This window comes from Corynebacterium sp. c25Ua_89 (assembly GCF_047459735.1).
GTDB lineage: Bacteria > Actinomycetota > Actinomycetes > Mycobacteriales > Mycobacteriaceae > Corynebacterium > Corynebacterium simulans.
This window is the reverse complement of record NZ_JASBOD010000001.1, coordinates 57,672-114,285: the sequence shown is the minus strand read 5'-3', so window position 1 is coordinate 114,285 and position 56,614 is coordinate 57,672. Positions and strand designations below refer to the sequence as shown.

Annotated in this window: 57 protein-coding genes (2 of these 57 only partly in view); 29 read left to right on the top strand and 28 right to left on the bottom strand. The window is 58.3% G+C overall.

The window, feature by feature from the left end:
* The 5 genes from kdpA to QKB66_RS00525 form a co-directional block, all read left to right on the top strand.
* Nucleotides 1–259, top strand: partial view of a potassium-transporting ATPase subunit KdpA gene (kdpA, locus tag QKB66_RS00545; protein ID WP_414252456.1) — the final stretch only. It extends 1,394 nt beyond the left edge of the window; only the last 259 of its 1,653 coding nucleotides appear in the window; its start codon lies off the left edge, out of view; the stop codon is at nt 257–259.
* Entirely contained in the window at nt 256–2,388 is a 2,133-nt protein-coding gene (kdpB, locus tag QKB66_RS00540) for a potassium-transporting ATPase subunit KdpB (protein ID WP_248091004.1), read from the top strand. Before kdpA ends, kdpB begins: the two co-directional genes overlap by 4 nt.
* A gap of 3 nt (nt 2,389–2,391) precedes the next feature.
* Nucleotides 2,392–3,129, top strand: a complete 738-nt coding sequence (locus QKB66_RS00535; protein WP_082787613.1) for a potassium-transporting ATPase subunit C — start codon at nt 2,392–2,394, stop codon at nt 3,127–3,129.
* 104 nt (nt 3,130–3,233) lie between these two features.
* On the top strand, nt 3,234–5,951 hold the full coding sequence (locus tag QKB66_RS00530; protein WP_248091006.1) for a DUF4118 domain-containing protein: 2,718 nt from the start codon (nt 3,234–3,236) through the stop codon (nt 5,949–5,951).
* Nucleotides 5,951–6,700 (top strand): response regulator, encoded by a 750-nt coding sequence (locus tag QKB66_RS00525; RefSeq protein WP_248091008.1) that lies wholly within the window; start codon nt 5,951–5,953, stop codon nt 6,698–6,700. Before QKB66_RS00530 ends, QKB66_RS00525 begins: the two co-directional genes overlap by 1 nt.
* Here the strand turns inward: QKB66_RS00525 and QKB66_RS00520 are convergent.
* Both QKB66_RS00520 and QKB66_RS00515 read right to left on the bottom strand, forming a co-directional pair.
* The gene (locus QKB66_RS00520) at nt 6,678–6,848 is read right to left on the bottom strand and encodes a hypothetical protein (RefSeq protein ID WP_201057402.1); all 171 of its coding nucleotides are present in this window, start codon (nt 6,846–6,848) and stop codon (nt 6,678–6,680) included. The genes QKB66_RS00525 and QKB66_RS00520 overlap by 23 nt on opposite strands.
* Complete coding sequence (locus tag QKB66_RS00515; protein ID WP_062035552.1) at nt 6,845–7,111, bottom strand: hypothetical protein; 267 nt, start codon at nt 7,109–7,111, stop codon at nt 6,845–6,847. Before QKB66_RS00515 ends, QKB66_RS00520 begins: the two co-directional genes overlap by 4 nt.
* Between QKB66_RS00515 and QKB66_RS00510 the strand changes: the two genes are divergently transcribed.
* Complete coding sequence (locus QKB66_RS00510) at nt 7,098–7,577, top strand: hypothetical protein (protein WP_414252455.1); 480 nt, start codon at nt 7,098–7,100, stop codon at nt 7,575–7,577. The two genes, QKB66_RS00515 and QKB66_RS00510, sit on opposite strands and share 14 nt — an antisense overlap.
* Before the next feature lie 2 nt (nt 7,578–7,579).
* Nucleotides 7,580–8,122 carry a gamma carbonic anhydrase family protein gene (locus QKB66_RS00505; RefSeq protein WP_311518411.1) on the top strand — a complete coding sequence of 181 codons (543 nt, stop codon included), beginning with the start codon at nt 7,580–7,582 and terminating at the stop codon, nt 8,120–8,122.
* Here the strand turns inward: QKB66_RS00505 and QKB66_RS00500 are convergent.
* A complete protein-coding gene (locus QKB66_RS00500) occupies nt 8,119–8,772 on the bottom strand; it encodes a hypothetical protein (RefSeq protein ID WP_070586729.1) in 654 nt (217 codons plus the stop codon). The genes QKB66_RS00505 and QKB66_RS00500 overlap by 4 nt on opposite strands.
* Before the next feature lie 136 nt (nt 8,773–8,908).
* On the opposite strand from QKB66_RS00500, the gene QKB66_RS00495 reads away from it, so the two are divergent.
* From QKB66_RS00495 to QKB66_RS00475, 5 genes are all read left to right on the top strand, one after another.
* Nucleotides 8,909–11,296: an MMPL family transporter gene (locus QKB66_RS00495; RefSeq protein WP_414252454.1), complete on the top strand. Its 2,388-nt coding sequence runs from the start codon at nt 8,909–8,911 to the stop codon at nt 11,294–11,296.
* A gap of 2 nt (nt 11,297–11,298) precedes the next feature.
* Nucleotides 11,299–11,898, top strand: a complete 600-nt coding sequence (locus QKB66_RS00490; RefSeq protein ID WP_414252453.1) for a TetR/AcrR family transcriptional regulator — start codon at nt 11,299–11,301, stop codon at nt 11,896–11,898.
* 196 nt (nt 11,899–12,094) lie between these two features.
* Nucleotides 12,095–13,306 carry an NAD-dependent epimerase/dehydratase family protein gene (locus QKB66_RS00485; RefSeq protein WP_096336586.1) on the top strand — a complete coding sequence of 404 codons (1,212 nt, stop codon included), beginning with the start codon at nt 12,095–12,097 and terminating at the stop codon, nt 13,304–13,306.
* A 15-nt stretch (nt 13,307–13,321) separates the two neighbouring features.
* Complete coding sequence (locus QKB66_RS00480; protein ID WP_414252452.1) at nt 13,322–14,461, top strand: glycosyltransferase family 4 protein; 1,140 nt, start codon at nt 13,322–13,324, stop codon at nt 14,459–14,461.
* Between the two features lie 16 nt (nt 14,462–14,477).
* Nucleotides 14,478–15,704, top strand: a complete 1,227-nt coding sequence (locus QKB66_RS00475) for a DUF6882 domain-containing protein (RefSeq protein ID WP_096336584.1) — start codon at nt 14,478–14,480, stop codon at nt 15,702–15,704.
* Between the two features lie 17 nt (nt 15,705–15,721).
* Here QKB66_RS00475 and QKB66_RS00470 read toward each other — a convergent pair whose 3' ends face one another.
* The gene (locus QKB66_RS00470) at nt 15,722–16,774 is read right to left on the bottom strand and encodes a 3-hydroxyisobutyryl-CoA hydrolase (RefSeq protein WP_414252451.1); all 1,053 of its coding nucleotides are present in this window, start codon (nt 16,772–16,774) and stop codon (nt 15,722–15,724) included.
* 56 nt (nt 16,775–16,830) lie between these two features.
* Here QKB66_RS00470 and QKB66_RS00465 point away from each other — a divergent pair, with 56 nt between their 5' ends.
* The 3 genes from QKB66_RS00465 to QKB66_RS00455 all read left to right on the top strand — a co-directional run bounded on the left by QKB66_RS00465 (nt 16,831) and on the right by QKB66_RS00455 (nt 22,049).
* Complete coding sequence (locus QKB66_RS00465) at nt 16,831–17,655, top strand: HAD family hydrolase (RefSeq protein ID WP_414252450.1); 825 nt, start codon at nt 16,831–16,833, stop codon at nt 17,653–17,655.
* Between the two features lie 185 nt (nt 17,656–17,840).
* Nucleotides 17,841–21,542, top strand: coding sequence for an acyltransferase family protein (locus QKB66_RS00460; protein ID WP_414252449.1), 3,702 nt, complete (start codon nt 17,841–17,843; stop codon nt 21,540–21,542).
* Between the two features lie 150 nt (nt 21,543–21,692).
* Nucleotides 21,693–22,049, top strand: a complete 357-nt coding sequence (locus QKB66_RS00455) for a DUF1648 domain-containing protein (RefSeq protein WP_179294290.1) — start codon at nt 21,693–21,695, stop codon at nt 22,047–22,049.
* Nucleotides 22,050–22,479: 430 nt separating this feature from the next.
* Here the strand turns inward: QKB66_RS00455 and QKB66_RS00450 are convergent, their stop codons facing one another.
* Nucleotides 22,480–22,806, bottom strand: a complete 327-nt coding sequence (locus QKB66_RS00450) for a putative quinol monooxygenase (RefSeq protein WP_062035561.1) — start codon at nt 22,804–22,806, stop codon at nt 22,480–22,482.
* A 226-nt stretch (nt 22,807–23,032) separates the two neighbouring features.
* On the opposite strand from QKB66_RS00450, the gene QKB66_RS00445 reads away from it, so the two are divergent.
* Together QKB66_RS00445 and QKB66_RS00440 are read left to right on the top strand one after the other, a co-directional pair.
* Entirely contained in the window at nt 23,033–23,407 is a 375-nt protein-coding gene (locus tag QKB66_RS00445) for a hypothetical protein (protein ID WP_414252448.1), read from the top strand.
* Nucleotides 23,404–23,820: a hypothetical protein gene (locus QKB66_RS00440; RefSeq protein WP_248091042.1), complete on the top strand. Its 417-nt coding sequence runs from the start codon at nt 23,404–23,406 to the stop codon at nt 23,818–23,820. The genes QKB66_RS00445 and QKB66_RS00440 overlap by 4 nt, the downstream gene beginning before the upstream one ends.
* Here QKB66_RS00440 and QKB66_RS00435 read toward each other — a convergent pair.
* Together QKB66_RS00435 and QKB66_RS00430 are read right to left on the bottom strand one after the other, a co-directional pair.
* Nucleotides 23,813–24,394, bottom strand: coding sequence for a hypothetical protein (locus tag QKB66_RS00435; protein WP_414252447.1), 582 nt, complete (start codon nt 24,392–24,394; stop codon nt 23,813–23,815). The genes QKB66_RS00440 and QKB66_RS00435 overlap by 8 nt on opposite strands.
* 90 nt (nt 24,395–24,484) lie before the next feature.
* Entirely contained in the window at nt 24,485–26,335 is a 1,851-nt protein-coding gene (locus tag QKB66_RS00430; protein ID WP_414252446.1) for an ABC-F family ATP-binding cassette domain-containing protein, read from the bottom strand.
* 86 nt (nt 26,336–26,421) lie between these two features.
* Here QKB66_RS00430 and QKB66_RS00425 point away from each other — a divergent pair, with 86 nt between their 5' ends.
* Nucleotides 26,422–27,753, top strand: coding sequence for a hypothetical protein (locus QKB66_RS00425; RefSeq protein ID WP_414252445.1), 1,332 nt, complete (start codon nt 26,422–26,424; stop codon nt 27,751–27,753).
* Between the two features lie 62 nt (nt 27,754–27,815).
* On the opposite strand, the gene QKB66_RS00420 is transcribed toward QKB66_RS00425, so the two are convergent.
* From QKB66_RS00420 to QKB66_RS00405, 4 genes are all read right to left on the bottom strand, one after another.
* A complete protein-coding gene (locus tag QKB66_RS00420; RefSeq protein ID WP_248091049.1) occupies nt 27,816–28,769 on the bottom strand; it encodes a 4-(cytidine 5'-diphospho)-2-C-methyl-D-erythritol kinase in 954 nt (317 codons plus the stop codon).
* The gene (gene rsmA, locus QKB66_RS00415; protein WP_248091052.1) at nt 28,763–29,620 is read right to left on the bottom strand and encodes a 16S rRNA (adenine(1518)-N(6)/adenine(1519)-N(6))-dimethyltransferase RsmA; all 858 of its coding nucleotides are present in this window, start codon (nt 29,618–29,620) and stop codon (nt 28,763–28,765) included. Before rsmA ends, QKB66_RS00420 begins: the two co-directional genes overlap by 7 nt.
* Before the next feature lie 96 nt (nt 29,621–29,716).
* Nucleotides 29,717–30,880: a resuscitation-promoting factor gene (locus QKB66_RS00410; RefSeq protein WP_248091057.1), complete on the bottom strand. Its 1,164-nt coding sequence runs from the start codon at nt 30,878–30,880 to the stop codon at nt 29,717–29,719.
* Nucleotides 30,881–31,084: 204 nt separating this feature from the next.
* The gene (locus QKB66_RS00405) at nt 31,085–31,903 is read right to left on the bottom strand and encodes a TatD family hydrolase (RefSeq protein ID WP_248091059.1); all 819 of its coding nucleotides are present in this window, start codon (nt 31,901–31,903) and stop codon (nt 31,085–31,087) included.
* Nucleotides 31,904–32,139: 236 nt separating this feature from the next.
* On the opposite strand from QKB66_RS00405, the gene QKB66_RS00400 reads away from it, so the two are divergent.
* Entirely contained in the window at nt 32,140–32,655 is a 516-nt protein-coding gene (locus QKB66_RS00400) for an N-acetyltransferase family protein (RefSeq protein ID WP_414252444.1), read from the top strand.
* Here QKB66_RS00400 and QKB66_RS00395 read toward each other — a convergent pair.
* The 4 genes from QKB66_RS00395 to rsmI all read right to left on the bottom strand — a co-directional run bounded on the left by QKB66_RS00395 (nt 32,625) and on the right by rsmI (nt 38,677).
* Entirely contained in the window at nt 32,625–33,803 is a 1,179-nt protein-coding gene (locus tag QKB66_RS00395; protein ID WP_414252443.1) for an MFS transporter, read from the bottom strand. The genes QKB66_RS00400 and QKB66_RS00395 overlap by 31 nt on opposite strands.
* A 1-nt stretch (nt 33,804) precedes the next feature.
* On the bottom strand, nt 33,805–35,637 hold the full coding sequence (gene metG / locus QKB66_RS00390; protein WP_414252442.1) for a methionine--tRNA ligase: 1,833 nt from the start codon (nt 35,635–35,637) through the stop codon (nt 33,805–33,807).
* Between the two features lie 166 nt (nt 35,638–35,803).
* Nucleotides 35,804–37,618, bottom strand: a complete 1,815-nt coding sequence (locus QKB66_RS00385; RefSeq protein WP_414252441.1) for a BCCT family transporter — start codon at nt 37,616–37,618, stop codon at nt 35,804–35,806.
* Nucleotides 37,619–37,813: 195 nt separating this feature from the next.
* Complete coding sequence (rsmI, locus tag QKB66_RS00380) at nt 37,814–38,677, bottom strand: 16S rRNA (cytidine(1402)-2'-O)-methyltransferase (RefSeq protein WP_414252440.1); 864 nt, start codon at nt 38,675–38,677, stop codon at nt 37,814–37,816.
* A gap of 159 nt (nt 38,678–38,836) precedes the next feature.
* Here rsmI and QKB66_RS00375 point away from each other — a divergent pair, with 159 nt between their 5' ends.
* Nucleotides 38,837–40,366: a dolichyl-phosphate-mannose--protein mannosyltransferase gene (locus tag QKB66_RS00375; protein ID WP_414252635.1), complete on the top strand. Its 1,530-nt coding sequence runs from the start codon at nt 38,837–38,839 to the stop codon at nt 40,364–40,366.
* A gap of 79 nt (nt 40,367–40,445) precedes the next feature.
* Here QKB66_RS00375 and QKB66_RS00370 read toward each other — a convergent pair whose 3' ends face one another.
* Nucleotides 40,446–41,141, bottom strand: a complete 696-nt coding sequence (locus QKB66_RS00370; RefSeq protein ID WP_248091100.1) for a zf-HC2 domain-containing protein — start codon at nt 41,139–41,141, stop codon at nt 40,446–40,448.
* Entirely contained in the window at nt 41,128–41,541 is a 414-nt protein-coding gene (locus QKB66_RS00365) for a DoxX family protein (protein ID WP_061921314.1), read from the bottom strand. Before QKB66_RS00365 ends, QKB66_RS00370 begins: the two co-directional genes overlap by 14 nt.
* Nucleotides 41,542–41,737: 196 nt before the next feature.
* Between QKB66_RS00365 and QKB66_RS00360 the strand changes: the two genes are divergently transcribed.
* On the top strand, nt 41,738–42,385 hold the full coding sequence (locus QKB66_RS00360) for a DNA-3-methyladenine glycosylase I (protein ID WP_414252634.1): 648 nt from the start codon (nt 41,738–41,740) through the stop codon (nt 42,383–42,385).
* Between the two features lie 23 nt (nt 42,386–42,408).
* On the opposite strand, the gene glpR is transcribed toward QKB66_RS00360, so the two are convergent.
* The 4 genes from glpR to QKB66_RS00340 form a co-directional block, all read right to left on the bottom strand.
* Entirely contained in the window at nt 42,409–43,719 is a 1,311-nt protein-coding gene (gene glpR / locus QKB66_RS00355; protein ID WP_311518401.1) for a gephyrin-like molybdotransferase receptor GlpR, read from the bottom strand.
* A 147-nt stretch (nt 43,720–43,866) separates the two neighbouring features.
* Complete coding sequence (locus tag QKB66_RS00350) at nt 43,867–44,577, bottom strand: GNAT family N-acetyltransferase (protein WP_096336574.1); 711 nt, start codon at nt 44,575–44,577, stop codon at nt 43,867–43,869.
* 2 nt (nt 44,578–44,579) lie between these two features.
* Nucleotides 44,580–45,869, bottom strand: a complete 1,290-nt coding sequence (gene glp / locus QKB66_RS00345) for a gephyrin-like molybdotransferase Glp (protein WP_061921305.1) — start codon at nt 45,867–45,869, stop codon at nt 44,580–44,582.
* Nucleotides 45,870–45,905: 36 nt separating this feature from the next.
* Nucleotides 45,906–46,832: a UTP--glucose-1-phosphate uridylyltransferase gene (locus QKB66_RS00340; protein WP_061921302.1), complete on the bottom strand. Its 927-nt coding sequence runs from the start codon at nt 46,830–46,832 to the stop codon at nt 45,906–45,908.
* A 67-nt stretch (nt 46,833–46,899) separates the two neighbouring features.
* Here QKB66_RS00340 and QKB66_RS00335 point away from each other — a divergent pair, with 67 nt between their 5' ends.
* The 3 genes from QKB66_RS00335 to mscL all read left to right on the top strand — a co-directional run bounded on the left by QKB66_RS00335 (nt 46,900) and on the right by mscL (nt 48,898).
* The gene (locus tag QKB66_RS00335) at nt 46,900–47,496 is read left to right on the top strand and encodes a 5-formyltetrahydrofolate cyclo-ligase (protein WP_248091105.1); all 597 of its coding nucleotides are present in this window, start codon (nt 46,900–46,902) and stop codon (nt 47,494–47,496) included.
* Nucleotides 47,497–47,565: 69 nt separating this feature from the next.
* Nucleotides 47,566–48,252 (top strand): SAF domain-containing protein, encoded by a 687-nt coding sequence (locus tag QKB66_RS00330; protein WP_414252439.1) that lies wholly within the window; start codon nt 47,566–47,568, stop codon nt 48,250–48,252.
* 184 nt (nt 48,253–48,436) lie between these two features.
* Nucleotides 48,437–48,898, top strand: coding sequence for a large-conductance mechanosensitive channel protein MscL (mscL, locus tag QKB66_RS00325; RefSeq protein WP_414252438.1), 462 nt, complete (start codon nt 48,437–48,439; stop codon nt 48,896–48,898).
* A 108-nt stretch (nt 48,899–49,006) separates the two neighbouring features.
* Here mscL and QKB66_RS00320 read toward each other — a convergent pair whose 3' ends face one another.
* The 7 genes from QKB66_RS00320 to QKB66_RS00290 all read right to left on the bottom strand — a co-directional run bounded on the left by QKB66_RS00320 (nt 49,007) and on the right by QKB66_RS00290 (nt 54,407).
* On the bottom strand, nt 49,007–49,228 hold the full coding sequence (locus tag QKB66_RS00320) for a hypothetical protein (protein WP_082778570.1): 222 nt from the start codon (nt 49,226–49,228) through the stop codon (nt 49,007–49,009).
* Between the two features lie 27 nt (nt 49,229–49,255).
* A complete protein-coding gene (locus tag QKB66_RS00315; RefSeq protein ID WP_061921496.1) occupies nt 49,256–49,828 on the bottom strand; it encodes a molybdenum cofactor biosynthesis protein B in 573 nt (190 codons plus the stop codon).
* Nucleotides 49,829–49,930: 102 nt separating this feature from the next.
* On the bottom strand, nt 49,931–51,331 hold the full coding sequence (locus tag QKB66_RS00310; RefSeq protein ID WP_248091107.1) for a S1C family serine protease: 1,401 nt from the start codon (nt 51,329–51,331) through the stop codon (nt 49,931–49,933).
* Between the two features lie 156 nt (nt 51,332–51,487).
* Nucleotides 51,488–53,041, bottom strand: a complete 1,554-nt coding sequence (locus QKB66_RS00305; RefSeq protein ID WP_248091109.1) for an ATP-binding protein — start codon at nt 53,039–53,041, stop codon at nt 51,488–51,490.
* Nucleotides 53,038–53,736: a response regulator transcription factor gene (locus QKB66_RS00300; protein WP_282439970.1), complete on the bottom strand. Its 699-nt coding sequence runs from the start codon at nt 53,734–53,736 to the stop codon at nt 53,038–53,040. The genes QKB66_RS00305 and QKB66_RS00300 overlap by 4 nt, the downstream gene beginning before the upstream one ends.
* A gap of 212 nt (nt 53,737–53,948) precedes the next feature.
* Complete coding sequence (gene rpmF / locus QKB66_RS00295) at nt 53,949–54,122, bottom strand: 50S ribosomal protein L32 (protein ID WP_005530148.1); 174 nt, start codon at nt 54,120–54,122, stop codon at nt 53,949–53,951.
* Between the two features lie 15 nt (nt 54,123–54,137).
* Nucleotides 54,138–54,407 (bottom strand): type B 50S ribosomal protein L31, encoded by a 270-nt coding sequence (locus QKB66_RS00290; RefSeq protein WP_061921281.1) that lies wholly within the window; start codon nt 54,405–54,407, stop codon nt 54,138–54,140.
* A 577-nt stretch (nt 54,408–54,984) separates the two neighbouring features.
* Between QKB66_RS00290 and rpmB the strand changes: the two genes are divergently transcribed.
* The 5 genes from rpmB to QKB66_RS00265 all read left to right on the top strand — a co-directional run.
* Entirely contained in the window at nt 54,985–55,221 is a 237-nt protein-coding gene (gene rpmB / locus QKB66_RS00285; protein ID WP_005279911.1) for a 50S ribosomal protein L28, read from the top strand.
* Between the two features lie 2 nt (nt 55,222–55,223).
* Nucleotides 55,224–55,388 carry a 50S ribosomal protein L33 gene (gene rpmG / locus QKB66_RS00280; RefSeq protein ID WP_042530058.1) on the top strand — a complete coding sequence of 55 codons (165 nt, stop codon included), beginning with the start codon at nt 55,224–55,226 and terminating at the stop codon, nt 55,386–55,388.
* Between the two features lie 3 nt (nt 55,389–55,391).
* Nucleotides 55,392–55,697, top strand: a complete 306-nt coding sequence (gene rpsN / locus QKB66_RS00275) for a 30S ribosomal protein S14 (protein ID WP_061921278.1) — start codon at nt 55,392–55,394, stop codon at nt 55,695–55,697.
* A gap of 21 nt (nt 55,698–55,718) precedes the next feature.
* Nucleotides 55,719–55,967, top strand: a complete 249-nt coding sequence (rpsR, locus tag QKB66_RS00270; RefSeq protein ID WP_034657238.1) for a 30S ribosomal protein S18 — start codon at nt 55,719–55,721, stop codon at nt 55,965–55,967.
* Nucleotides 55,968–56,211: 244 nt separating this feature from the next.
* Nucleotides 56,212–56,614: the 5' portion of a hypothetical protein gene (locus QKB66_RS00265; RefSeq protein WP_070455974.1), read on the top strand. 389 nt of this gene lie beyond the right edge of the window; only the first 403 of its 792 coding nucleotides appear in the window; it begins with the start codon at nt 56,212–56,214; the stop codon falls past the right edge of the window.

Genomic DNA, 56,614 nt, shown 5'->3' with positions numbered 1-56,614 from the left:
CGGATTCGGAGCAGACACCTGGTGGTTCAACATCTCCCTCGGTATGTGCATGCTGTTGGGGCGTTTTCTGCCCATCGTTATGGTCCTGGCAACTGCCGGCGCCATGGCCAAGCAACGCATCATCCCGACGACTTCGGGCACTCTGCCGACGCACAGCGGGCTATTCGTCGGCCTGCTGATAGGCGTCGTTCTCATCGTCGGTGCACTAACATTCCTTCCCACTCTCGTCCTAGGACCGATTTTGGAGGCGACTCTATGAGCTCGACCACATCTACTTTTTCCGCAGAGCAGCTCAAGGCCACGGTGCCTTTGGCTCTGCGCAAGATGAGCCCGAAAGAGCTCGTTAAAACGCCGGTAATGTTCTTAGTAGAGGTGGGCGCTGTGTTCACCTTCATCATCGCCTGTACCCAACCGACTTTGTTTAGTTTCTCCATTTCTCTCTGGCTCTGGGCCACGGTGTTCTTCGCAACCTTTGCTGAAGCCTTCGCAGAAGGTCGCGGCAAGGCTCAGGCGGACGCTCTACGTCGATCGCGGACGACCACCACTGCCCGTCGCATCACCTCCACGGCCCTCGTCACCGCCGGGTCCGGCTCCGGCCGCACCAACGATGAGCTCAGCCCGGCCAACTACGAGACCGAAGAAGTCCCCTCAACCGAGCTGGCCAAAGAGGATGTCGTCCTCGTAGAAGCCGGTCAGACCATTCCAGCCGACGGCGACGTCATCGTTGGGGCGGCCTCCGTGGACGAGTCAGCCGTCACCGGCGAATCCGCCCCGGTCATCCGAGAATCTGGAGGCGACCGGTGCGCCGTCACCGGTGGTACCCGCGTGTTGTCTGACTGGGTCGTGGTCAAGGTCACCAACGAGCCCGGTCAGTCCTTCATGGACCGCATGATCGGTTTAGTCGAAGGCGCCAATCGCCAGAGGACCCCGAACGAGCTTGCCTTGTCCACGCTCCTCAACGTATTGACCCTGATATTCCTGCTCGTTGTCATGGCGCTAGCCCCGACCGCGGCATTTAATGGTGCGGCGCAGGATCCCCTGGTTCTTGTCGCCTTGTTGGTCTGCCTGATCCCAACCACCATCGGCGCGCTGTTATCCGCCATCGGCATCGCCGGCATGGACCGCCTGGTGCAGCACAATGTGCTGGCCATGTCCGGGCGTGCCGTCGAGGCTGCCGGTGACGTCTCCACTCTGTTGCTTGACAAGACGGGCACGATTACGGTCGGCGACCGCCAGGCCGTGAACGTAATTCCTGTGGGCGGGTACGACCAAGACGAGCTTCTATACAAGGTGCAGCTTTCCTCCATGGCCGACGAGACCCCGGAGGGACGTTCCATTGTCAAGCTGGCGGAAGCCGCCCGAGGTGAAATGCCAGAGGAACACTTTCGCAACCTCGAATTCATCGCATTTACTGCGCAGACCCGCATGTCGGGGGTGAAACTCAGCGATTCCGAAATGATCGTCAAAGGCGCGGCCAAGCAGATCATGACAACTGTCCGCGAGCTCGGCGGCACTGTTCCGGCAGAGACCGAGGACGTGGTCAACTCAATTAGTCAAGACGGCGGCACCGCACTCGTGGTCGCCGAGCTCATTAATGCCCCGGAGCCCGGATCCGATCCTCGTGAAGCGACCGCCAATTCCTCCTTGTCACGCGTCCTCGGTGTTATTCATCTTAAGGACATTGTGAAAGACGGCATGGTCGAGCGCTTCAAGACGCTGCGCGAGATGGGCATTCGTACCGTCATGATCACCGGTGACAACGAGCTGACTGCTCAAGCCATCGCCAAGGAAGCCGGCGTCGACGACGTTCTCGCCGAGGCTACTCCGGACCAAAAACTCGCGCTCATAAAAAAGGAGCAGGCCGGTGGTCACATGGTGGCCATGACCGGTGACGGCACCAACGATGCTCCGGCGTTGGCGCAGGCTGACGTGGGCGTGGCGATGAACACCGGTACGACCGCCGCCAAGGAAGCCGGCAACATGGTCGACTTGGACTCAGATCCGACGAAGCTCATCGACATCGTGGGAATCGGCAAGCAGCTGCTCATCACGCGCGGCTCCCTGACGACCTTTTCCATCGCGAACGACGTAGCAAAATACTTCGCCATCTTACCGGCGATGTTCATCACCGCATTCCCGGGGCTGCAAGCCCTCAACATCATGCACCTGCATTCTCCGACCTCGGCCATCTTGTCCGCTGTCATCTTCAACGCGCTCATTATCGTGGCGCTCATTCCGTTGGCGCTCAAGGGCGTGTCCTACCGCCCGGCCAGTGCTTCCGCACTGCTGCGCCGCAACCTACTCATTTTCGGCCTCGGTGGCTTCGTAGCCCCGTTCATTGGCATCAAGATCATCGACCTCATCATTGGTAATGGGTTAGGAATTTAAACCATGCACACTCCTCAGACTCCACAATCCGCGAGGGCACACTCAACGGCAACGGATGAGCCCATCAGCCACGACCTGACGCGCTCGGATGAATTCGGGAACAACCCGGATCTGTACCACGCTGCCGGCGCAAGTCCTTTTAGCACGGGATTCAACGTCCGCGCGCAATGGACTGCATTGCGAACACTGTTGGTGATGATGCTCATACTGGGCTTCATCTATCCCATGGTCCTCGTCGGCGTGGGCAAGCTATCCCCGGATAAGTCCAACGGTGGCCTCCTACGTGACACCAACAACGAGATCGTCGGCTCCCGCCTCATCGCCAACCCCGTCGAGGGAGACCAGTGGTTCCATCCGCGGCCGTCCGCCGCAGGCGACAATGGCTGGGACGCTATGTCTTCGTCCGCGTCCAACGCTGCCGTGGTATCGCAGGAATATCAGGACGAGATTGCAAAGCGCCGCGCAGAGGTCGCTGCCCGCGAGGGCGTGAGCGAAGACCATGTGCCTGTCGATGCCGTCACGGCTTCCGGCTCCGGTCTTGACCCGCACATCTCCACCGCGTACGCCGAGATCCAGGTGCCACGCATAGCCAAGGCCACCGGCCTAGGCGAGGACGATCTCCGTCAGCTTATCAAGGACAACCAGGTAGGGTTCATGAACTCCTTTACTGGAAGCCCGAATGGTGTGGCCGTCAACGTAGTCACACTCAACTACGACCTCGCTAAGCTTGTCGCCGAGTAATCCTCTTTTCGCCCCGTGCCCGCCCGCGCGGGGTCTGTCTTCGTCTTTCTCCCCTCGACACACGCCGCCCAGAATAAACACTCCCAAGGATATAATTGGTAACTATGTCTGCCTCTGAGTCTCCTCGAGCGACTACCGACTCTGCGTCCTTCGAGCCAACCCACAGCCACCGTGGAAAACTCAAAGTCTACCTTGGCTTTGCTCCAGGCGTGGGCAAGACCTGCGCCATGCTTAACGAAGCACATGAATTGCAGCGGCAGGGGCTTAACGTCATGGTCGGCGTCGTAGAAACGCACGGCCGGAAACGCACCGCGGAACTGGTCAAGGGCTTAACCGTCATCCCGCGAAAGAAAACCACCTATCGCGGGCGGGTCTTCGAAGAGCTAGATGTCGACGCCTGCTTGGCACTTGCTCCAGACGTGCTTCTCGTCGACGAGCTCGCGCACACCGTCGTCACCGGCGATGCCGAGTTCGCAGCCACAGAAGTCTCGCAAAAGCGTTGGCAGGACGTCTACACGCTGCTTGACGCCGGGATCGACGTCATCTCAACGCTCAACATCCAGCACCTCGAATCGCTCAACGACGTCGTAGCGGCGGTCACAAACACCCGGCAGCGTGAAACCATCCCCGATCAGGTGCTCCGCGATACCGACCACATCGAGCTGGTCGACTTATCCCCCGACTCGCTGCGTATCAGGCTCGCGCGGGGCGAGATCTACCACGGAGCCATGGCGACCAAGGCCTTGGAGAACTACTTCCGCTTGGGAAACCTGACTGCCCTGCGCGAATTGGCGCTGCTGTGGTTGGCTGACAAGGTCGAAGAAGGTCTCGCGGCCTACCGCGAGAACCACGAGATCGACTCGACATGGCCGACCCGCGAGCGCCTCATCGTAGCGGTGTCGGGCAGCGACGGGTCCGAAGCACTCATTCGGCGCGCCGCCCGTATCGCAGGAAGAGTTTCGGGCAGAGAAATGGTGGCGGTCTACGTCGCCAGCAACGAGGGTTTGACCTCCAACCAAACCCCTTCCGCGCTGCGCCGGCTGCAAGAGCTGGTGGAAGATCTCAATGGCCAGTGGCGCGTGCTCATCGGCGACGACGTCGCCGGCACGCTGTTGGAATACGCACGCTCTATCAACGCGTCGCAATTGGTTATCGGCCGCCGGCCACGCTGGGGGCACACTCTTGCCAATGGTGTTGCCGAGCGCGTGATCGATGGTTCGGGCACGATTGATGTCCACATCGTCTCCCTGTCCTCGTCAGATGACCCCCAGCCAAAACGGCCGCGGCGAGGCACGATTTTCGGCCGAGTCCGCCTACTGACAGGTTGGTTTGCGGCGTTGCTCTTCCCCCCGGGGTTTACGGTACTCATGTTGCTCTTTAATCCGGAGGAAAAGTTCTTGAGCCCCATCCTGCTGGGATTTCTCACCATCGTGGTCTTTAGCGCCATCGCGGCCGGCGTGTGGCCGGCGCTGCTCGCGGTCATCAGTGGATCGCTGTTGGCCAACTGGTTCTTTACCGCTCCCACCCACACGTTGAGTATTACCGAGCCGGAGTCGATAACCTCGGTGGGCTTCTTCATCATCATCGCTCTGACCGTGGCGTATATCGTGGACTACGCTGAACGGCGCGCAGACGAAGCGAAACGACGCCAAACACAGGCCGTCATCATGGCAGACCTTGCGCGCGGCGTCATTTACGAGGGGGCGGATCTTAAATCACTATTGCGGCGACTTGGCGAGACTTTTTCGTTGGACAAGGTCCTCCTTCAGCGCTATTCCAGTGAAGACAAGAAGTGGTGGACCATCGAGTCCAACGCGGAGTCCCCGGATGTAGTTGTGGCACAGCAAAAAAGTCGCGCCGGTGAATCCGTCAACCACGTCGGGATCGGTGACTCACTGCGTCTAGTCATCGGCAACCGGGAGCTCAGCCCGTCTGAGATCGATATGATCGAAGCCCACGGTGCTCGCATTACCGCCATTCTCGACCGGCAGGAAATGGAAGCGATGCGACGGGCGACCACAGCCCTGGAATCCTCCAACCGAGTAGGTTCCACGCTGCTCACCGCGGTCTCGCACGACCTACGAACGCCGCTAGCTGGCATCACCACGGCAGTCTCCGGTCTCACGCTCGGCGACGTCGAAATCTCTGAGGCAGACCGTCAGGCCCTCATCAACACCATCGAGTCCTCGGCGCACCGTCTCGAGATAGTTATCAATCATCTGCTTGACATGTCTCGACTTAATACGGGGATGCTTCGACCAAACTCGCAGGCTATTGATGTCGCGGACATCGTCGACGCTGCGCTCGATGAGCACAGCGTCTCCGCAGGAGGCGTGCGTGTGGACATCCCTGTCACGCTGCCCCCGATCCTCGCGGATTACGGCCTCGTCCAGCGCGTACTAGCAAACGTCATCGCCAACGCGGTCAACCACGGCGCGGGCACCCGCATCGACATCACGGCGCGCGAGGCACACCAAGCGCTCCTGACTAGCGTGGCCCACGCAAAGGACGCTCCATCCTCCGTCGTGGCCGACGATGCCGCTTCAATCGGGCCTTCTGGCCTTCGCGACGACCATAACATCGTACAGATTAGGATTGCTGATCACGGCCCTGGCATTCCTCGAGACCAGTGGGATAGCTTGTTTCTGCCTTTCCAGCGGCTATCAGACGACGCCTTGGGGCTCGGCCTGGGTCTGGCAGTGGCCCGTGGTTTCACTGAAGCCATGGGCGGACACATCTACCCCGCCGAGACCCCCGGTGGCGGCGCGACCATCGTCATCGAAATGCCTTGTACCCCTACACCCGAAGGTGGAAAGCAGTAGTGTCCCAACTCCATTCATCCTCTGCGGCACCCGAAGCCGACCAAGGGCCCCGCATCCTCATCGTTGAAGACGACCATACGCTAGCCCTTGCGGTTTCAATCAACCTCAAGGCGCGGGGATATCAGGTTCGCGTTGCAAAGACAGCAGCCTCCGCCCTGAAAATCTCTGGGCAGTGGCAACCCCAGGCAGTTCTGTTGGACCTCGGCCTTCCGGACACGTCTGGTCTAGAAGTCCTGCGCTCGCTGCGCAAATGGTCGACTGTGCCCGTCATCGTGGTCTCCGCCCGCCATGAACAAGAGGGCAAGATCAACGCCCTCGACGAGGGCGCCGACGACTACGTCACCAAACCGTTTTCCACTGGTGAGCTGCTCGCCCGGCTCCGATCCGCCCTACGCCGCGCCGCCACCGCCTTCGCCACCGAACGAGTGAACCCCGTACTCGTCTCCTCGGATAACCGGTTGCGCCTCGACCTTGCCCAATCAAGTGTCTACGTGGATGACTCACGCATCCACCTCACACCCATTCAATGGAAAATCGTCGAATACATGGCCCGCAACTACGAGTCTCTCGTCAAAAGCACCGATTTGCTACAGGCAGTGTGGGGCAAAAACTATGAGCGAGAGACCAATTATCTGCGCGTGTACATGTCGCAACTGCGCCACAAGCTCGAGCCGGATCCGTCACGTCCGCGCTATTTCCTCACCGAGCCGGGCTTGGGCTATCGCCTTAATGGCTTCGCCCCCGCATGATGGCCAAAGTCGCGAGCGGGATGATGATCGTCACGACGGCAACGTCGAGGGCGCGCACGTACATGTTCATGTCGGCCTGCTCGTGGATATCGTCGCGCGTGATGTAGACGGACTTGCCCGTATCTGCGCGCGTCGTCGCCAGGTTCATCTCCGCCGGGTTCGCCTGAAATGCTTCGAAGTCGAAGGCAGTTCCTTGTCCGAGGAGCGCTCGTAGATATACTCCGCGTTGAAATACCCCGTGCCGCGCAGCACCGAGGCCACCCCGCCGAAGCTCGGGTTATGGGCGAAGTCCACGAAGGAATCCTTCGCCCGCCACGCGTCGCGCGAAAGGTAATTCACGGTGTGCGAGGACCCCGCGGACACGCCGCCCACCCAGCCAAACTGCACGTCTTCCTCGATGAGCTTGACCACGCAGGCCGCCGCCTTCAAAAATCAGGGCGGTATCTTTTGCATCAATCACGTTGTTTTACTGTATGCGGCTGCTTACGATGTTCACATGGGATTACTTGACGCGCTCCGCTCACTCACTGGCCCCAAGGCCCCGCGCCTCGCCACGCCCGAATCCGGCGCGCCCGTCGTCGAGGTCGACCATCTCGCGGTCCACGCCGCTGGGTCCCTCCTCATCGTCGTCACCAATCCCGCTGGCGCCGCAGCCCTCCGCGAGGTCGCCCTCGCCGCCGAGCCCGCCTGGCTTGCCGATGCCCCCACCCGCGTCTTCTTCTCCCCGGCCCCACGCCCCGAGGTCCCCGTCCGCGACCCGAAGAAAGGCTGGGCCATCCCGCTCGACCCGGACACACGCGCCGCACTGCTGGAGACCCTGCGCGCCGAGCCGGGCGACTACGAGCTGTCCAAAACCCTTGCCATCTCCGTGGAGTAATCATGCTCATTCTTCCCTTCAACGGCGTCCGTCCCCGCATCCACCACAGCGCGTTTATCGCGCCGAACGCCACGATTATCGGCGACGTGGAAATCGGCCCCGACGCGTCCGTCTTTTATGGCACGGTCCTGCGCGCCGACGTCGGCGCCATCCGCATTGGCGCACGCACGAATATCCAGGACAATTGCGTACTCCACGTCGACTGCGACGCAGACTGCGTCCTCGAAGACGACGTGACTGTGGGCCACATGGCGATGGTCCACGGCGCACACGTCGAGTCCGGAACGCTCGTGGGTATGCAGGCCACCGTGCTCTCGCGCTCGCATGTCGGTACTGGCTCGCTCATCGCCGGCGGCGCCGTGGTCCTCGAAGGCCAGCAAATCCCGGCGCGCTCGCTCGCCGCTGGCGTGCCCGCCAAGGTCCGCCGCGAGCTGAACCCCGAGGAATCCGCCGCGTTTATCCCGCACGCGGCGCGATACGTCGAGACCGCCCGCAGCCAGGCGCCCGAGTCCGAGTCCCTGCGTCTCGAGGACGTCTCGTTCTAGAGCGAGACCACACCCATGATGATGAGGAAAACCGCAACCGCGTAGCCCGAGTACAGCGCGACCTGGGTCGAGTTGCGGCGCGCAGCCGCGAAGATGCGCCCGGCTGGGCTGTCCGGGTAGTGGCGCACCATCGCGAGTCCCAGGCCACAGAGCGTGGGCAGGCTCAACGCCAGGCAGGCGTAGAGCAGGCCTGCGCTCACCCGCGAGCTCACCGAAAGATCGCCTGCGGCCAAGTGCATGAGGCCGTAGTAGAACGGCACCGAGGTGAGCGATTGGATAATGCCCATCGCGAAGCCGACAAGCGCCGTAAGCAACGACGGGGTGCGCAGCGGGCCTAGGAGTTTCTCCACGAGCGGGTTCGACTCGCCTTTGGAGCGCCACGCGCCGAGCGCGAGGAGGACGCCGACCACGATGAGCACGATGCCCGCGATGGGCGAGTCGAGCACCGAGATGATCTGGTCCTTGATGCCAAGGAAGATAGAGAACACGAGCGCCGTCGCGGCAAGCACGCCCAGCCAGTCTCCCACAACCACGAGCGTAGCGATCTTGCGATACATCCCGCGCGGCAGCATGATGCCAATCGCGACGAGGATGCCGATGAGCAGCGCATTCACGGAGTCAAGGAGAGCATAAAGGACGGCATGGAGCATGCGCGCAAGTCTACAGCGCTTATGCAGCGCCTCCCCAAACCGATCCCAAATCGCAAACTTGCATAGCAACTGCAAGTTTGCGTAAGGTGTACAATATTGCAGAAGTAACGCAAACTTAATCAAAGGAAGTCTGTACATGTCGAAATTCCTCTACCGGCTCGGTAGTTGGTCATACCGAAAAGTGTGGCCATTTCTAGCGTTCTGGCTCGTAGTCCTCGTGGGCTTCGGTGGCCTCGCGGGCGCTTTTGCCAAGTCCCCTACCCCAACCTTTTCCATGCCTGACATGGATTCCACCGTCACTCAGGAAAAGATGATGGAGCGCTTCGGTAACGAAACCGATGCTATGAGCGCGCCTAGCGCCACCATCACCATTCAAGCTCCAGAAGGCGAAAAGCTCAGTGACAAAGAGGTCATGGGCGAGGTCGATTCCATGATCGAGGAGTTGCAAGGCACGGACGCGCTGCGCGATTCCGACAAGATTGTCAACCCCGTCATGGCCGCAATGGGCATGGAAAAGCAGCTGACTGAAAAGATGTCGGCGCAGGGCATGCCTGAAGAGCAGATCCAAGAAAACCTGGCTGCCTTATCCCCGCTCAGCGAGGATGAGCGCACCGGCACCATCTCCATCGAATTCGCTGCAGATACCGTCACCGACATCCCGCAAGAAGAGATGACTGCGGTCACGGATATTCTGCGCGACTACGACGAAGGCGACCTCACCGTGAAATACGGCGGCAACGCCTTCAACGGCGCCACCGAGATGAACATGGTCTCCGAGGTCATCGGCCTCATCGTCGCGGCCGTCGTGCTGCTTATTACCTTCGGCTCGTTCGTAGCCGCAGGCATGCCGCTTATCTCCGCCGTCATTGGCGTGGGCGTCGGCCTGCTGGGCGTCCAGCTCGCCACCATCTTCACGGACTCTGTCTCCGATCAGACCCCGATGCTGGCGTCCATGATTGGTCTCGCAGTGGGCATCGACTATGCCCTGTTCATCGTCGCTCGCTTCCGCAACGAGCTGATTACCTCCTCTGGCCTCAATGACTTGAACCCCAAGGAGCTGGCCGCAGAGCTTAAGAAGATGGACAAGGCTACCCGCGCGCATGCGATGGGCATGGCGCTCGGCACCGCCGGTTCCTCCGTCATTTTCGCCGGCATCACCGTGGTCATCGCCCTCACCGCGCTGACTATCATCGGCATTCCGTTCCTTTCCACCATGGCCATCGCAGCCGCAGCCACCGTGGTCATCGCGGTCTGCGTAGCACTTTCCTTCCTACCGGCCCTCCTCGGCCTGTTGGGCACCAAGATCTTCGCAGGTCGCGTTCCCGGCCCTAAGGTTCCGGATCCAGAAGATGAAAAGCCAACGATGGGCCTAAAGTGGGTACGCCGCGTGCGTGCGCATCCATTCCTGCACCTGGTTGCCGGCGTTGTGCTGCTGGGCATCCTCGCACTTCCGGCTGCCAACTTGCGCCTTGCGATGCCGACAGATGGCACCTCCAAGCTAGGCACCCCCCAGCGCGATGCCTACGAGATGACCGAGGAGGCATTCGGCCCGGGACGCAATGCTCCGATGATCGCTTTCGTCGACGTCGCGAACGTCGCCGAGCAAGACCGCCTGCCTGCATTCCAGCAGATTCTGCAGGAATTCAATGACACCGAAGGCGTCGTCAATGCCCAGATCGTGGCAACCACCGACTCCCAAGATGCCGCGCAGATCATGATCACCCCGTCCACCGGCGCGACCGATGAGGAAACCACCCAGACCTTGGAGCGTCTGCGTGATTACCAGGGCGAGTTCAGCGAAAACACCGGCGGTAGCTACGGCATCACCGGCATTACCCCAATCTTCGATGACATTTCGCAGAAGCTTTCCGACGTCCTGATCCCCTACATCGCCATCGTCCTGGGCCTCGCCTTCCTGGTGCTGCTATTGGTATTCCGCTCCATTTGGGTACCGCTGATTGCCGCGGCTGGCTTCGGCCTATCAATGGCCGCCACGTTCGGCATCACCGTCGCTATCTTCCAGGAAGGCATGTTCGGCATCATCGATGACCCACAGCCACTGCTTTCCTTCCTGCCGATCATGCTCATCGGCCTGACCTTTGGCCTGGCGATGGACTACCAGGTCTTCCTGGTTACCCGCATGCGTGAAGGATTTGTCCACGGCAAGACGGCAGGCAACGCCACCTCCAACGGATTCAAGCATGGCGCCCGCACCGTGACCGCGGCGGCGCTGATCATGATCTCCGTGTTCGCGGCCTTCATGCTCATCGACCTCCCCTTCATCAAGACCATGGGCTTCGCACTCGCAGTCGGCGTCTTCATGGACGCGTTCGTCGTACGCATGATGCTGATTCCGGCCACCATGTTCCTACTCGATGACAAGGCGTGGTGGATGCCAAAGTGGCTGGCGAAGATTCTGCCCAACCTCGATGTAGAAGGAGAAGCCCTGAGCACGCAGCGGGAAGAACTCCAACAATTCCAGCGCGATAAGGTAGAAGCAAAGTCCACCGGAAAAGGAGCATAAAAATGGCGAGCTTGCGGGAAGCAAAAAAGCGGGCCACGCGCCACGCCATCGCAGATTCTGCCGCACGCCTGGTGCTCGCTGAAGGAGCGGAAAAACTCACCGTGGCGCGCATTGCGGAGGTCGCTGGGGTCTCCCCTCGTACCTTCCACAACTACTTCACCTCTGCTTCCGATGCGCTTTTGTTTTTCACCGCAAGCGTCCTTGAGTCCTTCTCGGAAAATCTCGACGAGCTCTATCCCGAGTCTGACATCAACGAGTTCTTTGAGCACCTAGTCTCGGATGTTCTGGAATCCGAGGACGAAAACCTGCATTCGATTGCTACCTTGGTGGCCATCGGCGAGAGTCTCGAAGGGCTTAGCCACACTGCCGAAGAACGCCAACGCTACGAGTCTTGTGCCGAAGACATCCTGAAGTCCTTCAGCACGCGAATGGCCGACTTTTCCGAAAGAGAAATGCGCGTCATTTTGACTGCCCATGGCGCGGCCGCACGCCTTGCCCTGATGGAAATCAATGCCGCAGAAAAGGAAGGCCGTGCTTTGAGCATTGAAGAAAAGAAGCAAATCGTCAGCGAATGCCTTGCAGCGCTGAAAAAGATTTCCTAATCGATTTCTCAAGCACTGCGCTTTCCTGCAGTTCACTGAAAATTCACCCCGGACCGGCGGCGACACCTGCCGGTACCGGGGTACTGTCGTATAAGTCGTATTTTCCGCCCACAGGCCTCGCTCCTCCGGGCAAAGATAGACCTTCCTGTCAGCGCATGTTCGCATGCATCCCTCGAGTAAGTTTGGAGTGTCCACAGTGAAGATTGCGATTCTGGGCGGCGACGGTTTCTGTGGATGGCCAGCATCCCTTTATTTGTCCGACCAGAGCCATGACGTCATTATCGTGGATAATCTTTCCCGCCGCGCTATCGACGAGGAACTCGGCGCAAGTTCGTTAACCCCCATCGTCTCGATTGAGGAACGCATCGCGGCATGGCATGAGGTCTCCGGCAAGACCATCGCTTTCCACAACTTGGACGTTGCTCAGGACTACGACGCTTTGCTCGACTTCCTGGTAACTGAACAACCGGATGCAGTAGTGCACTTTGCTGAGCAGCGCGCTGCTCCTTATTCCATGAAGAATTCGCGTACCAAGCGTTACACGGTGGATAACAACATCAACGCCACCCATAACCTACTGGCCGCCATCGTGGAATCCGGCCTCGACATCCACGTGGCTCACCTCGGCACCATGGGCGTCTACGGCTACGGCACCGCGGGCATGGAAATCCCGGAAGGCTACCTCGACGTACAGGTCAAGGTGGAGGGCCAGGAGCCAATCGAGCAGTCCATCCTCTACCCTTCCAACCCAGGCTCGGTCTACCACATGACCAAGGTGCTGGATCAGCACCTTTTTGCCTACTACGTCAAGAACGATGAGCTGCGCGTCACCGACCTACACCAGGGCATCATCTGGGGTACTCACACCGAGCAAACACTTAAAGACGAGCGCCTCATCAACCGCTTCGACTACGACGGCGACTATGGCACGGTGCTCAATCGCTTCCTCATCCAGGCAGGTATCGGGTACCCGCTGACTGTCCACGGCACCGGTGGCCAGACCCGCGCTTTCATCCACATCCGCGACATGGTCCGCTGCATCGAATTGGCTCTCGAGAATCCGCCGGCCAAGGGCGAACGCGTAAAGATCATCAACCAGATGACAGAAACCCATCGCGTGCGTGACCTCGCAGAACTCGTCGCCGAGCTTTCCGGTGCGAAGATCGCCATGGTGCCGAACCCGCGCAAGGAATCGGCAGAAAACGAGCTGCACGTTTCCAACAACACCTTCTTGGAACTTGGCCTTGAGCCAACTACCTTGAGCGAGGGCCTCCTCCACGAGATCGAGGAGGTAGCAAGGCGCTATGCGGACCGCGTGGATCGCTCAAAGATTCCAGCGCAGTCGCTGTGGACGAAGCAGCAACAGGTTGGAATTCCGGAGGAATTCCTCGACAAGGCCGCTCACTAACCCCACTTTTAAACCGTGCGCATCGCAATCGTTACCGAGGTCTTTCTCCCGAAGATCGACGGAGTAGTCACCCGCCTGACCAAGACCCTAGAGCAGCTTGCTGTTCTAGGGCACGAGGTCAAAATTTTCGCCCCGGGCAATCCTCCGAAAAGTTTTGCAGGCTTTGAGGTTTCCCCGATCCCCAGCCTTTCCTTACCGGTCTACCCGGAGATCAAATTCGCTCTTCCAACTTGGAGATTCTTCAGGGAAATCCGCGAATGGGACCCAGACTTAATTCATGCCGTCAACCCCATTTGGACTGCCGCACTAGGCGTCTTCGCTGCGCGGCGCGATGCGGTCCCGCTGGTGGCAAGCTTTCACACCAACGTCCCGGAATATGTTGATGCTCTCGACATCGGGTGGACACGCCCGCTGACAGAGCGCGCTATCATCTACCTGCATAACCAGGCCGCGGTGAATCTGTGTACCTCTGGCCCCATGGTGGATAAGGCCCGCACGATTGGGATGCACAACGTGAAGTTGTGGCCCAAGGCCGTAGACACTCAGACCTATCACCCGAAAAAATCCACACTAGTCATGCGTGAGCGCCTCAGCGCAGGCAACCCCGACGCCCCGCTTCTTACCTATATCGGCCGCATTTCCAAAGAAAAGGACTTGGAGCGGCTCGCCAACGTAACGAAACTCGTGCGCCAGGAAGTACCCGCGGCACGCTTGGCCATCGTGGGCGCTGGCCCCTATCTGGAGCAGCTCAAGAAGTCCTTCGACCCTGAAGTCACTGTCTTTACCGGTTATTTGTCCGGCGAAAAACTCGCGCAAGCATTCGCTTCCGGTGACGTTTTCCTCTTCCCCTCAGCGACGGAGACTTTAGGCTTGGTTGCCCTTGAATCCTTTGCTGCCGGAGTGCCTGTCATCGGTACAAACGCCGGCGGCATCCCTTTCGTCATCGACGAGGGCGAAACCGGTCACCTCATCGATCGCAATGCTTCTGACGATGAATGGGCCGCAGCTGCGATTGGTCTATTGACAGATCCCGCGCGACGCGCCCGCATGGGTCAGGCCGCACGTACCGAAGCAGAGCGCTATTCATGGTTAGAATCCACAAAGGCACTCGTTGCCGCTTATGAAGAAGCGATAGATAATCCCTACCGACGCTGAGGAAGTTACACGCCCCATGCCATTGCTGCCGTTGCCACTGCCTAAAAATCTGGAAGAAATTTACTCCGCCGGTGCCTTCGTACAAGCAGGTATCGATGCGGAATTTACTAAGCAGCTGGGCGAGGTCGAAGCGACGGAGTTCAACTTCCAGCCTTCCCCGAGCGCTGATGGCACTACCGAATTGGACCAAAAGGTCCAGGTTCGCTTCAACACTGTGCAGGGAATACGCGATTTTCCAGGCATGCGCCTTGCCACCATCAAGGATGGCATTCTCACCTGGTGCGCGGAAGGTGCGCGTCAAGCGCCCATCGCGGAGTTCCACGAACCGCAACCTTTCGAGTTCTCACTGCTTAATATCGCGCGCTTCCTCGTGGGCAACGCCCCGGTCGCCCGGGTACCGCAGGGCGATCACGAGGCAGTGGTGGCCATTGCGTTCAACAGGCTTCCGCACGATACGGCCACCACCATCTCCTTAGGACTTGAGCGTTTCAGCGGCGGCATCGACGAGCGCTTGGCCTTGCTGAACCTCGCACAAGCTCGCCGGCTCGAAGCTGAATCCGCGCCGGGTAACGCCAAGGGCGGCGCCACAGCGGAGACAATCACGCTCAGCGATGGCACCAGCGTGCACTTGAGCGCCAAGGATGCACCGGGTGGCCAGCGCATCATTGGCCTCCGCACGGCCCATTCGGGTGTGCTGCCAGAGCAAGTGCTTGCCGACGCCCATTTCACCGCCGTTGAGCACCAGTTCTACCTAGAGTCGCGCTTTCCTGATGCCGCCGTGCAGTTTGATGCCGCGACGGCCACCGCGATGCTTTCCACCTCGACAGGTTCGACGCCCGTCGATGCTCATCTCATCGCAACGGTTGACTCCGATGAGTTCACGTGGGCGTGGGCTGATCCGGACTATGCGAGCACGCATTCCGCACGCGCTTCCTTCAACTTGCAGCGCTTCGGGCGCGATAACTGGGTCCCAGATCTTGTCCGGCCTTGCCTACCAATGGAGTGGGCGAAGGACGCCTTTCTTCCGCAGATTGCGATGCCCATCCTCGGCGCATGGACTTTGCTGACCGTACCGCTGGGTGAAAAGACCGGTATCCTCCTAGCGAGCTCGCCTACGCTGACGTTGCCTGCCCCTACTCCGGAAGTTGCCGAGGCAGTGCTGGCCGTCGACCTTCCTGCAGGCTGCGACGCCGAACGCGCCCGTGCCGCTTACGCCGCTAACCGCGGCGTCGCCAGTTGGTAAAGCATTAGTGCCAGCATCTAGGCGTTAGCGATAACCTCGCGGAATTCGGCGGCCTCTCCCGCTGCGGGGAACGCGGCATCATGCGTTTTATCTACCAGGACCGCACGCACGCCTTCGACAAAATCTGGCCGGCGCAACATGTGCTTGCCCAAAGCCAGCTCCATGCGCAGGGCCTCACGGACGTCTTTCGCTTTGGCTTCCCCAGCGAAAAGTTCTGTAGCCGCAACCAAAGATGAAGGGCTAGCCTTTTCGGTAAGTTTTGCAAAGACCTCTGCCAGCTGCGGATGGGCCGGAAGCGCTTGCTTGATATCGGCCCATGTATCAAAGGCAAAGACTTCATCGATGTCATCAATGAGCTCTGCTAGCTCTGGTTTACCTTCCGGTTTAATCGCGTGCTTTTCTGCAGCGGCATCGACGCCTACGGCAATAACATCATCGATGAATGCTTGGGGGCTTTCGATGACGTGCGTCGCCAAGCCAGCCCAGAGCATATCTGCGGCATACATGCGGTAGCCGCTAAGGCCCCAAAACTTTGCCAGTGCGGGATCGGATTTTCCACGGGTGCCAATCATGCGTTGGGCCATGTAGGCGACACCGACGTCAGTGATGTAGCCAATTGCCATCTCTGGCATTGAAGCAAATGCTTTGTCGGTGACGATTCGGTGCGAACCGTGGGCGGAAATTCCTAGTCCGCCTCCCATGACGACGCCGTCGATAACGGAGATATAGGGCTTGGGATACTCGGCGATATCACCGTTCAGTTTGTACTCTTTTTCAAAGAATTCATCCACTTGTCCCCAACGTTCCTCCAAGGCTCCGTCGCGGGCGGCACGCACGTCACCACCAGCACAAAAGGCCTTGGGGCTTCGCGAGTGAACCAGCACTTGTTGGACATTTTCGTCCTCGCGCCACTGGGAAAGAGCTTGGCGAATAATGTCAAGCATCTCAGGATTTAAACTATTGAGCGCGCGCGGCCGATCCAGCTCGATAACTCCGGTATGGTTGCGAACTGATACTTTCACTGGCTCGGCGTGAGAACTTGTTTCTACAGCACTATTATTCTCAGACATGCCCTCCAGTGTGGCATATCACATTAGATACGGCTACCCCGATAAATCACAGATTGGTGGACGATTTGGCCCCGCAGCTCATTGCACTAGACATGGACGGCACTCTCTTAAACCCAGAGGGTCAACTTCCACATGACTTTGCGGAACTTAAGGCACTCGCTGCCGAAAATGAGTCCGTTCTAATCCCGGCGTCGGGCCGCCAGCTTGCCACCTTGCAGAAGATGTTCCCCGACTTTGACGCCTTCATCGCCGAAAACGGTGCGGTGGTCATGCGCGACAATGAGATCATTGCGTCCTTTCCCCTACCCGCTGCAGCTGTGCGTCGCGTTCTAGCGGCATCGTCTGAGTTCCCTGCGGAGCACACGTTGGTTCTGTGCACCCCGGAGCGCGCGTTTATTAAACGCGATATACCAGAGCACGCGGTTCAGGAAATCACCAAGTATTACAGTGCGGTTAAGTGGGTGGAGTCCCTCGATGAGGTGCCGCTCGATAACGTCATTAAAATTGCGGCCTACTGTAAGGAAGGCTCGGAGACCAACCTCGCGCCCAAGGTTCGGGAGGCTGTTCCCGAGCAGACCGTGGCTATCTCCGGCAAGGTCTGGCTCGACGTCATGGCGGACGGCGTCGACAAGGGCAAGGCGTTGACTGCTATGGCCAAGCTTAGCGACGTCGCGCTTTCCGAGACCGCCGCCTTCGGTGATTTCTTAAACGACTATGAGCTTTTGCGTGCCGCGGGCCTAGCGGTAGCAATGGAAAACGCGCATCCACAGTTGAAGGAGATCGCAGATATTATCGCCCCGTCCAATGCAGACAACGGTGTGTCCACGGTTCTGCGCAAGCTGTTCGCGGAGTCTGCTACCAGCAATTTAGGCACAAGTTAGGTTGCCCAAATAAGGGTGAGTACTCTTCCCCATTTTTTAGGATTCATTTACCAACGCGGGCTAGAATAACCCAGTTGCTAGCCACTATTTCCCTGGAGAATGTTTTGAAACAGTTTTTGAGGTCCCTCCTCGGCCGACCAGCGCAACAGGCTCAGGAGGCCCCGCAGAAACCGGTATATCAACCAGTGGCGGATAACAAGGATCACAACAACGATCCAAAGAAGGCAGAGCCACAAGTCAAGGGTTCGCAGGACAAGTCTGCGAACATGCCTTCCCAGGCTAAGTCTGCCAAGGCAAACTCCTCTAAGCCAGCACAGCAGAAGCAGTCCGAACAGAAGCAGCCTGAGCAAAAGAAGTCGACTTCTGCCCCTAAGAAGCCGGAGAACTCTAAGCCTGCCGCTGCCCCTAACAAGCCGGCCGCACAAAACAAGCCTTCCGCAGCATCGGGCAAGCCTGACACTTCCAACGCCAAGCCAGGCAATACGGTACCGAAGCCAAGTGCACCAGCCCCTAAGCAAGGTTCTGCTGAATCTAAGCCGCAGCCAGATCCTCAGAAGAAGCAGGCTGATTCCAAGGCTCCAGCAAAGCCAGCTCCGAAGAGCACCAAGAATGCTCGTCTGGTCTACCCACCTCAGGAGAAGGGCGCTGCAAACAAGCCAGCATCAGCTTCCCAACAGAAGACCGAAGCAAAGCAATCTCCTGCCGCCCCCAAGGGCGTAGCGCCGAAGGACTCTGCGCCTAAGAATTCTGCAGATTCCGCAGCCTCCTCATCCAAGGATGCGAAGGCCAACAAGCCAGCTGCAGAAAAACCAAAGCAGTCTGCACAAAAGGCACAACCGACGCAGACCCCAAAGCAAGCACCTCAGAAGTCTCAGCCTGCCCAGCAACTAAAGTCAAAGACTTCTCAAGCTCCTCAGCAGAAGACTGCCGCTGCAAAGCCTCAACCCGCTAAGAATGTGCAGCCAGGCGCCAAGGCTCAGCCAAGCAATAAGCCTCAGCAGCCTGCACAGCAGATGCCCCAACCCGCTCAACAGCAGAAGCCACAAACTGCGCAGCAACAGAAGCCGGCACAAAAGCAGGCCAACCAACCCCAAAAGACTCCTGCTCAAAAGCCGATAAGCCCGAAGTCCCTGCCTGCCAAGAATGTGCAGCCAGGCGCCAAGCCTCAGCCAAGCAATAAGCCTCAGCAGCCTGCACAAAAATCTGCACAGCAAAAGCCCCAGCCACAGCCACAAAACCAGAACCAGAACCAGAACCAGTCTGGTTCTGCTCAAAAGCAACAGCCAAAGTCAGCTCCGCTACCAAAGAATGCTGCACAAAAGCCACAGCAGCAGGCTCAGCCAGCTCCGAAGGCTTCTGTTCAGAAGCCAATTCAGTCGAAGCCGTCGGCACCGCAGTCTAAGTCTGCTGAGAAGCCAGCCGAGAATCCTAAGCCTGCTGCGAAGTCTGCACCACAGACCGAGCAGAAGTCGGGCAAGAAGCCGCAGCTGTCTCAGCCGAAGAAGCAAGCTGACCGCGCTGGCGGTGCTGGTCGCGCTGCTGGCGCTGCTGCAGCAGCAGGCGCAGCTGGTGCCGCAGGCACAGCAGGTGCTGCAGGCACGGCAGGTGCTTCCACAGCAAAGTCTCCGTCGGCGAAGACACCAGCGGCCGATCAGGAAATCAAGCGTGCACTCGCACGCCGTTCCCAGCCGGTTGGTACGCCTACCCCAAAGCAGATGAAGGCACCGAAGCCTTCTCGCGAGGCACGTAAGAATCCTGAGCAGCACGATGGTACTGGCAAGGCAGCCTCTGCTGGTGCTGTGGCTGGTGCGGCAGCAGGCGCGGCTGGTGCTTCCACGACGTCGGCAAGCGAGGCTCCAAAGAAGACCTCCTACGTGCAGCCGCCGCAGAAAGCATCGCAGCCAAAGCAAGACTCCAAACCGGCAAAGCCGGTGATGGTGGACCGCTTCCCGCACGAACCGGAAGCGTTGAAGACGCCGCACGATAGCAAGGAAGTAAAGCGCACCAAACGCGCACGCCTGCGCCAGGTTAAGGGCCTTGACGGCCTGCGCGGCTTGGCCGTTCTTGCTGTGGTTATCTACCACTTCTTCGGCGACGTGCTGCCTGGTGGTTACCTTGGCGTGGACATGTTCTTTGTGCTCTCCGGCTTCCTCATCACCTCCCTGCTGGTGCGTGAGTTCCGTGTGAGCGGCCGAATCAGCCTGAAGGACTTCTGGGTACGTCGATTCCGCCGCATCCTGCCCGCAGCGCTAACCGTGCTGATTATCTGTACTGCCATCGTGGCCCTCATTGGCGGCGATATCGCAGTCGGTATCCGTGAGCAGTTCCTGGGCACGTTCTTCTTCGTCAACAACTGGACGCAGATTGCCACCTCCCAGTCCTACTTCGCGGACAATGAGATCCAGGTCTTTGCCCACTACTGGTCCTTGGCCGTAGAAGAGCAGTTCTACGTCATCTGGCCGCTGCTTATCTTTGGTATCTTTGCCATCTCCCGCCGTCAGCCGCGCCGTCTGCCAATCGCAGTCTCGCTGCTGCTGGCTATCGCCTCCGGCGTAGCAATGTGGCTGATTTACGCCCCGGGCCAAGACCCAACCCGCGTGTACTACGGCACCGATACCCACGCCTTCGGCCTGCTCATCGGTGCTATTCTGTCTCTGATTGTTACTAGCACCAAGTCCCACCCGAAGGCAGATTCTTGGCCAAGCCCTGGTAAGTCTGAGCAGGTAATGGCCGGTGTCATCGGCACCTTCGCCTTGGCAGGCTACATCGCGCAGCTGTTCCTCATGCCGGACGATGCTGATTTCACCTACCGCGGCGGCCTCATCCTCACCAGCGTTCTCGGCGCACTGATGATCTGGGGCGTTATCCGTGAGTTCGGTCCGCTCAAGTGGATCTTCAGCACCGCCGTCATGCGTTGGCTCGGCCAACGCTCCTTCTCGCTGTACCTGTGGCACTGGCCGGTCGTGATGATTTTGCGCGCGATTTTCGACGGAAACCACTCCTCCGACAAGCCGTGGATTCTGGGTCTTGTCGCGGTACCGATCTCTTTCTTGCTGGCAGAGCTTTCCTACCAGTTCGTGGAGAATCCTTTCCGCCGCGGCGGTTACAAGAAGACGTGGACTGACTACTGGGCGGCCCGCCCATCGATGTCCGAGATGAAGGACGGATTGGCCAAGGCCTTTTGGCCGCTCGTGCCGTTGATCGTCGTCGCTTCCCTAGTGGGCGTGGGCTACGCGCTGGCGACCTCTAGCGATAAGTCTGAGCTGGAGCAGCAGCTCGAGCAACTGCAGAAGCAGAATAAGTCCACGCAAAACGGCAGCCCAGCGCCTGCTGCCGCACCAAGCACGCAGACGGAAAAGACGCGTCGCCCGATGCCAACCGGCAATGAAATTACCGCCATCGGTGACTCGGTGATGTTGGCTGCCTCCGAGGCACTGCAGCAGCGCTACCCAGGCATTTACATCGACGCTGAGGTCTCCCGCCACTACAGCGCTGCTCCGCCAATCATTGAGCAGCTGAAGGCAGCCGGCGACCTGCGCTCCACGGTCTTCCTTGGCTTCGGTACCAATGGCCCGGCATTCCCTGACCAGATTCAGGAAGTCGTTGACCTCATCGGCCCAGACCACACCATCGTGATGGCCGTTCCTTATGGCGACCGCGAATGGATGGCACAGTCTCAAAGCGACGTCATCGACGCTGCGAAAAAGTACGACAACGTCTACCTCGCTGACTGGTGCACCCACGCACAGAACAACCCGAACTTGCTCTATTCCGACGGCATTCACCCGCTTCCGGAAGGCGCTTCGGAATACGCCCTGGCGTTCCACTACGCCTTGTTGCAGTACTCCAACTACGACAAGAACTTGGATTCCAAGTGCCAAATCTAACGTTCGTGAGCCAAAGCTCCTAGAACGCAAAAGGTGGACGGTCTCTTACAACGGACTGTCCGCCTTTTCGTTTGCCTAACGCTTGAGCCAAAATTTCCGTTATCCTGTTTTGGATTTATATAGGAAACTGCACACACGAGGAACTTCTTGTTGACAGCTCCACGCAAGGAATGGATTTGGTTGGCCGCCACGGCAACGCTTGCGCTAGTCGCCGCAATAGTTGTAATTCTCGGCTGGGACAGCCTCCCAGACCCGCTGCCCAAGCATTTCAATGGTCGAGGCGAACCTGATGCATGGATGCCAAAGACCTATCGAAATGCAATTGGTTTTGCGTTACTTGTGCCTCTCGTTCTCACGATTACATCAGCAGTAACTATCGGCATAACGCAACAAAGCACCAAGACCACCACAAGCAGCTATTCGCAGTCTTCTGCGGTTGATATCGAACGTAGCCGTGCTCACTCCGCTGCTATCCTTCCAGCGTTAAGCTTTTGGTTTTTGCGCTAACGGCAATCTGCACGGCGTTCGCGCTCACTGGAATCTTTCTCAGCGGCCCTAGACCGCTAATTTTCCCCTGCCTAGTCGTTGCCATCCTTGTGGCTTGCGTCTGGCTCGTGTTCAGGTTGAATAGCATAAATAAAAAACTGGATGAACAATTTCCTGACTCCTCTACAACGGGCAAGCTTCGTTACGGATTGTTCTACTACGACCCCACAGATACCCGCGCGATGGTGCCCCTTCCCAGCGGTTCTTCCCAATTCAACTTTGGGCAGAAAAATTCCTGGTTTATCCTCGCTGGGCTCTTAGTACCTGCGGCCCTATTGATTATCCTTCTTAGCGTCGCGGCCTAGATTGCCCAAATAAAAAAAGTCCGCCTCCCTGCGCTGCGTGGTTGTATACACGGTGCAGGGAGGCGGATCACTTTTAAGCGAGTGCCTTAGGAATCGACCTTGTACTCGGCCATGCGGTCCCACTCGGTCTTACCGTCGATGTGGACGTTGATGATTTCTGGGGTCTCAAGCAGGTACTTCGGGAACTCCTCGCAGGAGCGCTTGAAGTGCTCGCCCTCGACGTGCTCGACGTCCTTGCCATCAGCATAAGCCTCAACGAGGAGGAAGCGCTGACGGTCCTCCGGATCACGGTACCAATCAAAGTTCAGGCAACCCGGCTCCGCATTACAAGCCTGGGTGTACCAGTCGATCTCGTCGAGGAAGGTTTCTGCGTATTCAGGCTTTACGTGGAATTTTACGTTAATCAAAATCATGAGCCCCATCGTACGTATGTGTATTTTCGTCCGCCACGATGCAGCACAGCGGCATGATTGGGGGTTTCACCAACGAGCACAGCACGCGCCACCCAGATCGCCTTCGGCAACAGTAGCCAAATACTATATTGTGTAAGAATCCTCTTTAGAAAGGCCTCTATCCTCCTGTGACTACGCAAATCTCTTTGGACGAAGGCCGCGCGCTGTGGCGCCGGAGGCTTCGCCGATGGATTGCACTCGGGGTTTTATCGTCGTCTGCGGACTGATTTTGTGCGTAGGTACGATCCTTGGCAAAGAGGCTGCCCGCAACTGGGCCGATTATCACGCAGCACGCCCGCTGTGTGAGCGCGAGGTGCTCAAGCAGGCCAAGATTCCGGAGCGCGCAATGTTCCTTACTGAGACCATCCCGGAAACGGATTCAAAGATCAGCGCGCCCATGCGTGTTTATACCGCCCACGGTGAGGTCATCTTCATCAACGATGAGGGCGTTGATGATGAAGGCACCTATGACTGCTTGGTGAGTTTCCGTACCCATAGCTTTGTCACGAGCCGCGCCGAAGTCTCTAGCATTGCCCCCGCTGCCCTAGTGGAGGCTTCATGAGTTCGCTGGCGAAGGAACTAAGCGCTAGGCGACGCCGTCAAAAGTTCGGCGTCGCTCTTCTTGTGGTGGGAGCAGTCGCGGTGACTGCGTTGTCGTTGACCCGCTCAATTTCGAAGTACTACGGATGGATAAATATCAACCGTGCGGCCCAAGTTTATGAGGCCACTGTTCAAGACCTTGCCGCCCGCCCCGAGACGGTGAACTTCCCCGACGCACCCGACATGGTCACCGACCGTATCTTGAGGGACGGAATCGTCCACTATGCGGGAACCGGAAGCGTGACTATGGAGGACGCAGCCGGTACCCGAAACGTGGGTTTCTTTAGCTGCTCTGTAGATCTGCGCGCGAGCACCAACTTTGTTGATTCCAGCGCGACGCTGGCAGGCATTGAGCCAGCCGCATTAGCTAGTTGAAAAAGTACTCGGCGAGGTAAACAAAGTTGCCATCGAAGCTGGTGGCTACGCCGAAGTGCTTGCCTGGTGCCGGGGTAACTGGAACGTCACGGTTGAGCCAGTTGAGGCGGTCGTGAGCTTCCTGAATGGTCAGACGGTAGACGTTGCCGCTGCCTTCGTTCAAGTAAGTGCGGCCGTCACCGACGTTGCTGCGGTAGGTAAGAGCACCAGCCGCGCCCTGGTCAGCCCATTCCTGAGCGATGTTGCGAGCGTTCCGATCCTCAACGTGGCCCTGCTTGCGCAGGTGCTCAGTGGTGGCGCCGACGAGGTGGTGAGCTACCTCCGGAGCTGGCTGCTTGATAAACGGCGGAAGCTGAATGTTGTACTGCTTTGCAAGGTCATAAGCCTGCGGTGGCAGTTCGACCTGTGGGACGCCAGCTGGAATGAACTGGGAGCTGCCAGCGGTGACATCTGTCGGGATGTCCACAGGAATCTGGGAAGAGAAATCCGGAAGCTGAGCTTGTGCAGGAGCCAAGCTGCCGGCTGCGAGAGTAAGGGCAATGGAAACGGGGAGAATACGGCGCGTCAGTTTCATATCCTCCACCGTGCCACACCCTGGGGCTTGCTGAATAGTATTAGGCAGTGCTGAAAGCAAGATCGCAATAGCATTGTTATCTACGCATTCTTAGCCTTCGAGCTTCTCGCCAAGCTCTAGCCACTCCATCTCAAGCTCCTCGCGCTGAGAGATTACATCCTTCAGCTTGCCGTCGAGCTCAGTAAGCTTTGCAGTGTCGATGTCGCCTGCAGCTGCTACCTCGGCCATCTCGGCGTTGAGCTTGGTGGCCTGCTCGTCGAGCTTGCCCATTTTGCGCTCCAAGGCATTCATCTTCTTGGTCAGCTCGCGTTCCTCTTGGGAGGACAGGCGCTTGGTAGATTCCTTCTTGGCGTTTCCTGCGCCATTACCGCTTCCATCAGGAGCGGTTTCCTGTTTCGCGCTTTCGCCGAGGTTGACCACGCCTGCAGGCTGAGCCGCGTCGAGGGCGGCGCGGCGGCGCAGGTATTCATCGATGCCGCCTGGCAAATTGGTGAGTTTGCCATCGCCAAAGAGCGCATAGGTATTATCCGCGATGCGCTCAATCAAGTAACGGTCGTGCGAAATGACCACCATCGTGCCCGGCCAGGAATCGAGCAAGGACTCTAGTTCCTGGAGAGTGTCGATGTCGAGGTCGTTGGTTGGCTCGTCGAGCAGCAGCACGTTTGGTTCTGCCATCAACACGCGCGTTAGCTGGAGGCGGCGACGCTCACCACCGGACAAGTCCCCCACTGGGGTGCGCTGGCGCTTAGCGGAAAAGCCCAGGCGTTCTGCAAGCTGCGAGGCAGACAATTCTTTCTTGCCCAGTTGGACGTAGGTGGCCACGTCTTCCACGGCGTCGATTAGCCGGCGCTGCGGATCAAGGTCATCGAGTTCCTGGCGCAGCCAGCCCAGACGTACCGTCTGCCCCTCAATGCGCTTGCCCGCGGCGAGTGGATGTTCGCCAGCCAGAGCACGCAGCAGCGTGGTCTTGCCTGAACCGTTCACGCCGACCAGACCGATGCGCTCACCCGGGGCCAAGCGCCACGTGAGGTGGTCAACGAGTTCGCGGCCATCCGGCGTCGCAATCGTGGCATCCTCAAGTTCAATGACCACGCGACCTTGGCGCTGTTTGGAAAAGGCCATGAGCTCAACCTTGTTGCGCGGTGCTGGGACATCAGCGATGAGTGCCTCTGCCGCTTCCACGCGGTAGCGCGGCTTCGAGGTACGCGCCGGCGCACCGCGGCGCAGCCATGCTAGCTCCTTACGCGCCAGGTTCTGGCGGCGCTGTTCCATCGCATCGGCCTGACGGGCACGCTCGGCGCGGGCATAGATCCAGTCGTTGTATCCGCCCTCATACGGATCGACCACGCCGTCGTGCACCTCCCACGTGGTGGTTGCCACGGTATCGAGGAACCAGCGGTCGTGGGTGACTACGACAGCTGCGATCTTGCGCGCCAGGAGATGCTGGGCCAGCCACTGCACGCCTTCCACGTCCAGGTGGTTGGTCGGTTCGTCGAGCACGATCAAGTCAAGCTCCTGGACCAATGCAGCGGCCAGGTTAACGCGGCGGCGCTCGCCACCAGACAGAGAACCTACCGGCGTATCTAGGCCCAGTTCCACGATTCCGAGGCCGCCCAAAACGTCGCGCACCTTGGCATTCGAGGCCCATTCGAAGGTCTCGAGGCTGAGCGGTTCGATGATGACCTGGGCGATGGTCAGGGCGTCATCAAGCTCAAAGCGCTGGGTCACCACGGCCATGCGCAGGTCAGAATTGTGGGACACACGCCCCTCATCCGGCGGCTCGATACCGGTGAGCACCTCCAGCAGCGTGGTCTTGCCGCCGCCATTTACGCCAACGATTCCAATGCGGTCCCCGCTTTGAACACCCAACGACACCCCGTTGAGCAGCGTCTGCAGACCGAAAGATTTGGAAACTTTTTCCAGGTTAATAAGGTTCGCCATAACGTTTAACCATCTTAGTGCCTAGCGCGCGGTTCCCCCTCACCACTTCAGACTATTGCAAATGAAAATTACTCTAAATAGGCTAAATGGCTATGAAGAAATCTGCGCTATCTATTCTTGCGGCTGTCTCCGCAACAACGCTCCTTGTCACTTCCTGCTCCAAGCCCGCTGATGAGCAGGCCCCGGCCAACGATGCCGCGACTGAGTCGCACGATCACGAGGGCCACGATCACGAGCACGAGCACGAGCATGATCATGAAGGCCACCATCATGAACACGATGGAATGGAGGCCGGCGAGGGCGAGACCGAAGTCGCTCAGTTGCCCAATCGCGTGGTCATCTCCCACGAGGGCGGCCTGAAGACCTACGACGCCAAAACCGGCGAGGTCATCGAGGAAGAGGAAATACCTGCATTCCTGCGCCTGTCCAATGCTGGCGATAACCGCCACGTCATGGTCACCAAAGGTGATAAGTTCCTAAGCTTCGACTCCGGCCTCATCACCAAGCCGCACGGCGATCACAAGCACTACTACACCGCCGAGCCTAAGCTTTCCGACGCCGAGATCGAGGCGCCGCACGCCAGCCATGTGGTCCACCACGACGGCTTCACCGCCCTCTTCTCTGACGGCGAAGGCACCGCACAGGTCTTCCCAACCGACCAGGCTGGCGATCCGAAAGACGTCAAGACCTTCGAATCCGGCGCAGCACATCACGGTGTTGCCGTTCCGCTCAAGGACGGCTCCGTCGTCATGACCAAGGGCACCGAGGACGAGCGCCACACCATCCAGCATCTATCCAAAGACGGCAAGGTCCTGACCGAGACCACCAAGTGCCCAGGCGTTCACGGTGAGGCTACCGCCGGAAACGGCAAGCTCTTCTTCGGCTGCGAGGACGGCCCAGTTGTCTTCGACGGCAAGGAGTTCCACAAGATCGACGTTTCCGCCTACGCGGGCAAAGACGGCTACCAGCGCTCCGGCAACTCCGCCGGCTCTGAGGAATCCAACGTCATCTTGGCTGACAACAAGACCGAAAAGGACGCCGAGTTCGAGCGCCCAACCTCTGTCTCCCTCATCAACACCAAGGACTACTCCGCCAAAAAGGTTGACCTCGGTTCCTCCTACTGGTTCCGTTCCCTGGCCCGCGGCCCGCTGGGAGAGGCCCTCGTGCTGACTTATGACGGCAAGCTCAACGTCATCGACCCAGAGACCGGCGAGATTACCAAGAAGATCGACGCCATCTCCGAGTGGCGCGAGAACGAAGAATGGCAGCTGCCTGGACCGATCCTCAAGGCGGAAGACGGCTACGCATTCGTCACCGATGCCAACAAGAAGGAACTCGTTGTCATCGACCTCTTCGAGGGCAAGGAAGCAAACCGCTTCAAACTGGACATCAAGCCAACCGAGATGGCTGTGCTCTAGATAAACAAAAGCTGCAGTAAGGGGACTTTGCCCTGCTGCAGCTTTTACTTTTTAATAACACCCTAAATTACTTCGATTCCTGGTGCCGGCGAGGTGGTCACAATGCCACGGGTGCCCTTGTTATCGAACATCACTTGGGCCACGACTTCACCAGCGGTCTCCTCGTCCTCGCAGAGGAAGGCACAGGTAGGACCAGAGCCAGAGACGATTCCAGTCAGTGCACCAGCGGCCATTCCAGTGTCCAGAATCTTGCGCAGGTCTGGGCGCAAAGAAAGAGTTGCCGCTTGCAGGTCATTGCGCAGCACCTTTGCGAGAGCCTCGGGACGCCCGCTCATCAGCGCCTGCGCCACCGCGGAAGTGTCCATGGTGGGGTTGCTGCCCTTCCCCGCTGCGCGAAGCTCATCAATCTTGGCAAAGACGGCCGGAGTGGACAGCCCTTCCGCATTGGTGATGATGGCCCACGTATACGTTCCGCGGCTAAGCATCGGCGCCAACTTCTCGCCGCGACCCGTGCCCAGCGCCGTGCCGCCGATTAGCGTGAAAGGCACATCAGAGCCTAGGCGCGCTGCCAGTGTTAAAAGTTCTTCTTCGCTTACAGCGCCGAAGTCAGCAAATGCGTGAGCGGCCAGGCGCAATGCCGCGGCCGCATCCGCAGAACCGCCCGCCATGCCGCCGGCGGCGGGAATCCCCTTTTCTAGCTGCAACTTGACCTTGGGCAAGGCAAGCTCGCGCTCGCCGCGTACTGCATCCGCTACCGCTTCGACGGCTCGCCATGCCAAATTCTTGTCATTTTCCGGCACGCCTGCGGCATAGGTACCGCTCGCGCGCAGTTCCTGCACGACTGGGCCCGTGGTCATCGCTGCAGGAGTGCTATCCTCAAGCGTTTCGAGGCTAACCACATCAGAAATATTCAGCGATTGAAAGACGGTGGCGAGTTCATGGAAGCCGTCGGGACGCGCCGCTTCGACTCCTAAGTGCAGGTTGACCTTCGCATGGGCACGAGCACGAATTAACAATGCACACCTGCCAATCGGACAAAGTCTTCGGTGGCCAGCTTCTCACCACGCTGGCGCGGGTCAATGCCGGCTGCCACTAGAGCCTCTTCCGCGGCGGGGCCGCCGCCGAAGTGACCAGAGAGTGCCGCGCGTAGGGTCTTGCGGCGCTGGGCAAAGGCGGCGTCGACAAGCGGGAAAACCGCCTTGCGCGTCTCATCGTTGATAGGCCACGGCGCGTTCTCGAAGCAGTCGATGCGCACTAGGCCAGACTCGATGTTCGGCGCCGGCCAAAAGACGTTCTTGCCGATGGTTCCGGCCTGCCGGACGTTGCCGTAGAAGGAAGCCTTCACCGAAGGAACGCCATAGACCTTGCTGCCAGGCTTGGCGGCAAGGCGCTCTGCCACCTCAAGCTGAACCATGACGAGTACGCGACGGATGGAGGGATAAAGTTCCAGGATGTGCAAAAGAACCGGCACCGCAACGTTGTACGGCAGATTTGCCACCAGCGCAGTCGGCTCGCCCAACTCGCCTGCCGTAATACGCAGCGCATCTTTTTCCACGAGCCGCAGGTTGCCTGCTTGCTCCGGTGCGCGCTGCGCGATGGTATCCGGCAGCTGCGCTGCAAGGCGTGGATCAATTTCTATCGCCGTAAGGTCATCGACTGCCTCAAGCAGGCCCAAAGTCAGAGATCCCAGGCCTGGGCCTACCTCAACGACGCGGTCTTCCCGCTGCAACTGCGCCGCACTAACGATGCGGCGGATGGTGTTGGGATCGTGCAGGAAGTTCTGTCCCAGCTTCTTCGTCGGGGTCACGTCCAGTTTCTCGGCCAATTGGCGGATTTCCACGGGCCCGAGCAGTTTGGGTTCAGTCATGCAATTTAGAGTAGTCGAGGTTTTCCGGATACAAAGAAAGCCCGCTTTCGCGGGCTTTAAACTTGGCGCGAATTGGCGCCTAAAGAGTCTGCGTGCTTAGCGCAGGCCCAGCTTCGCGGTACAAGCAGGCCATGCGCCCCAGCCCTGTGCGGCCTGAACCTTCTCGGCCACAGCGATCTGCTGCTCACGGGTTGCCTGCCATGCTTCCGGCGCATATGCGGTGCCGCCGAAGCCAGCCCAGGTGGACGGGGTGAACTGCAGGCCGCCGGAGAAGCCGTTACCAGTGTTGATGGCCCAGTTACCAGTTGCCTCACACTGTGCGATGGAGTCCCAGACGGAGCCATCGGCTACGGCAGGTGCTGCCGCACCGCCGGCATGTGGCTCAGCCTCGGGCTTCTTCGTGCCACGAGCGATGGTCGCAGCAACCGGCTCGGTAACGACCTTTTCCTTGACGACGTCCTCGGATTCCTTGGCACCATCCTTCATCACCAGCTTGCGGGTGACCTTACGCTGGCCCTTAACGGCTTCCTCGCGGATTTCCTCGGTGCCCTCTTCGAGCTCTGGGTCATCGACGTAGTTTGGCTCTGCCTCGAACTCTTCGGTGGCGTCGTAGAAGGTGGTAGAAACTTGGTCAACCTTAATAGACATGCCGTTGGTCACCGGGGTGTCCATGGCTGGGAAGACGCGGTCATCTTCATCCACACCAATGCCGCGCTCCTCGATGACGTCCTTGACGGTCTTGGCAGCAATGTTGGTGTAGGTAATCTTGCCGCCGTCGTTGATCTTGACGATCTTCGGCGAGGTGACCTCCAGCTCCATGCCATCTTCCAGAGCGTCATCCTTTCCCACCTTCTTATCACCGGAGGTCACAGAAGCACCTGGCTTCACGCCATCCAGACCACCCAGAAGATCAGAAACGGTGAGATCGGTGGAAGAAAGCTGCTTTTCGACGCCGTCGATAGTAACGGCAACAGGCTTAGAGGTGCGCACGGTGATGTTGTCACCGTCGGCAACCTCTTCAGAAGGAGCCGGGTAAACGAGATCCTCGCCGCCGACGTTGACGCCCGCAGCCTGCAGCGCCTCATCGACGTTGCCTGCGAAGGTGGCCAACTCGACCTTGTCGCCGTTGACGTCAACGGTGATGTCCTTCTGTGCAGAAACAGCGACGACTCCGCCCACTGCCAAAGTGCCGAGCACACCACCGGTGGCAAGGCGCAGAGGCAGGGAACGGGAAGAATTGATGCGCTTAATCTGGTTCATGAAACTCTCTCATCGAAAACGGGGGGAAGCAGAGCAAATCTTTGAATAACGATACGATAACAGCAGGATGCAGTCGAAAACGATTTTTCCACCTGCACCACTTCCAACACTGCTTTCACATTCGGCACGTCCATCACCGCTGAACAGGCAAAATGCCGAATATGAAGATCGTCACAGATTTAAGCATAAATGCTTAAATCTTGCCTAGGAGAAGCCGAATATCGAAGTGAACGTCTGGTTAACCTCTTCGATCAGCTCCTCGACGCGCATGCCTCGCGCCTCAGCAATGCAGTTATACGTATGCCCGATGAAGGTCGGCTCGTTGCGTGCGCCGCGGAATGGCTCCGGGGTCATATACGGAGCGTCGGTTTCCACCAAGAGCTGGCCTGCCGGCGCAGCGGCTGCCGCCGCACGCATCTCTTCATTGCGCTTAAAGGTCACATTGCCGGCAAAAGACAACACCCAGCCGCGCTCAAGCGCCTGCCTTGCCACGTCGAGTGGCGAGGAGAAACAGTGCAACATGACATTCTCGGCGTCGCCAAGCACCCGCAACAAGTCCGCATCCGCCTCGCGGTTATGAATCATCAGGACCTTACCGGTTTCCTTGGCCAGATCCATGTGCCAGCGCAGCGCCTCTTCTTGCACCTCAAGTGGTGCGGTGGATTCCGGCTCATGCTCAATCCAATAGGTATCGAGTCCGGTCTCCCCGATTGCCACGCAGCGGGGGTCCGCAGCCATCTGCACCAGGCGCGTACGTGCCTGCTCGTCCAATTCCTGCGCCTTGGTGGGATGGATGGCGCATGCCGCCCACACATTGGAAAATTCGTGCGCGGCCTGCAACGCCCGCTCGGCCTCTTCCAAGCCATCGCCTACCGTTACCATGCGCGACACCCCTGCAGCACCGGCGCGGGACACGATGTCGGCGGCTGGGTCCTTGCAGGAGGCTAAGTGCGTATGGGCGTCGACAAGCTGTGACAAACCTTCTGCTGGAACAGGGACTGGACGTGGCTTCTTTTTAGACATGGACGCAATTGTAATCTGGAACGCATACGAAACCACCATTTTTTGGATCCGGCAGCCCAAGGCCAAGGCGTGGGCACTAACGTCGCATCCATCAAGTTGCATGAGAAGTTCGGTTTTGCCAATGTAGGAACGTTCAAAGAGGTGTCCTACAAGAGGGGACACTGGCTAAATCTCGCCCATTTGCAGCTGCTCGTTTAACCCCGCAGCTTCTTATTGTTTAAGGATCCCTGACACCTATGCACGTACGTCCCGCCGCGCTTTCCGACGCCGCCGCAATCGCCTCCATCTACAACGCTGCCTCCGCCGCTACCCCGGCAGCCAACTTGGTCACCTGGCAAGAATCCGTCGAGGATCGTGCCGAGTGGCTCGAACAAATGGAAAAGGACGGCTACCCCGTCTTCGTTGCCGTAGAAGATGACGAGATCATCGGTTGGGCTGCCTATTTCCAATTCGTAACGCCAGCCATCTACTACGGCACCGTAGAAAACTCCGTCTACGTCGCTCCTTCGGCGCGCGGCAAAGGCGTGGGCAACGAGCTCATGTGTGCCGTGGTCGACGATGCCAAGGACAACGACTACGTGCAGACGATGATCACCTACATCGTCGATACCAATGAGGCTTCCATCCGCCTCCACAAGAAGTTCCGCTTCGAAGAGACCGGCCGCATGCCCAATATCCACACCAAGGACGGAGTGCGTCTGGGCCTAGTGCACCTACAACGTCACTTCGACAGGAGCTCGTCGTCGATGTAGACCGAGCGGGCGGCGGCAACGCCTGCCACCGCCATCGCTAGGGTAAGTGCGATGAGCACACCCAACGGAACTTCCCAGCCGCCGGTTGCTTGCGCGAGAACGCCGAAGAGGAACGGGAATACGCCAGCCAGAATATAGCCACCCGGCTGCACGAAGCCGGAAAGGCGTGCTGTTACCTCCGGCTGCCGGGTGCGCGCGGCAATCAGGGCGAGGGCCAGCGGGAAGCACATTCCGCCGATGCCCATCAGAGTGGCCCAGGTAAGCGGCGCTGCGCTCGCATTGACGAGCACACCCAGCCAGCCGGCCAAGGTAGCAGCCGACAAAACCAGTGGAACGGGACGGAGATCTCGCAGCCGCTCAATGAGAACCGGCATGATGAGCCCGCCGACGACGTTGATGGCGCCGATGAGCGCGAGCGCCAGGCTGGCCCGGGAGGCAGAGACCCCACGGCTTTCAAGCATCGTGGGCAGCCACCCCATTTGTGCATAAGCCATGGTGGATTGCAGGCCAAAGAAGAAAAGAAGTGCAACAGCGGTACGCGAACGGCGCATCGGAATCGCCGCGGTATCCGGGCTTTGCACTGGATCGACGCCGGTGTGCTTACAGGCAATCAGCCACCCCACTACCTGCAGGACGACAGGGATCGCCCACACAAACAACGACATCTGCCAGCCACCCAGGTGGGTAGACATCGGGCCAAGGGCACTCGATACGCCAAGCACAGTGGTGTAAGTCGTCATCAACGCCACCACGGTGCGCGCAGTTCCGTAGGTCTTGATCCATGCAGGCAACAAGATGTTGGTGACAGCGATGCCGCCGACGACGAGCAGCGTGAGCGCAACGAAGGGTGCGAAACTACTTACCCATGGGCGCGCGGCAAGCCCCACCACGAGTGCCACTGCGCCGCCGAGAAGCGTCGTACTAAGCCCAAAGCGCCGGGCGATGGGCACAGCGGCCCACCCCATGAGGGCAAAACACAAGCCCGGAAGGGCCGTGAGAGTCCCGGCGATGGCAGGGCCAACGCCAAAAGCCGCGCTGATGTCCCCCAGCACCGGCGCCACGGAGGCGATTCCGGCGCGCAGGTTCAGCGCAGTTAAGGTAACGACCGCAAAAGCGAGAGCGGCCGCGATGCTTCGGCGAGCCGCCATCTTACTTCTGGACGGGTGCCCACTCAGGGCCGGTCTCACCAAGCTCTGGGTCAAGCTTTGCCACGAGCGGCTTCGGCTTGGAAAGAGTGGTGCCAGGCTCGACGTCTACGCGCTTCCACGCTGCCAGCTGGGCGGTGTAATCACCGGTGATGATTGGGTACGGGTGATTCTCCGGCGGCAGGCCAACGCCTGCGAGCTCAACCGGGATATCGTCCACGACGTCGCGTACCTCAGGCTGTGCCGCCCAGACGCCATCGCGGCCCAAGGTCTCGTGGACCTTCTGCGCGGTAAACGGCAGGAACGGGGTGAGCATGACGTTGCAGTCAGAGACCACCTGGAGCGCAGTCCAGAGGACGGTGGCCAGACGCTCGCGCTGGGTCTCATCCTTGGCCAGCTTCCATGGCTCCATCGCAGCGATATAAGCATTCGCCTCACCAACGACGTGCATGACGGCGGTAATAGCCTGCTTGAACTTCGACTGCTCGAGGTGGCCTGCGGCAGTCTCGAAGGTCTCCTCCGCCAACTGCAGGATGGCCTTGTCAGCTTCTTCCAGTGCGGCGGGAGCTGGGACTTCGCCGAAGTTCTTGTAGGCCATCGAGACGGTGCGGTTGACCAGGTTGCCCCAGCCATTGGCCAGTTCGTTGTTGATACGGCGCACGAACTCGTCCCACGTAAAGTCTGTGTCATTGTTTTCTGGACCGGCCACGGAGATGAAGTAACGCAGCGCATCCGGGCCGAACTCCGCCAAGAAGTCCTTGACGTAGATGACAACGCCCTTCGAAGAAGAGAACTTCGAGCCGGACATCGTCAGGTACTCGGAGGAAACAATCTCGGTAGGTAGATTCAGCTCACCAAACTTGTGCAGCTCGCCGCCCTTCGCGCCTTTACCGGCATAACCCAGGAGCTGCGCAGGCCAAATCTGCGAGTGGAAGGTGATGTTGTCCTTGCCCTGGAAGTAGTAATGGCGAGCCTTATCGTTCTGCCAGAAATCCTTCCATGCATCCGGGCTTCCGGTGCGATGCGCCCACTCGATGGAAGAAGACAAGTAACCGATGACAGCGTCAAACCAGACGTAGAGCTTCTTTGCGGAGTTTTCCTCCCAGCCCTCTACCGGAATTGGGATGCCCCAGTCGATGTCGCGGGTCATGGTGCGCGGACGCATGTCTTCGAGCAAATTCAGGGAGAACTTCAGGACGTTTGGACGCCAGTCCTCGCGAGTCTTCAACCACTCCTCCAGTGCGTCCTTCACGGAAGGCAGGTCGAGGAGGAAGTGTTCGGTCTCGATGAACTCTGGCGTCTCACCGTTGATCTTGGAAACTGGGTCGATCAGATCTACTGGGTCCAGCTGGTTACCGCAGTTATCGCACTGATCGCCGCGCGCCCCCTCAGCACCACAAATTGGGCAAGTTCCCTCGATGTAGCGGTCAGGCAAGGTACGGCCAGTCGACGGCGAGATGGCACCCTTGGTGGTTTCCTTGAGCATGTAGCCGTTTTCATAAAGGCCCTTGAACAGCTCCTGCACTACCGCGTAGTGGTTGCGCGTGGTGGTGCGGGTGAAAAGGTCATAGGACAGGCCCAAGCCGGCGAGGTCGGTGACAATTTGGCGGTTATAACGGTCCGCGAGTTCGCGAACGGTCACGCCTTCTTTGTCGGCTTGCACCAGCAACGGAGTGCCGTGCTCATCGGTGCCAGAGACCATGAGAACGTTGCGGCCACGCATTCGCTGGAAACGTGCGAATACGTCAGAAGGAACACCAAAGCCTGCCACGTGTCCGATGTGGCGGGGGCCGTTGGCATACGGCCAGGCAACATTTACTACTACCGACTCAGTCATGCCCACCACTTTATCGAAGCCTTAGTCAACAGCGTGCGTTGAGGGGGGTCACATCGGCGACGCATAAAGATGCGGGTATACATAAGCAAACGCCCCCTTCTGCACGATTGTGTGCAAAGGGAGCGTGAGCTAGCTCGGTCAGCGACTAAAATCGCTTGCTTCAGCCCTACTTATGCTGAGCGCGCTTGCGCTGACGACGCTTTTTGAGTTCCTCAGCGCGCTGGTACTCGCGGTGCAGACGGCGCTCGCGGGCAAGCTTGCGCTGGAATGCCTGGGACTCGCGGTATTCCAAGTAGATGACGTCGTTGCTGAGAGCCTTGTAGATGGCAAACATCAGGCCCACAACGATGAACAGGAATGGCAGCGCAGCCACAATGGTGACGTTCTGCAGGTTGGACAGGGAATCCTCACCAGCCAGCAGCAGGGTCAGGCCAACAGCCGCGGTGGCTACGCCCCATGCTGCGGACAGCCATGGCTTAGCGTTGGACGCACCGTTCTGAGACATGGAACCCATAACGGTAGAAGCCGAGTCAGCGGAGGTGATGAAGAAGGTTGCGAGCAGGATAGCTGCGATGATGCCGGCGATGAAGCCGCCAGGCAGGTTGTGCAGCAGGTTGAACAGCTCAACCTCAGAGGACTCGCCGGAGATGGAGTTGCCATTCTGCTCCATGTGGATTGCGGTGCCGCCGAAGATGGCGAACCACACGGTGGAAAGGCCAGCCGGGATCAGCATGACGCCGATGCAGAATTCGCGGACGGAACGGCCGCGGGAAATGCGTGCCAGGAACATACCGACGAATGGGGACCAGGAGACCCACCATGCCCAGTAGAAGATGGTCCAGGTGGACAGCCACTCGCCTGCTTCGCCGTTGTTGGACTCAGCAGTACGGGAAATCATCTCGGTGAACGCATCCAGGTAGTTACCGATGGAGCCCGGAATCTGGTTCAGGATGGAAACGGTTGGGCCCAGGATGAATACGAAGATGGCAAGCAGTGCGGCCATAACCATGTTGGCGTTGGAGACATACTGAATGCCCTTGCCCACGCCGGACATTGCGGAAAGCAGGAAGGCCAGGGTCAGCACGAGGACGATGCCAACGACGACCTTCTGGGATGGGTTGTCGATGAGGCCAGAAGCCTGGATACCAGCCTGGATCTGGGTTGCACCGATGCCCAGGGAACATGCAGTACCGAAGACGGTTGCAAAAATGGACAGGATGTCAATGATTTTGCCAACCCAGCCATCGGCAGCGCGCTGGCCGATGAGCGGCACGAATGCCTGGCTCAGCAGCTGCTTGCGGCCAATACGGAAGGTCGAGTACGCAATTGCGAGACCAACGATGGCGTACACCGCCCATGGGTGGAGGGTCCAGTGGAACATCGCCGTAGCCATCGACGTGCCCACTTCCTTCGGCTCATGGCCAGGAACACCGTTGAGGTAGTAGTTCAGCGGCTCAGATGCGCCGTAGAACATCAGGCCGATGCCCATGCCTGCAGCGAACATCATCGCAATCCAGGAGGGCGTAGAAAATTCAGGCTCTTCATTGATGTGGCCCAAGCGGATGGTGCCAAACTTGGAGGCGGCGATGAAGATAACAAATACAACGAAAATCGTGCCGAAGAGCACGTAGGCCCAACCAAAGTCGTTAACAACGAAGCTCAGTGCATCGCTAGCGAAGTCCGCGAAGTTGCTCGGCGCGGCTAAGCCCCATGCAACGATGGCAGCAATAAGCACGCCCGCGATGCCGACGATGGTCCAGTCGATTGGAGCGTCATCGTCCGCTGCGATTTCAATTTCCGGCTCAGTCATCTCATGAGAAGCGAAGTCCTCGTCGCCGAGCATGTTTTGTAGCTGACTCGTCGCAGATGCTGATTCCAGCTTCTCATCAACGGTCTGGTAGTCCTCAGACGAAACCGGCGCCGCACTGGACGCCGGATCCGTACCCTTTGCCGTATTCGAATTTGTTTCTGGATTAGTCATACACTCCAGAATGAGGGCGGCCGATGCTAAGCGTCAAACTTAAATGTGCTGCACAGCCGCCTAAATCCAGTATTTTGGCAGGATAATTTCACTTTCCAAACAGCCGCGTAGATGAAAATTAACTAGCATATGCAGGACTTTAGCCTCATGCGAGCTTTTGGCTATAACAATCCTGCAACGATTGGGCATTTAACCCTATTTTTCGCCGTCACGAGCGCTTAAGAAGGCGTCATAAAGTTCGCGGTTAGACACCGGAGTACCCTCAGCGACTTCCTTGCAGGCATCCTTTGCACGCACTCCATCTGCCACACGGCGCTGGACCTTATCCACCAGTTCCTCAAGCGATGAGGGAACCTCTTCACCGCCCTCGATAACAACCGTGATTTCACCGCGAGCATTGTCCTCAGCCCACTTTGCCAACTCACCCAGGCTTCCGCGCTTTACTTCTTCATAGGTCTTTGTCAGTTCGCGACACACGGCAGCGGGGCGGTCTTCACCCAGAACCGCCGCGGCGTCGCTAAGAGTCTGTGCCAAACGGTGAGGTGATTCAAAAAAGACAATGGCGCGCTTTTCACCGCGCAGCGATTCCAACCAAGCTTTTCGCGGACCGGCTTTGCGTGGGGCGAAAGCATCGAAGAGGAAATGACCTACGCCTAGAGCGGACAGAGCCAAAGCAGTGGGCACTGCAGATGGCCCGGGGAAACAGGTCACCGGCACCCCAGCTTCGGCTGCTGCAGCAACGATGGAGTGCCCTGGATCAGAAACCAAAGGCATGCCCGCGTCGGAGACAACCAGGACGGTGCCGGAACGAGCGGCCTCGACAAGCTGGGCTGCGCGGCCTTCTTCGTTGTGATCAAAGTTGGAGACCACCTTGCCGCGGATTTCGATTCCCAGAGCCTGCGCCAGGTTACGTGCACGGCGCGTATCTTCTGCCGCCACGATGTCGGCGTGCTCAAGCGCCTGCATGAGTCGTGCCGAAGCATCTCCAATATTGCCCAAAGGAGTGGCTGCCACAATGACACCGCGCGGAAGGGGATCTAGGCGAAACGAGGTATTCATAACTTCTAGCATTGCACACCTTGGCGGCACCGACTCCCCCCGATGCATGCCCAGTAGCCTAAACTAAGCAAGGTGAATAGTGTTCGTGCCTCATCAAATATCCGTGCCTTTGAAAAAAGTAGCAAGCGGCGACAGCACCGTGGAACTCACGCGGTAAATATTCCAGCTGGCCCCAATCAATACCACTGGAGCAAAGCTGACTGGATAAGCACATCCGTAGTCGCTGCCCTAGCTTTGCTAACGCGCTTGTTAGATCTCACTGGACCCGTTTCAAAAGGGACACCGGTATTCGATGAGAAACATTATGTTCCACAAGCTTGGGACATGGTTCGAAGCTGGGACAACCTTTTCATTGGCGGAATTGAATCTAATCCAGGTTACGGTCTCGTGGTCCATCCTCCTCTGGGAAAGCAAATTATCGCGCTTTCAGAGATGGTATTTGGTTATAGCCCTTGGGGTTGGCGTTTAATGTCTGCGTTATTCGGCGTAGGCACCGTCCTATTAACGATGGCGCTAGCCAGGCGCGTTTCTAGTTCATGGCAAGTAGCAACATTCGCTGGGCTACTCGCAGTTTTCGACGGTGTGCTCTTAGTGTCTTCAAAATTTGGCATGCTTGATATCTTCCAAGTCTTTTTCATCGTCGCGGCTGCTTGGGCGCTGGCACGCGATCACAATCAAATGCGAGTCCGCCTGCACAATGCTTTTATCGCTGGGAATATGGGCAACTCTGACTTCGGACCACGGTTTGGCTTCCGTTGGTGGCGCTTCAGCGCAGGAATCTTCCTAGGTCTCGCACTAAGCGTCAAATGGACGGGCCTGTATTACATTATGTTTTTTGGCCTCTTGTCAGTGTTTAGCGACCTTGCTTTACGCCGACGCTATCGTGTACGTCGATACATCTTGGGTACGCTCGTTCGCGACACACCTGCAGCGCTTGCCTCATTGGTCTTAGTCCCCATTGCTCTCTACGCATGGACTTGGAGAGCATGGTTCTCTTCTGAAACTGCTGTCTATCGACATGCCAAAGTAGACGGCACTATCGAAGACGGATCTTGGCTGCTTAAGCTTCCCGAGTCCATTGCCGGTTGGTTTTACTATCACTCATCCGTGCTGGAATTCCACGCCTCACTAACCAGCTCTAGCGGCCATTCCCATCCCTGGGATTCCAAGCCATGGGCATGGCTCGTAGCAGCGCGGCCTATTCTCTACTATTCATCAACGGATTTGCAGTGCAACGGCACCAACACCTGCCGCAGAATGCTCTATCTCTTCGGCACCCCAGCGATTTGGTGGCTGGTTATCCCAGCTGTGTTATGGGGACTGTGGTCACTGTTTGTACGGCGTAATCGCGCATTCCTCATCCCACTCGTTGGTTTTGCCGCTGGTTTCTTGCCATGGCTGGCCGCTTTTGACCGCCAGATGTACTTCTTCTACGCCACAGCCTTCATCCCATTTGTCATCGTGCTCATCTCGCTTGCTCTAGGACAGATGATCGGTCACGGCAAGAAAATTTCTTGGCGCTGGCTGTCTTCACTTGCCGGCGGGGAACTCCGTAGTGGTACATTCGTGGCGATTTGTTACATGTGCTTGGTGGTCACGATGTTCATCTACTTCTCGCCCATTCTCTACGGTCTAATGATCACAAACGACTGGTATGAGTCCATAATGTGGCTAAACTCATGGACCTAAACATCTATAAGCGTGTGTAGAAACTATTAAGCGCGGATCTCCTGAAGCGAGGATCCGCGCTTAAATCTTTTTATTTTCCCTAATGCGGATTCGCACTCAAGAAACGCCAAAAATCTGCAGCTGAATAGCCCTTATAGGATACCCATGCCCAAGACAGAACGAGAGCACTGACGCCGGTGGCCAGGAGGATGTATACCTGACTCATCACGATGGTTCCCAAAGCAATATCGCGCATGGTGAAGCCGAAGAGGAATGCGAACATGGTTGCTGCGACAGGCAACATGCCTGGTACGGATGCCGGCCGCCAAGCAGCGAAGAACAAACCGATGGCGAGACCGAAACGCAAAGCAGCGCCTTCAATCAGCAGGCGTGCTCGTTCCGGATCAGCCGTTGGGTCGAGCGTTCCCTCGGCACCGGTGACGGCAAGCCCGGAAGCGCTGACCACCACGACGACGGCCCAGATAGAAAAGAGCAATCCGAGTGCCACGAGTGCAACGCGCGCTACCGTCAGCGTGGTCTGACGTGCGCTGGAGGCACGGCGCCACTCTGGCTCAACGCCGGCGATGATGACCTCAGAAAGATCCTGGGGCGGCGCCATTCCTTGAGCCGATTCAACAAAGCTCAACGAACGGGACAACGCTGCGGCTTTATCGCGGTAGGCCCGGCACTGCTCGCAGCTTTCCACGTGGGTTTCGATGACGTCGTTGGAAACGTCGGTGGGCTCACCGTCAAGCTGCGCGGAGATCGCCGCTTGGATTTCCTCATGCGTCAACACGGCTCAACACTCCATCCAAGCTGACGCGGCCGGAACCAAAGACCACGATCATCACCAGCGATGCAATAAGCACCGCCGGGTATTCAAAGCCACCGTCGGCGGCGAAAAGGCCATGCCCCAGGTGCACGAAATAGAGAGCACAGGCCATAAACAGCGCCAAGGCACCAGCAACAAAAGTGGTAAGCAACCCAACGACGAGTAAGGAGCCGCCAATCATCTCCCCCAATGCTGCGATATATGCAGAAACATGGGGCTGTGGGATACCCATGGCGGAGAACTGTCCGGTGGTCTCATCGATTCCGGCGAAGAACATTTTGTCCACACCGTGCGCGACGAAAACGAGGCCTAGGACTGCTCGCAAAAGCAGCAGCGCGGTATCGCGGACAGCGGGTCTATTCATGAGGAATACACTACCCTGGAACCCCTAGGTGCTGGCGAATCAACTGTAAAAGCCCCAAACCCACAGCGTATGAACGTCCGCCGGGAACCGTTACGAGCTTAAGACAGTCAAATAGTGCAAGAGCGAAAAGAACTTACGCATTCAACCGAAAGAAGCAGACATGACTTTGACGAATCCTTTTGCCGAACCGCAACAGATGGAAAGCACTGAAAGTACCGAAAGCGTATCCAGCACAGAACGAACCGGACTGGTTTACGACGCCGAGGGTGTCGGCCGTCCGCCATGGGCTATGGGCTCTCCCCTTCTGCGCGAGTATTACGACACCGAGTGGGGTATGCCGGTACGCGAAGAAGCGGCACTCTTTGAACGCCTGACTTTGGAGGGCTTCCAGTCGGGGTTGTCCTGGGCCACAGTGTTGCGCAAACGCGAGGCCTTCCGCGCCGCCTTCGCCGGCTTCGACCCAGATATCGTGTCAGCCTTTGGCGCAGCCGAGGTAGAGCGCCTGCTTAAAAATCCGGAGATCATCCGCAATCGCCGCAAGATTGAAGCTGCCGTTACCAATGCTGATGCCACGGTGAAGCTGCGCGAGAAGGGCGGCCTGAGCGAATTCATCTGGTCTTTCATGCCAGAAGAAAACCTCTACCCGCGCTATATGGAAGACATCCCTAAAACCACCGACAAGGCCAAGGAATTATCCAAGGCCTTGAAGAAAGAGGGTTTTACATTCGTGGGACCAGTTACCTGTTTCGCGCTGATGGAAGCCATCGGCATGGTCGATGCCCATCTCATTGGCTCCCATCGCCGCGGTACTTCTGGTGTCTGGCCAAACGAGTTTGATGCTTAAAAGCAACTAACTCGCCGAGGAGGTCAGCTCACACGGCGTGATGCGAGGTCGTCGCGGCGCTGTCGGTTACTTGCGTGCGGGCCGTCGAAGCCATCGAACTCATCGTCGTCGTAGTGGACTGGCAGGTGGTCAAAGTCCGGGCTGTCATCGTCTACTTCGAGCACCACGGCTCCTGGGCGCCGGAGGCTACGCGGGATGGCCAGTTCATCATCTTCGGCGCTGCGCACGCCCAAGCGAGCGCGGCGCAGGTGGTACACGCGGCGACGCAAGAGTGCCTGCTCCTGGCGAACCTGGGTACGCAGGGCAATCAGGTAGATCATGCTGAAGATGCCAGCGATTCCGGCGAACCACCAGGTCCAGCCACCCACGACGATGCCCAAGCACACAGTGAGAACAACTGCCAAGGAAAGACCCAACAGCGTGCGCTGACGGCGCTGGTAGCGGGTTGCGGAAGCAGCCTTTTCTGCCACCGGATCCCAGCCGCCGCGGCCAAGGCGACGCTGCGCAAAAGCAACCTCATCCTCAGATAGATCAGTATCCTCATCCATCTCAGTCTCGGATTCCTCGACAGACTCGATGGCCTGTGGAATCTGGCTCACCTGTTCCTCGGTGTCGACCGCGCCGGGGTACATCAAGTCCACAGGCGAGGTGTACGCCGAATCAAGATCGTAGGCATCGTCTGCGACCACGGCCACTGCTGGCGCGCTGAAGACCTCTGCTGCCTCCGCGTCATCCACCAGCTTGGATTTCAGATCCACAGGCTTATCCTTTTCGGCTTCATCTTCAATGAGGAGCTCATCTTCTTCGGATTCGCGCGCTGCGTCCTCCGACTTTTCGTTTTTATCCTGCTGCGCCGAAACTGGGACAGCGGAGCCGGCTGGGGTTGCTTCCTTCGCCGTCGTCTCAGCCTTGGCTTTGCCGGACTCTTCGACGATTTCCCCCTCAACGGTCTCCGGTGCGTCCGTCTTCACGGCGTCTCCGCCTTCAGGCTCATCAGACAGCTGAGCGCCCGGCTGGCGCGGATTCGCCTTAGCCTTTGCTGCGGCACCGGCGATGGTAACGGCAGGGGTTTCTTCCTCGTCAACCACGGAGATATCGCTAGCGTCGATGACTTCGTAGTCTTCGGTATCGTCTTCAAAACGGCGCACGTCACGCTTATTAACACGCGGGCGGCGGCGCGCGGCGACGTTTCCGGAGTCACCTTCAAACAACACGCGAGTGTCATCAAAGGCTTCACCTGTGTGGCTCATCGGGCGCTGCGAACGCAGCAGCCAAGGTGCCAAGACAAAAGCCCAGACCACGATGATGGCGATAATAGGCACAGCAATGGACACGGTGTGGGTGACCTTCCGTAGGGTGCAGAGTTTGTCTCAACGTTAGCGCCTCAACCGCCCCTATAAAGACTCAAAATCGGGGAAATTACAATGTTGTGACTTGTGTGAAAACAGTGGCGAAATCTACCCGCCAACTGGGGCACCCGGCTAAAGAAGTCGCCCCTCCGCCCGTAACCGCGCGACAGCGGTGTTCGGAAAGTCCTCGCGGTTGAGCGCCACAAAGTAGTGATCGCGCCAAGCGCCATTGATATGCAGGTTGCGACGCAGATATCCCTCTTCGCGGAAACCACAGGACTTCAGGACCTTGCCGGAGGCAGGATTTTCCGGCAAATAGGTCGCTGTCACGCGGTGCATACCTACGCGGCGGAAGGCGTGGTCAACGCCCAGTGCGCACGCTGCCGTAGCAACGCCGGCGCGGTGGACTGCGGAATGGACCCAGTAGCCAATCCAGCATTCCCCGATGCTGCCGTGCTGAATATTGCCCAGCGTCACCTGGCCCATAAACTGACCATCCAGCTCGATCACCAGGGGGATGATACTGCCCATCCGCGCGTTGTCACGCAGGAACATCAGATGGTTCCACCAAGAATTTCCCGAATGCGCGTTTTCCCACGTCGTTGGGATGGTGGGTTCCACCGGGCGTAAGTATTGCTCATCGATGACGCGCTGACGGCGCCAGTCACGGCCATCGCCGCGCATCAGCGGACGCAGGCGGAGGACTCCGCCCTCCGGTAGAACTCTGGAAGGCGCCAAACTAATGCTCGGGGTGGATTCCGGCCACCCGGGATGTTCTTCACGCGGCGGCCCACTCGCAGGTACACGCAGGCGCCCCGCCGCAGTCCCGAAAGGATCCAGCATGCCTAGCTGCGCTGCGTCAAAAAGAGCACGTCCACCACGTCGCCCGGACGGATCTCAGTAGCGCTTTCCGGAATCCTAATCATCGCGTTAGCCTCCGAAAGACCCGCCAACAGGTGAGCCGGTGCACCGCTCGCGCCGCCCAAACCCTCAACCAGGTAGTCGGCAGTCTCAGCGTCACGCATTAAACGCGCACGGATAAAACCGCGGCGACCTGGGCGCGAATCCATGTGGTTGAGCGCACGAGCACGCACGACGCGGCGATTTGCATTGCGCTTGCCCAGAGAAAGGCGAATTAGTGGGCGCACGAATACTTCAAAAATGACCAATGCCGAGACCGGGTTCGAAGGCAACAGGAACGTCGGAACGCGCTCCTCCCCCAGCAAGCCAAAGCCTTGCACCGACCCTGGGTGGATGGCCACGCGGGAGGTATCGATATCGCCGAGCTCGCGCAGCACCTCACGCACTGCCTCAGAACCGGCGCCGCCGACCGCACCGGAGATCACCAGAACCTCGCTGCGGGCGATGTGTGTTTCCAGCGCCTCGCGGATTCGTCGCGGCTCGCCTTCCGCGATGCCGACGCGTTGTACGTCAGCGCCTGCTTCCCGCGCCGCAGCGGCCAAGGAATAGGAGTTAACGTCAAATACTTGACCCAGGCCCGGTTCGCGGTCGATATCCACGAGTTCCTTACCGAAGGACAAGATGGTCACGCGCGGGCGCGGATAAACCAAAACCTTTGAGCGACCGACAGCGGCCAAAAGACCAATCTGCGCAGGTCCCAGGATAGTTCCCGAAGAAACTGCGACATCGCCTGGCTGGATATCGTCACCTACCCGGCGCACAAAGTCACCCGAGCGCACAGGGCGATGCGCCGTCACTCGCTTGCGGCCGCGGTCGGTCCATTCGAGGGGAAGGACGGCGTCGGCAAGCGTGGGCAAAGGCGCACCGGTGTAAACACGCACCGCCTGCTTCGGCTGCAAGCGCAGCGGCTGGCGCGAGCCCGCCGGAACCTCACCCACCACGGGAATGGAACGCTCAACCTCAGGGCCCTTTTGCTCCCCTTCTGCGTCCTCCTCAGTAGCGCGCCGCGCCTTCAAAGCACGCTCGCCTCCCACGTCAACGGCGCGCACCGCGTAGCCATCGATTGCCGCCTGCGGGAATCCGGGCAGCGGCTGATTGGCTTGCACTTCCTCAGCGCACATCAGTCCCAGCGAGTTCGCAATCGCGATACGCACTGGCTCCGGTGTCACCGCCGCATCAGTAATCATCGCAAGCTGATCATCTACTGAACGCATAGACTGCCGCCTTCCCTGTTTGTCTTCTGACCTAGATTAGTTGATGCCCTTTTCAGCCTCATACTCGGCAATGATCTGCTTGATTGCCTTGTACAAAGCCGGGCCATACTTCTCATGGTGCAGGCCGAAGTCCACATTTGCCGGAATATATCCGCCAGGATTGCCCAGGTCATGACGCTTTCCGCGGTGAACCACCACGTGGACCGGGTGGCCTTCCTGGATGAGCAGCTCGATGGCGTCGGTAAGCTGCAGCTCGCCACCCTTGCCTGGGGAAATACGGCGCAGCGCGTCGAAGATCTTGCGGTCTAGCAGGTAGCGACCGGTGGCCACTAGGTTCGAAGGCGCATCTTCAGGCTCTGGCTTTTCTACCATGCCAACGACCTTCTTCACGCCAGGTGCGTTGGTATCTTCCACGTCGAAGACACCGTAGTTGAAGGTCTCTTCGCGCTCGACCTCGAATGCACAAAGCACCGAGCCGCCGACGGCAGCGCGCACGCGTGCCATCTCCTCCATGACAGTCGCCGGCAAGACAATGTCATCCGGGAGCATGACGGCGAAGCAGTCCTCGTCATCGTCCAATACGGATTCTGCAAGACCGACCGCATGACCTAGGCCAAGCGGCTTTTCCTGCTCCACCGAGATCGGGTGGATGAGCTCGCCTGCGCGGCGCACCTTCGCAACCTGCTCATCTTTACCACGCGCGTCCAAGGTCTCAACAAGCTCCGGGAAGGCATCGAAGTGACGCATCACTTCTTGCTTGTTGGGGGCAGTAATAACTGCTAGACGCTGCGCACCAACCGAGGCGGCTTCCTCCGCGATGAGTTCGATACCCGGGGTATCAACCACAGGGAGCAGTTCTTTCGGAACAGTTTTGGTGGCCGGCAAAAAGCGGGTACCCAGGCCCGCTGCCGGCACGACAACTGTCTTAATCCCGTGCAGGGATCCCTCGTTGTTATTAGCCATAAGTTTGAGCTTACAGGCCGAACTTTTGCTTTCGTGCAGCGATACACCAGCAATTACTATTTGTTCTATGACTGAGATAGTGACTGAGATAGCCAAGCAAAAGCATAAATTGCGCGCGGAGCTTCTCGATGCCCGCCGCACCCGCAGCCCCGAGGAGAAGGCCACTGCCGACGCCGCCTGGTGCAACGCGGCCGCCCAACTTCTAAGCCCCGATATGCAGGTCGCAGCCTATAACCCTCTGAGTTCAGAACCCGGCGGCAGCGAGTTTGTCCACACCCTGGCACAGGCATGTAAGGCGGTATATCTGCCTATCTCTGGCGACGATGGACAACTTTACTGGGCGCTTTACGAAGGCCCCGAGAGCCTCCAACCCGGTGCGCTCGGCATCGCAGAACCAACCGGCGAGCGCTTCCCCAGCTCCATCTTGGCTGAGCTCGACTTCATCTTTGCTCCAGCGATGGCAGTGGACAAGAGCGGCTACCGCCTCGGAAAGGGCGCTGGCTACTACGACCGCGCGCTTACTCCACTTATTCCCGGCAAGCCCAAGGTCATTGCCATGGTCCACTCCAGCGAGGTCCGCGATGTGCCAAAGGAAGAACACGACCGCCCAGTTGATGTCATTCTGACTGAGCGTGGGCTCGTCGACATTGAGCCAGGCATTTAGCAAGACGGTTTAGCCATAAGAAACAGCAAAAAGCGGAACCATAACCCCACAACCGCAGTCTAAAAGAGCATGACTGCGGATAAATTGCTGAAAATGCTGCGCACCCCAGGGCATCGGCGGGCGCTGATGTTAAGACGCTTTGTTGCATTGGTGCTGGTTGCTGCAGCAGGCTTCAGCATGCTTTCCGCTCGCAAGGAACACCCGCTGGCGGTGGTCTTTGCCCGCGATGTTCCTGCGGGCCATGCTCTTTCGCTTGACGACGTCACGCTAGCGCCCATCCCGGCCAGCGCACTGCCGGAAACGAAAGTCGATACCAACCTCGAGGAGCTTGAAGGCCGCGTGGTCGTATCAGCGGGTTCAGCTGGAGAAATTCTTACCGAGACGAGACTGCTTGGCCCGCAGCTCGTGGACGATTTAGTGAATAACTCCACAGGAAAAAACTCGGGCGAGGAATCCCACATGATTCCACTCAAGCCAGCGGAACCTGACATCCTTCCCCACCTCCACCATGGGGATACGGTCAACGTCATCGCTGGCGCTAACAAAGAAGAGATAGAAGAAGGCCAAACAACTGCTAGCTCAGTCATCGCCGCAGGTGGGCGAGTAATTACGACAACCAGCGGCGAAGAAGAAAGCCACGCCACCACCGTGCTTTTAGCTCTTCCTGCTTCCCAAGCTGATGCCGTGGCAGCCGCTTCGCTGAGCCAACCGCTCACCGTTGTCATTGTGGGACAACGAGCCACCGGCATGAATTAGCGTAGAGCCGCTTCCAGAAGCCTTCCGATTGAGCCAGAAACGTTGTCACATCCCCTAAAACTCGCTAGGATAAGACCCCACTAGCCCCTGTTTTTAATTTTCATAACATTTGGCTCATGACTAACTTAGAAAAGTCACTCGGGGGCAAGGGTCACAATGTGCTTTAGGAAAGGAAACCCTCCCAATGCTGAAGGGCTTTAAGGACTTCATCCTCCGCGGCAATGTCATCGAGTTGGCAGTCGCAGTCATCATTGGTAGCGCATTCACCGCTATCGTCACCGCCGTCACCAACAATCTCATCCAGCCTCTGATCAACTCCTTCGGCTCCGCAGAAGTCAAGGGCCTTGGCTTCCAGATCACCGACAACGAGTCCACCTTCATGGACTTCGGTGCTGTTATTACCGCTGCCCTCAACTTCCTCATCATCGCTGCGGTTGTTTACTTCCTCATCGTGATGCCAATCAACAAGCTCTCCGAAGCTGCTAAGCGCCGCCACGGCGTTGACCCAGAAGAACCAGCTCCGACCACCGAGCAGCTCCTGACCGAGATCCGCGACCTAATGGAAGCACAGAACGCTTCCGGTCCAGGCCACAACATTGCGGGGACCTCCTACAACCAGGAGAGCACCGGCCGCCACCAGGCATAAGGTTTTACAACCTGCATAAAGACCGAACTCCGGTTGTCTTTTAGAGAAAAGACAACCGGAGTTCGTCGTCATTAATGGCCAATAATTAGAGGTGGGAAACGCTCGCGCCTATTGGCCATAATGCGGTGGCATCTGCTCCCTGTAGAAAGTTTCGTCATGCTTCTGCTCGGCCGGGGCATCCTCATCGAGCTGGACTACGCGATGAGCGTCCCCGCCGCCTTCCCGACCCGAGTTATCAAAGGCAGATACAAAGTCCGGTTGATCGGCAGTACGGTCATAGTCCACGGCGGAGCGACGAACGGCCCGGCGGCGTTTACGCGGTTCAGACATGAATACTAGAAGGAAACTTACCGGCTACTAGACGCTGTATTTCTGCAGCTGGTCGATGAGGTAATGAACTAACGGGGCCAGCGTGGCCATGCCGTCGCGCACTGCGGCGCGGGAGGAAGCCAAGTTAACGATGACGGTCGAGCCCGAAACACCGGAGATGCCCCGCGAGGTGCAGGCATCGACTGCGCCGCAGGCTTGGCCGGAAGAGCGCAGTGCTTGCGCGATGCCGGGAACCATCTGATCCAGGACCGCGCGTGTGGCTTCAGGTGCCTTATCGCGCGGGCCAACACCAGTACCGCCGACGGTAAGGACCAAGTCAACGCCACCGACGACTGCGGTTTCAATGGCCTGACGGATCTTCGACTTCTTGGAACGAACAGTCACGGAGCCATCGACCTGGAATTCAGCCTCAGAAAGGAGCTCGCCGACCAAACGGGACGTATCATCCGAGTTCTCGTCTGGGTGGTCAGTGATGACAACCACCAGTGCGCGGCGCGGTGCGTTGAAGTTTTGCTCCTGCTCGCTGGCGATCAGGAAGGCGTCATCAGGCTCAGCGACGTCCAACAAAGACCCTGTGGATTCCTCAGAGACCTCGAAAATGCCGTTGTTGGTCTCGTTGTCAGCATGGTCTGCCAATGTAGCTCCTTTATAGGACCAAAAATTCTTCTTCAAAGATTCGGGCGATTTTTGCTAGTGGATAATTTACTCGCCCGAAAGGGTTACCTCTACCTGGCGAGGATCTTTTCCTTCCTCATTGCTGACCTCGAGCGTGACCTTGGCGCCGAAGTCTTGCGAGCGAGCTGCGGCAATCAAGGAATCAGAGTTCTCGATGCGGCGGTCGTTGACGCGGGTAACGAGGTCGCCTGCCTTCAGCCCTGCTTCTTCTGCTGGGCTGCCTGGCTCAACCTCGACGATGCGTGCGCCGTCGCCACTGTCGCGCGCGTCCACCTTGACGCCCAAGGTTGGGTGCTTAACCTCGCCCTTGTTGATGAGCTGATCAGCCATGCGCTTCGCAAAGTTGGAAGGGATTGCAAAGCCCAAGCCGATGGAGCCTGCTTCACTCGAGCCGGAGCTCGACAAGGAGGCAATCATGGAATTCATGCCGATCAGGTTGCCGTTGATATCAACCAATGGGCCGCCGGAGTTGCCAGGGTTAACTGCGGCATCGGTCTGAATGGCGTCGATAAGCGAGCTCTCGCCACCCTCCTGGGATGCGCGAACCGGGCGATTTTTCGCGGAGACAATACCGGAGGTAACTGTGGCATTTAGCCCCAGCGGGGAGCCCACAGCAACGACCTCTTGGCCAACGGCCACGGCGTCAGAATCACCGAATTGCAGGAACGGCAGGTCATTAACGTCCTTGATCTTGATGATCGCGACGTCGGTGTTTGCGTCGGAAGAAATAAATTCAGCTTCGTGCTTGCTGCCGTCGTTCATGCTGACGCGCAACTGGCCACCACGCTCAGCGCCGGCAACCACGTGGTGATTAGTTAGCACATAGCCATCCGGCGAGATGATGGAACCAGAGCCCTCAGCAGCGCTGGTAAGGCCCAAAGCCTCAATGGAAACAACCGCGGGCAGCACCTTAGCAGCGGTGGCCTCAACTGAGCCCTCAGCTGGTTCCTCACCGGTGCTATTAGCCACCGGCTCATTCTGCAGAACCTGGTTTACGGTGCTCGTATCGTTGTTGTCCTTCGCTCCTAGAGCCAGGCCAGTAATGCTGCCCGCAGCAACGGCGCCGACGAGGAACATGGCCAAAGCCGTACCCAGGCCCACCTTCTTCTTTTCTGGCGGGTTCGGTTGCGCCCCTACGTAAGTTATGCCCTGGTTAGGTTGGCCCGGTTGGCCGAACTGTCCTGGCTGGCCGGGCTGGCCCACGCCGAAGCTTTGGGTCTGCGGGCTTGCTTGGCCGCCGACGAATTGGGGATTGCCCACGCCGTGGTTGAAGTTAGCGCCCTGCATCCCAAAGGAACCAGCCTGGCCGCTGGAGCTAGGCTGCGCCCCGAAGTTCTCGCGCGGTTCATTCCAACCGGCAGAATTGCTGAGATTGGGTTGATTCTCGGACGTTGGCCTTTCGCCGCGTGGATCCGCAGGCTCATTCATGTTTGAGTTCCTCGTATTCATGTAGACAATTGTGCCGCGGTGGGCTGGGGTGCATCTGTAACGATTCTGCTAGCCATATAAGAATAACTGTTAGAACCCTGTATGTCCTGACCTGCAACGCAACCCCTTTTTATGCCGCAATAAGGCCGGCGCAGATTAACCCTGATTAAACCAGCGCTCAGCGAAGATGGTGCCGCGATCAACTGCCGCCTCATCTTCTTCGTTTGCGGAAGGATCGGAAAGGCCATCAACAAAGGTCTCGCCTTCCCCACGGTAACCCGGCAGGATAACCTCCATGCGCGTGCCGCCATCGTTCGAATCCTTAATTTCAATGGAGCCCTCGTGGCGCTCAATCACGGATTTAACGATGGCCAGACCCAAACCAGAGCCCGGCATCGAGCGGGCGTCTGCGGAACGGTAGAAACGCTCGAATACCTTCTCCCGCTCATCCGGCGGAATTCCCGGGCCAGAGTCGTCGACTCGGAGGCGGACCTCGTGCTCGCTGATCTGCTGCATGAACACACGCACGGTGCCGGTCGCAGGCGACCATTTCGCCGCATTGTCCATCAGGTTAAGCGTTGCGCGGCCCAGGGCGAATGGATCGCCTTCTAGGACCCACGGAATAAAGCGCACCCGGAACTCGACGTCGGGGCGGCGTCGCCTAGCGCGCGCTAGCGAAGATTCGAGCACCTCCATAAGGTCAACCGGCTCCGGAGCCTTCTCCGTGGCGTCCTCACGAGCCAAGTCGACCAAGTCACCGATGAGCGCAGAAAGCTCCGTCATCTGTGACATGACGTCATCTTCCAAGTCGCGGCGATCTTCTTCGCTGATACCAACCCCACCGCCGGACTTGTTCATCATCATCAGCAACTCAATGTTGGTACGCATCGAGGTCAACGGAGTCTTCAACTCGTGTCCCGCGTCCGCCACAAACTGGGCCTGCTGCACACGCGATTGCTGCAGCGCTTCCAACATCTGATTAAAGGAAACCGTAAGCTGCGCCATCTCGTCATTGTTGACAACCTCGATAGGACGTAGATCGTTGGTCTGCGTGACGTAATCGGCCGCACGCTTCAGGCGCGAAATCGGCTGCATACCAGTCTTGGAAACGAGCATGCCGGCAAAGATCGCCAGCAGAACGCCAAGCGCAACGATAACGAGCAAGATTGCGCCGATGGCCGCGATGATATCATTCGTCTCGCTCAAGTCCCGGGCCAAGACCACAGTGGTGCCTAAATCATGGCGTTTTGCGAGGATGCGCTCGCCACCGACGGTGCGCACCGAGGTCTCGGTGTAATCATCATCCTTCTGAAACTTATCCCCCACCGGGATGGCATCACCAAAGGTAAAGCTCCAGGAAGGCGGGGAAATCGCGATACGCGTCGATGGATTATAGAGCTTAAACTTCGCGACTTCGGAATCGATAGATTCAACAAAACGCGGGTCCTGGCTTTCCTGAATCAACACGTCGGCTTTTTGCTCAAGCTGCTTGTCGACGGCCGCGGTCAAAGACTCAGACACAATCCAGTAGGTTGCCAGGGTCATAAGCGCCACAGCGATGGCCACGACCAGACCCGTAACAAGCGAAAGACGCCACCGTAGTGGCGCCCGAGAAGCCCAACTCCCCCTTCCGCCGGCAATCTCGTTAACAGGGGTGGGTTGTACCTGTTCGGAAGCCTCGGCGTTGGACGCTGGCTTCCTCAAAATCACGGAGTCGACTCCCGCAGAACATAACCAACGCCGCGCACGGTGTGGATGAGACGCGATTCGCCCTCACCTTCCGTCTTCTTCCTCAGGTAGCCGATGTAGACCTCTAGTGCGTTGCCGGAAGTTGGGAAATCGTAGCCCCATACCTCTTCCAGAATCACGTTGCGCGGCATGACCTTGCGCGGGTTTTCCATCAGCAGCTGCAGCAAAGCAAACTCGGTACGGGTCAAAGAGATATGCCGGTCGCCGCGCTTTACCTCACGGGTATCAGCATCGAGCTGCAAATTCTCAAAGGAAAGCTCGGTCTCCACGCTGTGCGGTGTCCCAATGGAGTCTGCAGCGGCGCGGCGCAGCAAAGAACGCACGCGTGCCAAAAGCTCCTCCAGCGCAAATGGCTTCGGTAGATAATCATCCGCTCCGGCATCGAGACCAGCCACGCGGTCGGAGACACTATCGCGAGCAGTTAGCACCAGGATTGGGCGATCCCAACCCTCGCTGCGAAGAGTACGGCAGACTTCAAGGCCGTCCATGTTGGGCATCATGACGTCGAGGATCAACAGCTCCGGATTTTCATTGCGGACAGCCTCCACCGCCTCAAGGCCGTCACTGGCAATCATGACTTCATAACCATTGAACCGGAGAGAGCGACGCAGCGATTCGCGTACCGCTTGCTCGTCGTCGACGACAAGAATTTTCATAAACATAATTATGAACTATTCATGGTGGATTTTCGAAGCCACCATGCAATCCAACCCCTTTCCATCCCCCAAAGCCACAAGCTAACGTTTCTCGCGGCGCCTTTAGGCCATTTATCTGTTTAAAAGATCTATTCAAAAGAAAAAACCTGCGAGGAAGACGCCTTGTTTAAGGTGCTTCTCGCAGGCTTTTTTAAAAAGTAGGGCGTTCTAGATTAGAACTGCTCCACGTCTACCAGGCCGAGCTTTGCAGCCTTGACCAGACGGCGCGGGATGCGCACGGTCTGACCGTCGATGGTGACTTCCTGAAGGGCGACGTTGTCTGCCTTCCACTGGGAGCGACGTGCGCGGGTGTTCGCGCGGGACATCTTGAACTTAGGAGTTGCCATTTTCTTCTATCCTCCTTACGCGTTCTTCTTCTTGCGGCGAGCCATTGCACCGAAGCGCTGGTTGAAGCGTTCGACGCGGCCTGCGGTATCCATAACGCGCTGTGCACCGGTCCAGAACGGGTGGGACTCAGCGGTCACGTCAACGACGATCAGTGGGTACTCGTTGCCATCTTCCCACTCAACGGTGCGATCGGAAGTAGCAGTGGACTTGGTCAAGAACGAGTGGCCAGTGCCGGCGTCCTTGAAGACCACCGGGTGGTAATCCGGGTGGATATCCTTCTTCATAATTATTCCCTCAGGGTTGAAACTACGGGTCGGTTCTTCACTCTTCTACCTGGCTTAAGCCTTAAAGAACGGCGAACTTTTTACAAAGCAGCCCTCTATCGGTGTCGAAGATCGTGCCCGAGTTGGGACGTACAGATTAAAATGGCGTTAACCTCATCGCTCCGGGATATAGCTTGCGCTTCCCGTGGGCGGAGATGTCAACAACTTAAAGCATGTTACACCTTTGCCATCAGTTCCCCAAACCCACATACACGCTATTACGCTCCGTATATATAGGAATCGGCCCGCATAATTAACAACAGCCACAGGCGTTAACAAGACCAAATGGCGCAGGTAGTTCGCACGAGCCCACTGCATCAGCTTGCAGCACTGGGACAAGGAAGGCGATTAGGTAATTTGGACCGCGGGCTGTAAGATTTCCCCTTGCTGTTGTCAAAGTATACGTTTTACGCCCCGTCTACTGGTGTTTGACGGTCTTGCCATCCATGCTCAACCTCACTTTTCGAGCACTGCGCCTCACCGCAGAAGGCATAACCGTCAGTAGCCATGATGTGGGCGGCTAGGAGAAAGAAGACCCATGTCGGCTATTTGCCAGGTAACGGGCCGCAAGCCGGAATTCGGCAAGCAGGTCTCGCACTCGCACCGCCGCACTTCGCGCCGTTGGAACCCCAACGTGCAGCGTCGTCGCTACTACCTGCCCTCCGAGGGCCGTACCATCACCCTGAATGTCTCTACCAAGGGCATGAAGATTATTGACCGCGATGGCATCGAGTCCGTCGTTGCCAAGATTCGCGCACGTGGGGAGAAGATCTAAAGATGGCACGTAATGACATCCGTCCAATCATCAAGCTGAAGTCCACTGCGGGCACCGGTTACACCTACGTGACCCGTAAGAACAAGCGCAACAACCCGGATCGCATCACCCTGAAGAAGTTCGATCCGGTCGTCCGCAAGCACGTCGAATTCCGCGAGGAGCGATAATCTATGGCTAAGAAGTCCAAGATCGCCAAGAACGAGCAGCGCAAGGAAATCGTCGCCCGCTACGCGGAGCGTCGCGCTGAGCTCAAGGCCATCATCAAGAACCCGAACACCTCGGACGAGGATCGTCTGGACGCACAGTTCGAGCTGAACCGTCAGCCACGTGATGCATCCCGTTCCCGCATCCGTAACCGCGACGCAGCCGACGGCCGTCCACGCGGTTACCTCCGTAAGTTCGGCCTGTCCCGTGTCCGTATGCGCGGCATGGCTCACCGTGGTGAGCTGCCGGGCGTTCGCAAGTCCAGCTGGTAAAGGGGTAATTGCACAATGGCTATCAAGCGCAATAACCAAAAGAAGTTCCGCATGGAACAAACCCGTCGCCCGAAGAAGAACCCGCTGAAGGCTGAGGGTATCGAGACGGTTGACTACAAGGATGTAAAGACCCTGCGTCTTTTCATCTCCGACCGTGGCAAGATCCGTTCCCGTCGCGTGACCGGTCTTACCCCACAGCAGCAGCGCCAGGTCGCTACCGCTGTGAAGAACGCACGCGAAATGGCTCTCCTGCCGTTCACCGCCCGCTAAATCAGTAGCTGGGTTTCTCAACAGCGCACTTTTGCCGCTGGCAAGTGTGACACGGTAAAAGAACCTTCGAAAGCCGCTTTCTTTCAATCACTTCGATTGGATGGAAAGCGGCTTTTGTGCGTTTTGTTCTTGGCCACGAGATAACTATCTGCTACTTAACCCACAACTTCCCTATGCGGGATTCGAGCTGGTGATAGATTAGTGATATTCACTTTCCCTCTCCTCGAAAGGGCTTTTAAGGCGCATGCCATTGCATCAATCCTTGGCGGATCTCAGTGAGCTCGCAGCACACTGCCAATCCCCCGCTACTGCCCGCGGCTTACTCGCGGAAGCGCAGGATCTCCTGCACAATTCTCTAGACCACAGCGCGAACGAGCTAGAACTTGCCACGTGGTTTTCTCGCATTATCACTGACATCGTGCGCTCGCCCGGCGTCGCCAGCCCCGTGCGCCTTTCCGGCCCCGTCGCCCGCGGTGACGCACTTCCTTCCATGGCCATCACCTGGCTGGGCGAGGACCCGCAGCTGGAATCTATTTTTAGGGACGTGGGCCTTGTTGGCCATCCTGCGGAGGAGAACATGGCCAGCCGTGCCGACGCTGGCCTGGCGCTGGGCGTCGGCAGCGAAGATGCGCTGCTGAAGGAAGCAC

Excerpts from the sequence above, each read along its gene's own strand:
- QKB66_RS00470 (WP_414252451.1), bottom strand. The coding sequence starts at position 16,774 with ATGTCTGAGAATAATAGTGCTGTAGAAACAAGTTCTCACGCCGAGCCA.
- kdpB (WP_248091004.1), top strand. The coding sequence starts at position 256 with ATGAGCTCGACCACATCTACTTTTTCCGCAGAGCAGCTCAAGGCCACG.
- QKB66_RS00510 (WP_414252455.1), top strand. The coding sequence starts at position 7,098 with ATGAGCTTGACCACGCAGGCCGCCGCCTTCAAAAATCAGGGCGGTATC.
- QKB66_RS00430 (WP_414252446.1), bottom strand. The coding sequence starts at position 26,335 with ATGGCGAACCTTATTAACCTGGAAAAAGTTTCCAAATCTTTCGGTCTG.
- mscL (WP_414252438.1), top strand. The coding sequence starts at position 48,437 with ATGCTGAAGGGCTTTAAGGACTTCATCCTCCGCGGCAATGTCATCGAG.
- QKB66_RS00335 (WP_248091105.1), top strand. The coding sequence starts at position 46,900 with ATGACTGAGATAGTGACTGAGATAGCCAAGCAAAAGCATAAATTGCGC.
- rsmI (WP_414252440.1), bottom strand. The coding sequence starts at position 38,677 with ATGAATACCTCGTTTCGCCTAGATCCCCTTCCGCGCGGTGTCATTGTG.
- QKB66_RS00400 (WP_414252444.1), top strand. The coding sequence starts at position 32,140 with ATGCACGTACGTCCCGCCGCGCTTTCCGACGCCGCCGCAATCGCCTCC.
- QKB66_RS00490 (WP_414252453.1), top strand. The coding sequence starts at position 11,299 with ATGGCGAGCTTGCGGGAAGCAAAAAAGCGGGCCACGCGCCACGCCATC.
- QKB66_RS00495 (WP_414252454.1), top strand. The coding sequence starts at position 8,909 with ATGTCGAAATTCCTCTACCGGCTCGGTAGTTGGTCATACCGAAAAGTG.
- QKB66_RS00300 (WP_282439970.1), bottom strand. The coding sequence starts at position 53,736 with ATGAAAATTCTTGTCGTCGACGACGAGCAAGCGGTACGCGAATCGCTG.
- QKB66_RS00450 (WP_062035561.1), bottom strand. The coding sequence starts at position 22,806 with ATGATTTTGATTAACGTAAAATTCCACGTAAAGCCTGAATACGCAGAA.
- rpsN (WP_061921278.1), top strand. The coding sequence starts at position 55,392 with ATGGCTAAGAAGTCCAAGATCGCCAAGAACGAGCAGCGCAAGGAAATC.
- rpmF (WP_005530148.1), bottom strand. The coding sequence starts at position 54,122 with ATGGCAACTCCTAAGTTCAAGATGTCCCGCGCGAACACCCGCGCACGT.
- QKB66_RS00445 (WP_414252448.1), top strand. The coding sequence starts at position 23,033 with ATGGATTGCACTCGGGGTTTTATCGTCGTCTGCGGACTGATTTTGTGC.
- QKB66_RS00440 (WP_248091042.1), top strand. The coding sequence starts at position 23,404 with ATGAGTTCGCTGGCGAAGGAACTAAGCGCTAGGCGACGCCGTCAAAAG.
- QKB66_RS00385 (WP_414252441.1), bottom strand. The coding sequence starts at position 37,618 with ATGACTAATCCAGAAACAAATTCGAATACGGCAAAGGGTACGGATCCG.
- QKB66_RS00365 (WP_061921314.1), bottom strand. The coding sequence starts at position 41,541 with ATGAATAGACCCGCTGTCCGCGATACCGCGCTGCTGCTTTTGCGAGCA.
- QKB66_RS00320 (WP_082778570.1), bottom strand. The coding sequence starts at position 49,228 with ATGTCTGAACCGCGTAAACGCCGCCGGGCCGTTCGTCGCTCCGCCGTG.
- glp (WP_061921305.1), bottom strand. The coding sequence starts at position 45,869 with ATGCGTTCAGTAGATGATCAGCTTGCGATGATTACTGATGCGGCGGTG.
- QKB66_RS00350 (WP_096336574.1), bottom strand. The coding sequence starts at position 44,577 with ATGCTGGATCCTTTCGGGACTGCGGCGGGGCGCCTGCGTGTACCTGCG.
- rpmG (WP_042530058.1), top strand. The coding sequence starts at position 55,224 with ATGGCACGTAATGACATCCGTCCAATCATCAAGCTGAAGTCCACTGCG.
- metG (WP_414252442.1), bottom strand. The coding sequence starts at position 35,637 with ATGACTGAGTCGGTAGTAGTAAATGTTGCCTGGCCGTATGCCAACGGC.
- rpmB (WP_005279911.1), top strand. The coding sequence starts at position 54,985 with ATGTCGGCTATTTGCCAGGTAACGGGCCGCAAGCCGGAATTCGGCAAG.
- QKB66_RS00330 (WP_414252439.1), top strand. The coding sequence starts at position 47,566 with ATGACTGCGGATAAATTGCTGAAAATGCTGCGCACCCCAGGGCATCGG.
- QKB66_RS00340 (WP_061921302.1), bottom strand. The coding sequence starts at position 46,832 with ATGGCTAATAACAACGAGGGATCCCTGCACGGGATTAAGACAGTTGTC.
- QKB66_RS00530 (WP_248091006.1), top strand. The coding sequence starts at position 3,234 with ATGTCTGCCTCTGAGTCTCCTCGAGCGACTACCGACTCTGCGTCCTTC.
- QKB66_RS00435 (WP_414252447.1), bottom strand. The coding sequence starts at position 24,394 with ATGAAACTGACGCGCCGTATTCTCCCCGTTTCCATTGCCCTTACTCTC.
- QKB66_RS00290 (WP_061921281.1), bottom strand. The coding sequence starts at position 54,407 with ATGAAGAAGGATATCCACCCGGATTACCACCCGGTGGTCTTCAAGGAC.
- QKB66_RS00475 (WP_096336584.1), top strand. The coding sequence starts at position 14,478 with ATGCCATTGCTGCCGTTGCCACTGCCTAAAAATCTGGAAGAAATTTAC.
- QKB66_RS00520 (WP_201057402.1), bottom strand. The coding sequence starts at position 6,848 with ATGAACCTGGCGACGACGCGCGCAGATACGGGCAAGTCCGTCTACATC.
- QKB66_RS00405 (WP_248091059.1), bottom strand. The coding sequence starts at position 31,903 with ATGTCTAAAAAGAAGCCACGTCCAGTCCCTGTTCCAGCAGAAGGTTTG.
- QKB66_RS00500 (WP_070586729.1), bottom strand. The coding sequence starts at position 8,772 with ATGCTCCATGCCGTCCTTTATGCTCTCCTTGACTCCGTGAATGCGCTG.
- QKB66_RS00505 (WP_311518411.1), top strand. The coding sequence starts at position 7,580 with ATGCTCATTCTTCCCTTCAACGGCGTCCGTCCCCGCATCCACCACAGC.
- QKB66_RS00410 (WP_248091057.1), bottom strand. The coding sequence starts at position 30,880 with ATGAACCAGATTAAGCGCATCAATTCTTCCCGTTCCCTGCCTCTGCGC.
- QKB66_RS00425 (WP_414252445.1), top strand. The coding sequence starts at position 26,422 with ATGGCTATGAAGAAATCTGCGCTATCTATTCTTGCGGCTGTCTCCGCA.
- QKB66_RS00360 (WP_414252634.1), top strand. The coding sequence starts at position 41,738 with ATGGAAAGCACTGAAAGTACCGAAAGCGTATCCAGCACAGAACGAACC.
- QKB66_RS00310 (WP_248091107.1), bottom strand. The coding sequence starts at position 51,331 with ATGAATGAGCCTGCGGATCCACGCGGCGAAAGGCCAACGTCCGAGAAT.
- QKB66_RS00535 (WP_082787613.1), top strand. The coding sequence starts at position 2,392 with ATGCACACTCCTCAGACTCCACAATCCGCGAGGGCACACTCAACGGCA.
- QKB66_RS00395 (WP_414252443.1), bottom strand. The coding sequence starts at position 33,803 with ATGGCGGCTCGCCGAAGCATCGCGGCCGCTCTCGCTTTTGCGGTCGTT.
- rsmA (WP_248091052.1), bottom strand. The coding sequence starts at position 29,620 with ATGACTGAACCCAAACTGCTCGGGCCCGTGGAAATCCGCCAATTGGCC.